This window comes from Accumulibacter sp., from assembly GCF_029255145.1.
Taxonomy (GTDB): domain Bacteria; phylum Pseudomonadota; class Gammaproteobacteria; order Burkholderiales; family Rhodocyclaceae; genus Accumulibacter.
Map to the genome: position 1 here is coordinate 1 of NZ_JAPUVQ010000089.1, position 53,380 is coordinate 53,380.

Annotated in this window: 49 protein-coding genes, 1 tRNA gene and 1 riboswitch; of the genes, 32 read left to right on the forward strand and 18 right to left on the reverse strand. The window is 63.5% G+C overall.

The window, feature by feature from the left end:
- Positions 1 to 631: 631 nt before the first annotated feature.
- Positions 632 to 1,135 (reverse strand): hemerythrin family protein, encoded by a 504-nt coding sequence (locus tag Q1L50_RS08530; protein WP_300337547.1) that lies wholly within the window; start codon positions 1,133 to 1,135, stop codon positions 632 to 634.
- 342 nt (positions 1,136 to 1,477) lie between these two features.
- Here Q1L50_RS08530 and gloA point away from each other — a divergent pair, with 342 nt between their 5' ends.
- The 7 genes from gloA (at position 1,478) to Q1L50_RS08565 (ending at position 8,230) form a co-directional block, all read left to right on the forward strand.
- Positions 1,478 to 1,864 (forward strand): lactoylglutathione lyase, encoded by a 387-nt coding sequence (gloA, locus tag Q1L50_RS08535; protein WP_300337548.1) that lies wholly within the window; start codon positions 1,478 to 1,480, stop codon positions 1,862 to 1,864.
- Positions 1,865 to 2,470: 606 nt separating this feature from the next.
- Positions 2,471 to 3,460: a cytochrome D1 domain-containing protein gene (locus tag Q1L50_RS08540; RefSeq protein WP_300337550.1), complete on the forward strand. Its 990-nt coding sequence runs from the start codon at positions 2,471 to 2,473 to the stop codon at positions 3,458 to 3,460.
- A 62-nt stretch (positions 3,461 to 3,522) separates the two neighbouring features.
- Positions 3,523 to 4,227 (forward strand): polysaccharide deacetylase family protein, encoded by a 705-nt coding sequence (locus tag Q1L50_RS08545; protein ID WP_300337622.1) that lies wholly within the window; start codon positions 3,523 to 3,525, stop codon positions 4,225 to 4,227.
- The gene (locus Q1L50_RS08550) at positions 4,224 to 5,252 is read left to right on the forward strand and encodes a sterol desaturase family protein (RefSeq protein ID WP_300337552.1); all 1,029 of its coding nucleotides are present in this window, start codon (positions 4,224 to 4,226) and stop codon (positions 5,250 to 5,252) included. The genes Q1L50_RS08545 and Q1L50_RS08550 overlap by 4 nt, the downstream gene beginning before the upstream one ends.
- Positions 5,242 to 5,757, forward strand: coding sequence for an HD domain-containing protein (locus Q1L50_RS08555; RefSeq protein ID WP_300337554.1), 516 nt, complete (start codon positions 5,242 to 5,244; stop codon positions 5,755 to 5,757). The genes Q1L50_RS08550 and Q1L50_RS08555 overlap by 11 nt, the downstream gene beginning before the upstream one ends.
- 56 nt (positions 5,758 to 5,813) lie before the next feature.
- Positions 5,814 to 6,434 carry a LysE family transporter gene (locus Q1L50_RS08560; protein ID WP_300337555.1) on the forward strand — a complete coding sequence of 207 codons (621 nt, stop codon included), beginning with the start codon at positions 5,814 to 5,816 and terminating at the stop codon, positions 6,432 to 6,434.
- A 173-nt stretch (positions 6,435 to 6,607) separates the two neighbouring features.
- Positions 6,608 to 8,230 (forward strand): ABC-F family ATPase, encoded by a 1,623-nt coding sequence (locus tag Q1L50_RS08565; protein WP_300337557.1) that lies wholly within the window; start codon positions 6,608 to 6,610, stop codon positions 8,228 to 8,230.
- A gap of 60 nt (positions 8,231 to 8,290) precedes the next feature.
- On the opposite strand, the gene Q1L50_RS08570 is transcribed toward Q1L50_RS08565, so the two are convergent.
- Positions 8,291 to 8,884, reverse strand: a complete 594-nt coding sequence (locus Q1L50_RS08570) for a hypothetical protein (RefSeq protein WP_300337559.1) — start codon at positions 8,882 to 8,884, stop codon at positions 8,291 to 8,293.
- A gap of 263 nt (positions 8,885 to 9,147) precedes the next feature.
- Here Q1L50_RS08570 and thrH point away from each other — a divergent pair, with 263 nt between their 5' ends.
- The 5 genes from thrH to Q1L50_RS08595 all read left to right on the forward strand — a co-directional run bounded on the left by thrH (position 9,148) and on the right by Q1L50_RS08595 (position 15,128).
- Entirely contained in the window at positions 9,148 to 9,765 is a 618-nt protein-coding gene (gene thrH / locus Q1L50_RS08575) for a bifunctional phosphoserine phosphatase/homoserine phosphotransferase ThrH (RefSeq protein WP_300337560.1), read from the forward strand.
- A 13-nt stretch (positions 9,766 to 9,778) separates the two neighbouring features.
- The gene (purU, locus tag Q1L50_RS08580) at positions 9,779 to 10,651 is read left to right on the forward strand and encodes a formyltetrahydrofolate deformylase (protein ID WP_300337562.1); all 873 of its coding nucleotides are present in this window, start codon (positions 9,779 to 9,781) and stop codon (positions 10,649 to 10,651) included.
- A gap of 76 nt (positions 10,652 to 10,727) precedes the next feature.
- Complete coding sequence (locus tag Q1L50_RS08585; protein ID WP_300337563.1) at positions 10,728 to 12,671, forward strand: ATP-binding cassette domain-containing protein; 1,944 nt, start codon at positions 10,728 to 10,730, stop codon at positions 12,669 to 12,671.
- A gap of 38 nt (positions 12,672 to 12,709) precedes the next feature.
- A complete protein-coding gene (locus Q1L50_RS08590; RefSeq protein ID WP_300337565.1) occupies positions 12,710 to 13,147 on the forward strand; it encodes a hemerythrin family protein in 438 nt (145 codons plus the stop codon).
- Positions 13,148 to 13,367: 220 nt separating this feature from the next.
- Positions 13,368 to 15,128, forward strand: a complete 1,761-nt coding sequence (locus Q1L50_RS08595; protein ID WP_300337566.1) for a diguanylate cyclase — start codon at positions 13,368 to 13,370, stop codon at positions 15,126 to 15,128.
- Positions 15,129 to 15,177: 49 nt separating this feature from the next.
- Here Q1L50_RS08595 and Q1L50_RS08600 read toward each other — a convergent pair whose 3' ends face one another.
- The 3 genes from Q1L50_RS08600 to Q1L50_RS08610 are packed head-to-tail and all read right to left on the reverse strand — an operon-like array spanning position 15,178 to position 18,828.
- Positions 15,178 to 15,957 (reverse strand): ABC transporter ATP-binding protein, encoded by a 780-nt coding sequence (locus tag Q1L50_RS08600; RefSeq protein WP_300337568.1) that lies wholly within the window; start codon positions 15,955 to 15,957, stop codon positions 15,178 to 15,180.
- A gap of 1 nt (position 15,958) precedes the next feature.
- On the reverse strand, positions 15,959 to 16,948 hold the full coding sequence (locus Q1L50_RS08605) for an iron ABC transporter permease (RefSeq protein WP_300337570.1): 990 nt from the start codon (positions 16,946 to 16,948) through the stop codon (positions 15,959 to 15,961).
- A gap of 8 nt (positions 16,949 to 16,956) precedes the next feature.
- Complete coding sequence (locus tag Q1L50_RS08610) at positions 16,957 to 18,828, reverse strand: TonB-dependent receptor (RefSeq protein WP_300337572.1); 1,872 nt, start codon at positions 18,826 to 18,828, stop codon at positions 16,957 to 16,959.
- A 132-nt stretch (positions 18,829 to 18,960) separates the two neighbouring features.
- Positions 18,961 to 19,170, reverse strand: a riboswitch (cobalamin riboswitch).
- A gap of 151 nt (positions 19,171 to 19,321) precedes the next feature.
- Here Q1L50_RS08610 and Q1L50_RS08615 point away from each other — a divergent pair.
- Both Q1L50_RS08615 and Q1L50_RS08620 read left to right on the forward strand, forming a co-directional pair.
- A complete protein-coding gene (locus Q1L50_RS08615) occupies positions 19,322 to 19,522 on the forward strand; it encodes a hypothetical protein (RefSeq protein WP_300337574.1) in 201 nt (66 codons plus the stop codon).
- 13 nt (positions 19,523 to 19,535) lie between these two features.
- Complete coding sequence (locus Q1L50_RS08620; protein ID WP_300337576.1) at positions 19,536 to 19,868, forward strand: cell division protein ZapA; 333 nt, start codon at positions 19,536 to 19,538, stop codon at positions 19,866 to 19,868.
- Between the two features lie 169 nt (positions 19,869 to 20,037).
- Here Q1L50_RS08620 and Q1L50_RS08625 read toward each other — a convergent pair whose 3' ends face one another.
- Positions 20,038 to 20,268 carry a hypothetical protein gene (locus Q1L50_RS08625; protein WP_300337578.1) on the reverse strand — a complete coding sequence of 77 codons (231 nt, stop codon included), beginning with the start codon at positions 20,266 to 20,268 and terminating at the stop codon, positions 20,038 to 20,040.
- A gap of 110 nt (positions 20,269 to 20,378) precedes the next feature.
- Here Q1L50_RS08625 and Q1L50_RS08630 point away from each other — a divergent pair, with 110 nt between their 5' ends.
- The 5 genes from Q1L50_RS08630 to Q1L50_RS08650 all read left to right on the forward strand — a co-directional run bounded on the left by Q1L50_RS08630 (position 20,379) and on the right by Q1L50_RS08650 (position 25,615).
- Complete coding sequence (locus Q1L50_RS08630) at positions 20,379 to 20,627, forward strand: chaperone NapD (RefSeq protein ID WP_300337580.1); 249 nt, start codon at positions 20,379 to 20,381, stop codon at positions 20,625 to 20,627.
- A 1-nt stretch (position 20,628) separates the two neighbouring features.
- Positions 20,629 to 23,148, forward strand: a complete 2,520-nt coding sequence (gene napA / locus Q1L50_RS08635) for a nitrate reductase catalytic subunit NapA (RefSeq protein ID WP_300337582.1) — start codon at positions 20,629 to 20,631, stop codon at positions 23,146 to 23,148.
- A gap of 94 nt (positions 23,149 to 23,242) precedes the next feature.
- Positions 23,243 to 24,196: a ferredoxin-type protein NapG gene (napG, locus tag Q1L50_RS08640; RefSeq protein ID WP_300337584.1), complete on the forward strand. Its 954-nt coding sequence runs from the start codon at positions 23,243 to 23,245 to the stop codon at positions 24,194 to 24,196.
- Positions 24,193 to 25,113 (forward strand): quinol dehydrogenase ferredoxin subunit NapH, encoded by a 921-nt coding sequence (gene napH / locus Q1L50_RS08645; protein WP_300337586.1) that lies wholly within the window; start codon positions 24,193 to 24,195, stop codon positions 25,111 to 25,113. Before napG ends, napH begins: the two co-directional genes overlap by 4 nt.
- 34 nt (positions 25,114 to 25,147) lie before the next feature.
- Positions 25,148 to 25,615 carry a nitrate reductase cytochrome c-type subunit gene (locus tag Q1L50_RS08650; RefSeq protein ID WP_300337587.1) on the forward strand — a complete coding sequence of 156 codons (468 nt, stop codon included), beginning with the start codon at positions 25,148 to 25,150 and terminating at the stop codon, positions 25,613 to 25,615.
- 112 nt (positions 25,616 to 25,727) lie between these two features.
- Here the strand turns inward: Q1L50_RS08650 and Q1L50_RS08655 are convergent, their stop codons facing one another.
- The 3 genes from Q1L50_RS08655 to rnr form a co-directional block, all read right to left on the reverse strand.
- The gene (locus Q1L50_RS08655; protein ID WP_300337589.1) at positions 25,728 to 28,571 is read right to left on the reverse strand and encodes an AMP-binding protein; all 2,844 of its coding nucleotides are present in this window, start codon (positions 28,569 to 28,571) and stop codon (positions 25,728 to 25,730) included.
- A 51-nt stretch (positions 28,572 to 28,622) separates the two neighbouring features.
- A complete protein-coding gene (napF, locus tag Q1L50_RS08660) occupies positions 28,623 to 29,129 on the reverse strand; it encodes a ferredoxin-type protein NapF (RefSeq protein WP_300337590.1) in 507 nt (168 codons plus the stop codon).
- Positions 29,130 to 29,597: 468 nt separating this feature from the next.
- Complete coding sequence (gene rnr, locus Q1L50_RS08665) at positions 29,598 to 31,769, reverse strand: ribonuclease R (RefSeq protein ID WP_300337592.1); 2,172 nt, start codon at positions 31,767 to 31,769, stop codon at positions 29,598 to 29,600.
- Between the two features lie 38 nt (positions 31,770 to 31,807).
- Between rnr and Q1L50_RS08670 the strand changes: the two genes are divergently transcribed.
- The 5 genes from Q1L50_RS08670 to Q1L50_RS08690 all read left to right on the forward strand — a co-directional run bounded on the left by Q1L50_RS08670 (position 31,808) and on the right by Q1L50_RS08690 (position 35,943).
- Positions 31,808 to 31,894: transfer RNA gene (locus Q1L50_RS08670), tRNA-Leu, on the forward strand.
- 433 nt (positions 31,895 to 32,327) lie between these two features.
- Positions 32,328 to 33,881, forward strand: a complete 1,554-nt coding sequence (locus Q1L50_RS08675) for an acyl-CoA carboxylase subunit beta (RefSeq protein ID WP_300337593.1) — start codon at positions 32,328 to 32,330, stop codon at positions 33,879 to 33,881.
- A 24-nt stretch (positions 33,882 to 33,905) separates the two neighbouring features.
- Entirely contained in the window at positions 33,906 to 34,241 is a 336-nt protein-coding gene (locus Q1L50_RS08680) for a hypothetical protein (protein ID WP_300337595.1), read from the forward strand.
- A 12-nt stretch (positions 34,242 to 34,253) separates the two neighbouring features.
- Positions 34,254 to 34,658: a biotin/lipoyl-containing protein gene (locus Q1L50_RS08685; protein ID WP_300337596.1), complete on the forward strand. Its 405-nt coding sequence runs from the start codon at positions 34,254 to 34,256 to the stop codon at positions 34,656 to 34,658.
- A gap of 79 nt (positions 34,659 to 34,737) precedes the next feature.
- On the forward strand, positions 34,738 to 35,943 hold the full coding sequence (locus tag Q1L50_RS08690) for a sodium ion-translocating decarboxylase subunit beta (protein ID WP_300337598.1): 1,206 nt from the start codon (positions 34,738 to 34,740) through the stop codon (positions 35,941 to 35,943).
- Positions 35,944 to 36,074: 131 nt separating this feature from the next.
- Here the strand turns inward: Q1L50_RS08690 and phaR are convergent, their stop codons facing one another.
- Both phaR and phbB read right to left on the reverse strand, forming a co-directional pair.
- On the reverse strand, positions 36,075 to 36,650 hold the full coding sequence (gene phaR, locus Q1L50_RS08695; RefSeq protein WP_300337600.1) for a polyhydroxyalkanoate synthesis repressor PhaR: 576 nt from the start codon (positions 36,648 to 36,650) through the stop codon (positions 36,075 to 36,077).
- Positions 36,651 to 36,791: 141 nt separating this feature from the next.
- Positions 36,792 to 37,535 carry an acetoacetyl-CoA reductase gene (gene phbB, locus Q1L50_RS08700; RefSeq protein ID WP_300337602.1) on the reverse strand — a complete coding sequence of 248 codons (744 nt, stop codon included), beginning with the start codon at positions 37,533 to 37,535 and terminating at the stop codon, positions 36,792 to 36,794.
- 574 nt (positions 37,536 to 38,109) lie between these two features.
- Between phbB and Q1L50_RS08705 the strand changes: the two genes are divergently transcribed.
- Positions 38,110 to 38,325, forward strand: coding sequence for a hypothetical protein (locus Q1L50_RS08705; RefSeq protein ID WP_300337603.1), 216 nt, complete (start codon positions 38,110 to 38,112; stop codon positions 38,323 to 38,325).
- On the opposite strand, the gene pgeF is transcribed toward Q1L50_RS08705, so the two are convergent.
- Both pgeF and rluD read right to left on the reverse strand, forming a co-directional pair.
- Positions 38,326 to 39,144 carry a peptidoglycan editing factor PgeF gene (pgeF, locus tag Q1L50_RS08710; RefSeq protein WP_300337604.1) on the reverse strand — a complete coding sequence of 273 codons (819 nt, stop codon included), beginning with the start codon at positions 39,142 to 39,144 and terminating at the stop codon, positions 38,326 to 38,328.
- On the reverse strand, positions 39,141 to 40,304 hold the full coding sequence (rluD, locus tag Q1L50_RS08715) for a 23S rRNA pseudouridine(1911/1915/1917) synthase RluD (RefSeq protein WP_300337624.1): 1,164 nt from the start codon (positions 40,302 to 40,304) through the stop codon (positions 39,141 to 39,143). Before rluD ends, pgeF begins: the two co-directional genes overlap by 4 nt.
- A gap of 1 nt (position 40,305) precedes the next feature.
- On the opposite strand from rluD, the gene Q1L50_RS08720 reads away from it, so the two are divergent.
- Complete coding sequence (locus Q1L50_RS08720) at positions 40,306 to 41,100, forward strand: outer membrane protein assembly factor BamD (protein ID WP_300337605.1); 795 nt, start codon at positions 40,306 to 40,308, stop codon at positions 41,098 to 41,100.
- Between the two features lie 25 nt (positions 41,101 to 41,125).
- On the opposite strand, the gene Q1L50_RS08725 is transcribed toward Q1L50_RS08720, so the two are convergent.
- The 4 genes from Q1L50_RS08725 to Q1L50_RS08740 all read right to left on the reverse strand — a co-directional run bounded on the left by Q1L50_RS08725 (position 41,126) and on the right by Q1L50_RS08740 (position 48,958).
- Positions 41,126 to 43,543 carry a serine/threonine protein kinase gene (locus Q1L50_RS08725; protein WP_300337606.1) on the reverse strand — a complete coding sequence of 806 codons (2,418 nt, stop codon included), beginning with the start codon at positions 43,541 to 43,543 and terminating at the stop codon, positions 41,126 to 41,128.
- Between the two features lie 91 nt (positions 43,544 to 43,634).
- Positions 43,635 to 44,105, reverse strand: coding sequence for a DUF3293 domain-containing protein (locus tag Q1L50_RS08730; RefSeq protein WP_300337608.1), 471 nt, complete (start codon positions 44,103 to 44,105; stop codon positions 43,635 to 43,637).
- Positions 44,102 to 45,460 (reverse strand): DNA recombination protein RmuC, encoded by a 1,359-nt coding sequence (gene rmuC, locus Q1L50_RS08735; protein WP_300337610.1) that lies wholly within the window; start codon positions 45,458 to 45,460, stop codon positions 44,102 to 44,104. Before rmuC ends, Q1L50_RS08730 begins: the two co-directional genes overlap by 4 nt.
- 93 nt (positions 45,461 to 45,553) lie before the next feature.
- Complete coding sequence (locus tag Q1L50_RS08740) at positions 45,554 to 48,958, reverse strand: DUF748 domain-containing protein (RefSeq protein WP_300337612.1); 3,405 nt, start codon at positions 48,956 to 48,958, stop codon at positions 45,554 to 45,556.
- A 325-nt stretch (positions 48,959 to 49,283) separates the two neighbouring features.
- On the opposite strand from Q1L50_RS08740, the gene Q1L50_RS08745 reads away from it, so the two are divergent.
- Positions 49,284 to 49,682: a response regulator gene (locus Q1L50_RS08745; RefSeq protein ID WP_300337613.1), complete on the forward strand. Its 399-nt coding sequence runs from the start codon at positions 49,284 to 49,286 to the stop codon at positions 49,680 to 49,682.
- Between the two features lie 8 nt (positions 49,683 to 49,690).
- On the opposite strand, the gene gloB is transcribed toward Q1L50_RS08745, so the two are convergent.
- Positions 49,691 to 50,452, reverse strand: coding sequence for a hydroxyacylglutathione hydrolase (gloB, locus tag Q1L50_RS08750; RefSeq protein WP_300337615.1), 762 nt, complete (start codon positions 50,450 to 50,452; stop codon positions 49,691 to 49,693).
- Between the two features lie 27 nt (positions 50,453 to 50,479).
- Between gloB and Q1L50_RS08755 the strand changes: the two genes are divergently transcribed.
- The 5 genes from Q1L50_RS08755 to Q1L50_RS08775 all read left to right on the forward strand — a co-directional run bounded on the left by Q1L50_RS08755 (position 50,480) and on the right by Q1L50_RS08775 (position 53,248).
- On the forward strand, positions 50,480 to 51,202 hold the full coding sequence (locus Q1L50_RS08755; RefSeq protein WP_300337616.1) for a class I SAM-dependent methyltransferase: 723 nt from the start codon (positions 50,480 to 50,482) through the stop codon (positions 51,200 to 51,202).
- Entirely contained in the window at positions 51,195 to 51,677 is a 483-nt protein-coding gene (gene rnhA / locus Q1L50_RS08760) for a ribonuclease HI (RefSeq protein ID WP_300337618.1), read from the forward strand. Before Q1L50_RS08755 ends, rnhA begins: the two co-directional genes overlap by 8 nt.
- A gap of 63 nt (positions 51,678 to 51,740) precedes the next feature.
- Positions 51,741 to 52,460, forward strand: coding sequence for a DNA polymerase III subunit epsilon (gene dnaQ, locus Q1L50_RS08765; protein ID WP_300337619.1), 720 nt, complete (start codon positions 51,741 to 51,743; stop codon positions 52,458 to 52,460).
- Positions 52,433 to 52,891 carry a hypothetical protein gene (locus Q1L50_RS08770; protein WP_300337621.1) on the forward strand — a complete coding sequence of 153 codons (459 nt, stop codon included), beginning with the start codon at positions 52,433 to 52,435 and terminating at the stop codon, positions 52,889 to 52,891. The genes dnaQ and Q1L50_RS08770 overlap by 28 nt, the downstream gene beginning before the upstream one ends.
- Before the next feature lie 15 nt (positions 52,892 to 52,906).
- On the forward strand, positions 52,907 to 53,248 hold the full coding sequence (locus Q1L50_RS08775; protein WP_300337626.1) for a NosD domain-containing protein: 342 nt from the start codon (positions 52,907 to 52,909) through the stop codon (positions 53,246 to 53,248).
- Positions 53,249 to 53,380 lie beyond the last annotated feature (132 nt).

Here is a 53,380-nt window from a genome sequence, read left to right on the forward strand (position 1 = left end):
CACCTCATGCGCTTCATGCAGCAGCGCCTCGCTCCCAACGCCCCAGACACCGGCTGACTTACCCCTTCCAACAGTCCGTACCTTCACCACCCGCCACCATGGAATTTGAAATGAGAACTGCTGGGAAAACCAATGACTTGACGAATCAGGTCGCGAGGAGTGTAAAGTTTGTCGACACAGGGGGGCGGCGTTGTCGCGGCGCTCAAACCATCAGGCCCGTGTCCGCGGCCCAGTGGACGTGCGGAACCTCGGGTTGAGACGCGGTCATCTCGGGTCCAAGCGAACGTCGAGCAGTGCTCCAGACCGCATAGACAGAGAGACTCAGGAAACCCAGGGAGACTCAGGGGTCAGATCTAAGAGACTCAGGAGACTCAGGGCTCAGAGACTCAGCAAGAGACTCAGGGTCAAAGAGACTCAGGGGTCACAAAGAGACTCAGGGGTCAGATCTAACATTCACCGTCTCCGGTAGGTCCGAAGCCGAGCTGCGCTGGTGGCGGAAGTCTGGTTGATGGCCCCGACTCGTGCTTCCGGCCCATCCTGCCGCGGCCGTACCCCGATCACCGCGCCGCGCGCCAGTAATTGAAGAGGCCCGCGGCGAATCACCCACGCTGGGTGATCGCGCTGCGGCGCTTCATGAAGCGGGCCAGACCTGATCTTCGTCGCTCTCGGCCTGGCGGGCATGAAGCACGTAATCCATGTCGCTGTTGAAGATGTGGCCAACCGTCAGGCCGAGGACGAAGTTCTGGAAGGCCCACCCGGTTTCGGCAAGCATCCGCGCGGATGTTGATCTGTCGAGACGGCCGCGGATGGTCTGCAAGTCGTCGAGCATCAGCTTGTGCTCCGCCTTGTGCTCAGCCAGTTTCGGATAGCGGATCTCGGCCAGCTTCCGTTCCTCGAAGCGGAAATGCGCTTCAAGGATCTTGTCGAGCTTCTCGGCCAGCGCCTGCAGTCGCTTGAGATCGCCGCGATCGTGCCAGACACTGCCGATTTCCAGGGCGAGATTGAAGATTGCCTCGTGCTGGGCGTCGATCTGGGGTTGATGAACCTTGAGGTGGTCGCCCCAGGCGATCAGTTGCTTGAGCGAGAAGCGCGACAGGTCATGACGAGCCGATGTGGGAAAGAAGGAGCGACGCATGTTCTTTTCCTCCGCGCGTTCGCATTCAGCACACTTGCCAGCAGTCCCCCGCGACTGCTTCCGTTATAGGTGCTCCGCTGACTTTGTCAACGGCAACTGATTGTGCGCGACAGCGCGCGCCGGCCTGGCAGTTGATGCCTGGCGACAGCCAGCCGTGGCATTTGCCGGCGGCAGAGCCTCTCCGCAACCGGGCGCGCAATGCACAACAGTTGCTGCTTCTGGTGTATCGTCGCGCGATGTTCGCCACGGCGCTGCCGCCGCGACGGCAGCCGGTAGCCACCGCCGGCGCGCGTGGCGCTGACGCAGTTCGCGACCCTTTGCCCACGCTGACGAGGAGAAGGCATGAGAATCCTGCACACGATGTTGCGCGTTGGCGATCTCGATCGATCGCTGGCTTTCTACACCGAGGTCATCGGCATGCAGCTGTTGCGTCGCCAGGACTATCCCGGCGGCCGCTTCACGCTGGCCTTCGTCGGCTTTGGCGCGGAATCGGAAGGGGCAGTTCTTGAACTGACCCACAACTGGGATACGCCGTCGTACGAACTCGGCGGCGCTTTCGGCCACGTGGCGATCGAGGTCGCCGACGCCTACGCCGCCTGCGAGCAGATCAAGGCGTGCGGCGGCAAGGTGGTTCGCGAAGCGGGCCCGATGAAGCACGGCTCGACGGTGATCGCCTTCGTCGAGGATCCGGATGGTTACAAGATCGAACTGATCCAGAAGAAGGGCTGACAAGGTGACTTTCCCCAGCTTTTTCGCCGCGGTGCCGACGATCGTGATGCGCGATCGGCTGGGCGGATTTCTCGGCGCCGCCGACGGTGGCCTGATCGAGTATGAATACGCCGAGGCCGTCAAACTGGCCGGGCACTCGTGCCCGACGGTCGCCGGCAGCTATCTGCTCGGCTGCCGCGAGTTGCGCTTGAGGTGCCTGGCGAGATCCGCTTCACTTGGCAGGACAGCGGGCAGAGCGTCAGCGCCGCGCTGCAACTCGGCCACGTCCCGCCCGACCCGCGCCTCGGAACGCTGCTGCAAGGGCCGGCGATCCGGACCAGCACGCCCTGTTCGCCACGCTCTGGCCGGATCGGGTGCGGCGAATCCTTGTCGAACACTTCGCCGATCCGCGCCCGGTCAGGCTGGCGTAAGAACAAGGCCGCAGAATCTTGCCGCAACCGACCACCTTGCGCCTGGGCGGCGGCGACGGCTGGTGATCCCGCGCCTCTGCATTCGGGCAGGAGATCGCCAAGCACCCTCGTCGCCTGGCTGGCTGAGCGAACGTACAATGGGCGTTCTTTCCGTGCCAACTCGATTCACCCTTTCGTCCCGCCGGACCCGCTGCCGATGAATCGCGTCACCCCGAACCGCCGCCGTCCAGGCCTTGCAGGCTGCCTGCTGCTGGCCAGCATCGTCTGGTCGAGCGGCGCGGCGTGGGCCGGTCTGGCGATCGCCCTCAATTCGGCCGACGGGACGATCAGCCTGATCGACACGCAAAGCTACGCGGTAATCGGCAAGGCGATTGTGTGCAAGGAGCCGCACCACCTGATTCCGACTCCCGACGAAAAATCGCTCGTCGTCGCCTGCGCCGCCTCCAACCAGCTGGTCTTCTTCGATCCGGTCAGCGGTCGCGAGCAGAAGCGCATCCGCAACATTTCAGACCCCTATCAGCTGGGCTACTCGCCGGACGCGAAGTGGTTCGTCACCACGTCTCTGCGCCTTGACCGGGTCGACCTCTACGATCCCGCGGATTTCACGCTCAAGGCGCGCCTGCACGCGCCGCGGGCGCCATCGCACATCGCCTTCGACCGCGCCAGCCAGTTCGTTTTTGTCACCCTGCAGGACTCCAACGAAGTCATGGCGATCGATCTCGGCACCCGCAAGACCGCCTGGGTGATGCCGGTCGCCGCCACCCCGGCGGGAATCGCGATGACGCCAGACAACCGCTTTCTGCTGGTCGCGAGCATGGGCGAGGGGGTCGTCGAGGTGATCGACTGGCGCAACCAAAAGACCGTGCGCAAGGTGATCGCCGACACCGCCACGCACAATCTCCAGGCGCGCGGCGACGGACGCCATTTCTTCGTTGCCAACCGTTCGATCGACGGCAGTATCTCGCTGCTCGATACGCAGACCATGACCATCATCGAAAAATACGATGTGCCCGGTGGGCCGGACGACATGGTGGTCCGTGCCGACGGCAAGGAACTCTGGGCAACGGCCCGCTTTGCGCGCAAGGTCCAGGTGATCGACCTGGTCACGCGGAAGCTCAAGCTGTCGATCCCGGTCGGCAGTTCGCCGCATGGCATCTACTTCATCGACCACGCCGGCTGGCGATGACGCCTTTGCTCCGCGACCCGCTGCGGCGCTTCCTGCTGCGCACTTGCTTGCTGACCGCCCACATGACCCTGCTGGCCAGCGCCACGGCGAACGCCTCCGACCAGTGCCACGGGACGCTGTACCTGACTTTCGACACCGGCAACATGCGCCACGCCGAACTGATCGCCGATACCCTCGCCAGACAGCAGGTGCACGCTACCTTCTTTCTCGCCCAGGAAAAGACCAGCCGGGGCGACCATGCGCTCGACCCCGGCTGGGCGCCGTACTGGCAGGCGCGCGTCGCCGAAGGCCACGCCTTTGGCAGCCACACCTGGCGACACGGCAGCTTCCGCGAAGACAGCGGCCGACAGGTCCGTTACCGGCTGCCCGACGGCAGCGTCGAAACCCTGGACGCGCCCGCAGTCTGCGAGGAGTTGCAGCGCCCCGATCGACGCTTCGTCGAACTCACCGGCCGCCGGCTCGATCCGCTGTGGCGCGCTCCCGGCGGCCGCACGACGCCGAACACGCTGGCCGCCGCGCGAAGCTGCGGCTATCGCCACGTCGGCTGGGCGCCGGCGGGATTTCTCGGTGACGAGCTGCCTTCGGAAACGCACCCCAATGCCCTGCTGCTGCGCAACGCGCTCGACCACCTCAAGGATGGCGACATCGTGATGGCCCACCTCGGCATCTGGTCGCGCAAGGATCCCTTCGCACCGATGCTCGACGCCTTGATCGGCGGCCTCAAGGCGAAGGGTTTCTGCTTTGCCACGCTGCCAGCCAGACCATGATCAACTCCTTTACCGAAGCACTGGTCAGCCTGCAGGGGTGGCTGCTCGACCGGCTGGTGCAGCCTCCGCTGCTGGCGATGGGACTGGGCAGCTATCTGGAAGTGGCCTTCGATGGCGTCGAGTTCGTCCTCTGGGGGGTTCTGCAGATGACGCTCGCCTACCTGCTGCTGCGCCCCATCGAGGCCCTGCGGCCGATCGAGGTGTGGCCGGACCGGCAGCCGGTGCGGGTCGACGTGCTGTACACGATGCTCGACCGGCTGGGCATCATTCCGCTGCTGGTCTTCGTTCTTCTGGCGCCGCTGGTGGTCGAGGTCGATAGCTGGCTGCGCTTCCACGACATCATCCCGGGGCAGCTCGAAGACCTGCTGCCGGCACTGGAAAAGCAGCCTCTGCTCAGTTTCGTGATCTATCTGCTGATTCTGGACTTCGCCGAATACTGGCGACATCGCCTGTCGCACACTCTGCGCTGGTGGTGGGCGCTGCACGCCATCCACCACAGCCAGCGCCAGATGACCTTGTGGACCGACAGCCGCAACCATCTGCTCGACGACCTCAGCAGCGGCGTCTGGTTCGCCGCCATCTCGCTGCTGATCGGCGTCCCGCCGGGGCACTTCATCGGCCTGCTGATGGCCATCCGGACGATCGAGAGCCTGTCGCACGTCAACGCCTGGCTGTCGTTCGGGCGCCTCGGCGAACTGCTGCTGGTCAGCCCGCGCTATCATCGCTGGCATCATGCGCTGGTCCTGCCCGACGACCGGCGCTATCGTTACGGCTGCAACTTCGCGGTGCTCTTTCCGGTCTGGGACCAGATCTTCGGCACGCAGTACCGCGGGCAAGCGATGCCGGCGACCGGCATCGGCGACGACGGGCCGCTACCGGAATCGGCGGCACGTAGCGGCTTCTGGCGGCAGCAAGGCGAGGGCCTTCGCGCGTTGGCGGCCGCACTTCTTCCCGGCACGGCGGCACGGCCAGCGACCAGCGCCCACACCAACGACCACCGGCCGGACGAGCAGCATGGTCGATGAAGCGCGCAGGTTCGCCCTGGCGGCGCACGGCAGCCAGCGCTATGGCGACCGGCCGTACTCCTTTCACCTCGAAGCGGTCGTCCGCTTGCTGTCCCCGTACGGCCCCGAAGCCCAGATCGTCGGCTACCTCCACGATGTGGTCGAGGACACCGAGGTCACCGTCGGCGAACTCCGCAACCATTTCGGACCGCTGGTCGCCGAGTGCGTCAGCCTGCTCACCGACTCACCCGGCAAGAGCCGCGCCGAGCGAAAGGCAAAGACCTACGCCAGACTGGCTGGCGTCGCCGCCGGCCCGGCCGAACTGGCGCTGCTGGTCAAGGCCGCCGACCGCCTGGCCAACGTCAGGACCTGCGTGCTCGATGACCGGCGTGGCCTGCTGGCGGTCTATCGCGGCGAGCATCGGAGCTTCAGGCGGGCGGCTTACCGCGAGGGACTCTGTGAGCCCTTCTGGGTGGAACTGGATGCACTGCTGGCAACTGCCCCGGCAAGCGATGACCGCCGCTGAGGTGGTCTTGAGCGGCGTCAGGCAGGAATCGCGCTTCATTCGCCGGAGTTTGAAAAGTGTTTGAGATCCAGAACTACGGCAGCTTCGTCGCCGCCGTCATCGTTTTCCAGCTGATTCCCGGCCCGGGGACGCTGGCCATTCTCAACGCCACCGCGCGCAACGGCGTCGCCGCGGGTCTGGGCGCCGTCGTCGGCACGCTGCTCGGCGACCTCATTTACATGGTCGCCGCGATCGCCGGCCTGGCGGCAGTAATGAATTCGCACCCGGCCATCTTTGCCGGCTTGCAGTGGTTTGGCGCGGCGTATCTTGGCTGGATCGGCTTGCAGTTGCTGTGCCAGCCCGTCGCCAGGGCCACGCCCGGGAAGGAAGCGAGGAGAAGCGGCTGGGTGTACTGCCGGCAGGCGCTCGCGGTCAGCCTCACCAACCCCAAGGTGATGCTGTTCTTCGTCGCCTTCTTTCCGCTGTTCATGCGCCCCGACGCCAGCTCGCTGACCCTCGGCGCGATGATGCTGCACGTTACCCTGCTCAGCCTTTGCTACCAGCTCGCGTTGGTGCTGGTTGGCAATGCGCTGGCGCGCAAGCTGTCGGTGCTGCCTTCCGCGCGCAAGCTGGCGACCCGGCTGGCAGGGATCGCCCTGGTCGGTTTCGGCGTCAAGCTGGCGCTGAACAATCGCTGATACCGAAGCCGGCGTGCCCGCCGGGTTCGTCCCGGCGTGCTTCCTCGCGCCAGTGGGTGCGACCCCGGGCGCCGCCACGAGCCCCTGCTCACGTACGCCAGGCAGCCACGGCGCCGTTCCCTGAGGTACAATAGCGCGCTTTTGCAACCCGATGATTTTAACGAGGTTTCTGAGTGCTAGTCGCCAACAACATCACCATGCAGTTCGGGGTCAAACCCCTTTTTGAGAACGTCTCGGTCAAGTTTGGCGAGGGCTATCGCTACGGACTGATCGGTGCCAATGGCTCCGGCAAGTCGACCTTCATGAAGATTCTCGACGGCGAACTCGAACCCACCGCCGGCAACGTCTCGAAGGACACCCACGAACGGATGGCCTATCTTCGCCAGGATCAATTCGCCTTCGAACAGCAGCGGGTAATCGACGTGGTGATGATGGGCCACCAGGAGATGTGGGCGTGCATGGTCGAGAAGGACGCCATCTACGCCAACCCGGAAGCGACCGAGGCCGACTACCTGCACGCAGCCGAACTGGAAGGCCGCTTTGCCGAGTACGACGGCTACACCGCCGAGGCCCGCGCCGGCGAACTGCTGCTCGGCGTCGGAATTCCGGCGGAACAGCACTTTGGCCCGATGAGCGACGTCGCGCCCGGCTGGAAGCTGAGGGTGTTGCTGATTCAGGCGCTGTTCGCCGACCCCGAGATCCTGCTGCTCGACGAACCGACCAACAACCTCGACATCGGCACCATCCGCTGGCTGGAAAACGTGATCAACGAGCGCAACAGCACGATGGTGATCATTTCGCACGACCGGCACTTCCTCAACCAGGTGTGCACCCACATGGCCGACCTGGATTACGGCAAGATCACTGTCTATCCGGGCAATTACGACGACTTCATGGAAGCCTCGGCGCAGGCGCGCGAGCGGCAGCAGAACGCCAATGCCAAGGCCAAGGAGCGGATCGCCGACCTGCAGAACTTCGTGCGCCGATTTTCGGCCAACGCTTCCAAGGCCAAACAGGCCACCTCGCGCGTCAAGTTGATCGAAAAGCTCAAGCCGGAGGACGTCAAGCCTTCGTCACGCCAGTATCCGTGGATCCGTTTCGAGTACGACGAGCGTGAGAAGCTGCACCGCCAGGCGGTCGAGATCGAGAATCTGGGCTTCGCCTACCCGGGAAGCGACCACAAGCTCTTCAACAAGCTGGACCTGACGCTCAATGGCGGCGATCGTCTGGCGATCATCGGTGAAAACGGCGTCGGCAAGAGCACCCTGCTGAAGCTGCTGATGGGCGAATTGCAGCCGCAACGCGGCAGCATCAAGTGGGCCGAGAAGGCACGCCTCGGCTACTACGCGCAGGACCACGCCGGCGAGTTCAACAGCGACGTCTGCCTGACCGACTGGATCGCCGGCTATGCGCGGGCCACCGCCGCCGACGGTGACGACCTCGAAACGCTGATCCGGGGAACGCTCGGACGCCTCCTGTTCTCGGGCAACGAAGTGCGCAAGGCCGTGAAAGTGATCTCGGGCGGCGAGCAGGGACGGATGATCTTCGGCAAGCTGATGCTGCTCAAACCGAACGTGCTGGTGATGGACGAACCGACCAACCACCTCGACATGGAGTCGATCGAGTCGCTCAACACCGCGCTGGAAAAGTTCAAGGGAACGCTGGTCTTCGTCTCGCACGACCGCGAGTTTGTCTCGTCGCTGGCGACGCGCATCCTCGAAATCCGCCTCGACGGCAAGCTGGTCAACTACCTCGGCACCTACGAAGAGTACCTCGCCAGCCAGGGCATCGCCTGACGCGGCGGACTGGCCGCACGAGGCCCGGATCCGGCACGCCGGACAGCGCCAGGAAGCGGCTCAGTTGTCCGGGCTGACCGCTGGCCTGGCAGCTCCCGTGGCCGCTTTCTTCGCCTCGCGCTCGGCATCCTGCCGGGCGCGCTTAGCCATCTTGGCCTGCCTCTTGGCCTGCTCGGCGGCCGTCTTCCTGCGGCCCTCCTCGGCTTGCCGGGCCTTGTCGGCCAATTTGGCTTCGCGCTCGGCAAGCTTCGCGGCCTGCTCGGCGCGAAAGCGTTCGGCGCTTTCCTTCTCCTCGGCCTGGCGGACAGGCTGATCGGCGGCGCGTTGCGCTTCTTTCGCCTCAAGCTCCCTGCGCCGCTCTTCCCGCTCGAATTCGATCGCCGGCTGGTCGAGCTTGCGAGCCTCGATGACCGACTCCGTGTAGCGCCTCTTGGCGTCTGCCAGGCAGGAGTTGACCAGGAACTTGCCATAGCAGCTATTCTGTTCGGCCTCGTAGCGCTCCTCGGCGGCGGCACGCGTGGCTCGCGCCCGTTCGCGCTGCGCTACGGACTGCTCGAGCGTTCGTGGCACTTCCGGCGCCGTTGGCGGAGCTTCGTCGGCCCATACCGCGCAAGCGATCGACAGCGAGAACACCAGCAGACTAGCAAGACGCATTCCTTCCTCCTTCGGCAACAACAGCGCGACCGGCTTGATCGCTTCGCGGCAGTCGCCGGCACGCCGGCCACCCGGGTATGCCTCCACGATGAGCGACGCCGGCCGGCAGCGTGATCGGCACCCCGACCAGACCGCCATTGTCCGCTATCCGCCTGTCTCCAGCTACCTCGATCCGCCACCGCCGGCCCGGGCCTGCAGCCCTGACCGGGTGGATTTGGTAGAATCCGGGCTTTTCGCCCAAACTCAACGACCGGGAGCCTGCCGTGCAAATCGTCTGCCTTGACCTCGAAGGCGTTCTCGTCCCAGAAATCTGGATCGAATTCGCCGCCCGCACCGGCATTCCGGAGCTTCGTCGCACCACCCGCGACGAGCCCAACTACGAGAAACTGATGAGCTACCGCCTGGCCATCCTGGCCGAGAACAAGCTCGGCCTGCCGGACATCCAGAAGGTCATCGCCGAGATGGGGCCGATCGACGGCGCGCGGGAATTCGTCGATGGGCTGCGCGAGAGGTATCAGCTGATCATCCTGTCCGATACCTTCTATGAGTTCGCTCACCCCCTGATGCGCCAGCTCGGCTGGCCGACGCTGTTCTGCCACAGCCTCGAAGCCGACGCCAGCGGGATGCTGGTGCATTACCGGCTGCGGATGCCCGACCAGAAGCGCGAGGCGGTACAAAGGCTCAAGGAACTCAGGTTTTCGGTCGTCGCGGCGGGTGATTCGTACAACGACACGGCGATGCTCGGCGAAGCCCATGCCGGTATCCTCTTTTGCCCGCCCGAGAAAGTGATCAGCGAGTTCCCGCAATATCCGGTCACCCGCTCCTACCCGGCTCTGCGCGCCGAAATCGACAAGGCCTTCGCCGCCGTCGCGGCGGCCTGAGGCCTGCGGACGCATGCATCCAAGACGCTTCTATACGCTATCGGGATCGTGTCCCGACCAGGTGGGGATCATCGCGCGCGTCTCGGGCCTGATCGCACAGTACAACGGCTGGATCCTCGAGTCGAGCTATCACGCCGATGAAGGCAACGCCGAAAATGGTGGCCGCTACTTCATGCGCATGGAGGTCAAGGCCGATTCACTGCCCTTCCACCTGGCCGAGTTCCGCGCCCGCTTCGCGCCGCTTGCCGCCGAGTTGTCGATGGACTGGAAGATCAGCGACTCGGCGGTAAAACGACGCGTGGTGGTGATGGTCAGCAAGCAGGAGCACTGCCTCTACGACCTGCTGGCGCGCTGGCAGTCGAAGGAACTCGACATCGAGATTCCCTGCGTGATCTCCAATCACGACCACTTCAAGGCCTTCGTCGAGTGGCATGGAATCCCCTTCCACCACGTCCCGGTGGACCCGCTCAACAAGGACGCCGCGTACGCCGAAATCAGCCGGATTTACGACGAAGTCAAGGGCGACACGATGGTCCTCGCCCGCTACATGCAGATCCTTCCGCCCCTGCTGTGTGAACGCTACCCCGGACAGATGATCAACATCCACCACTCGTTTCTGCCCAGTTTCGTCGGCGCCCGGCCCTACCATCAGGCCTACCAGCGCGGCGTCAAGCTGATCGGCGCCACCTGCCACTATGTCACGCGGGAACTCGACCAGGGGCCGATCATCGAGCAGGACGTGATTCGCATCGACCATTCCGACTCGGTCGAGGACATGGTGCGCTACGGCAAGGATATCGAGAAAGCCGTCCTGGCGCGTGGGCTGCGTTATCACCTGGAGGACCGCGTCCTGCTGCACGCCAACAAGACCGTTATCTTCCGCTGACCGCCATCGTCGCCAAACCTGACCACCCCCGAGGTCCCGTGCTGTCTGCCGGAAAATCGCCTGGAGTTCCACCCGCATGATCACCCTCAAAAGCGTCACCCTGCGCCGCGGCGCCAGGGTGTTGCTCGATAACGCTTCGGTCACCGTAAATACGGGCGAGCACGTTGGCCTCATTGGTCGCAACGGTGCCGGCAAATCGACTTTGTTCGGGCTGCTCGACGGCAGCCTGCACGAAGACGCTGGCGAATTCTTCCGGCCGGCGCAGTGGCGCCTGGCACAGGTCTCGCAGGAGATGCCAGCCACCGCCGACAGCGCGACCGACTTCGTGATCGCCGGCGATACGGCGCTGCTGGCTGCCCAGGAGGAAGTGCAGCTGGCGGAAGCCGATGGCGACGGCGATCGCCTGGCCAACGCCTACATGCACTTGCACGACGCCGGTGCCCACGACGCGCAGGCGCGCGCGCAGGCGCTGATCCTCGGCCTGGGCTTCAAGACCAGCGAACTGAACAACCCGGTCGACAGCTTCTCCGGTGGCTGGCGGATGCGGCTGCAACTGGCGCGCGCGCTGATGTGTCCATCGGACCTGTTGCTGCTCGACGAACCGACCAACCACCTCGATCTGGATGCGCTGGTGTGGCTGGAGACCTGGCTGACGCGCTACGAAGGCACGATGCTGGTGATCAGCCACGACCGCGAGTTTCTCGACGCGATCAGCACCGTGACCCTGCACATCGAGAACGAGCAATTGACGCGTTACGGCGGCAACTACAGCTTCTTTGAAGAGGCTCGCGCGCAACAGCTCGAGCTTCAGCAGAACGCCTACGTCAAGCAGCAGGACAAGATCGCCCATCTGCAGAGCTTCATCGCCCGCTTCAAGGCCAAGGCCACCAAGGCCAGGCAGGCACAGAGCCGGGTCAAGGCGCTCGAACGCATCGAACGACTGGCTCCCGTCCTGGCCAGCGCCGACTTCACCTTCGAGTTCGAGGAACCAGCCAACCTGCCGAACCCGATGCTGACCATGAACGATGCCTGTTTCGGCTACCCGCCGCCGGCGGATGCCCCTCCCGGCAGCTCACCGACGGTGATCGTCCGCCAGGTCAAGCGGTCGGTGATGGCCGGCCAGCGGATCGGCATCCTCGGCGCCAACGGCCAGGGCAAGTCGACGCTGGTCAAGACCATCGCCCGCGTCCTGGCGTGCACCGACGGCTTCATCAGCGAAGGAAAGGGCTTGCACATCGGTTACTTCGCGCAGCAGGAACTTGACGTCCTGCGCCCGCAAGACACGCCACTCGAGCACATGCTGCGCCTGGCGAAGGAAAGCGTGCAGGCCGGTCAGAGCCGCCGCGAGCAGGATCTGCGCAGCTTCCTCGGCACCTTCAAGTTCAGCGGCGACATGGTCAAACAGACAGTCGGCACGATGAGTGGTGGCGAAAAGGCACGTCTGGTGCTGTGCATGATCGTCTGGCAGCGTCCCAACCTGCTGTTGCTCGACGAGCCGACCAACCATCTGGACCTTGCGACGCGTGAAGCGCTGTCGGTGGCGCTCAACGAATTCGAAGGAACGGTGATGCTGGTCAGCCACGACCGATCGCTGCTACGCTCCGTCTGCGACGAGTTCTGGCTGGTCACCCGCGGCGGCGTGGAAGACTTCAGCGGCGATCTGGATGACTACCAACGCTACCTGCTGGACGAGGCAAGACGCAACCGTGAACAGCTCAAAGCCTCGGCAAAGGGCGCCGCAGCGTCACGGCAACCGTCGGCCGAAGCTGCAGCGAGGAAGGCGCCCGGCAACCTGAAAGTCCTTACCCGCGACCAGGGGAGGGTCGAACAGGCACTGCTCGATCTCCAGAAAGAACAGCACTCGCTCGCAGCACGCTTGTCTACCGAGCTGTCCGCGCCGGCTCTGGCCAACCTCGGACAAAGAATGAACGAGATCACCGAGCAGCTGGCCATCCTGGAAGACCGATGGCTGACCCTCTCGGATCAGATCGACAGCGCTACAAACCCGACCGAGTCGTGAGACCGTCGGATACCGGCAGAGGACAAATGGAACAAACCGTGAAATTTGAGTTGGTCGAGTGGTCGCCGAAGATCCTCGTCGGATTGCCGAATATCGACGCCCAGCATCGGCAATTGTTCGACCTCGCGGCGACCTTCGCCGGCGATGGCGACCAGATCCGTGTGCTGAAATCGCTGGCGATGCTGACTGAGTACGTCAAGGTGCACTTGCGCGAAGAAGAGGCGATGATGGCCGCTTGCCACTACCCGGGCCTGGAAGACCATCGCCAGCTGCACTCCGAATTCCGCCGGATGCTGTTCAACCTGTTGGAGAACGCCAAACAGATGACCCTCGACCAGATCGCCGACGAGGTCAAGTTCCTGATCAATGGCTGGTTCTACAACCACATCCTGGTGGCCGATTTCGACTACGTGCCGAGCATCAAGGCGGCTTCGGCTTCAGTGCCGGCGACACCAGAGCCGCGATCAGACGGATGACCCCGGACGATCGGCAGCCGCTCGCCATCGCTTACCTCTCCGGCAGCCTGGCGGCGATTGCAGTGGCCGCATTTCGCGACCTTCGCGTACTTCCAGGTGATGCTCCGGCGACCGATCCAGACGCGTCCCCCGATCGCCAGGACCGATCGCCGCGGCACCTCAGGGCAAGACGTCGACTCGCCTCGCTCGCTTCCCGCCGCAGTGCGCGAATCGAGATCCGATGAGGTTGTTCCAGTTTCTTTCCCTGCGGCAGATGCTGACCATGCCGTACGTCGTCCTGGTTCTGCTGCTGGCAGCGGCGATCGGCGGCCTGTCGTATTCAGCCGGGCGCGTCGCCGTCGACACCCTGTCGAACCAGTTGCTGTCGGAGATGGTGTACCGCATCGCGCAAGCCGCCGAGCGCCATGTGTTCGGCGCCGCTGCGGTTCTCGAAACGGCGTTTCCCGGCGGCGTTGCCGCGCCGCCAAAAATCGAAGACGACCTGACCAACTTGCGCACGCGTTTCTGGCTGGCGACCTCGGTCCATCGCGACCCCAACAACTACGCCTATTACGGTGACCGCAACGGGCACTTTTTCGGGCTCTGGCGGCATTCCGCCAGCGACGCCGAGTTGCGCCTGCGGCGCAGCGGCGAAGGCCCGCGGACGATTTACCGGTTTTCCGGAATAGACGGCGAACTGCACGACCCGGTACGCGAAACGCGAATTTTCGAACCGCGCGAGCGTCCGTGGTTCAAGTCCGGCATGAGCGCCGCCTCGTCGAACACCTGGACCGCGGTGTACATCGACTTCAAGACCGAAGAACTGGTCGCCACGCGCGCCAGACGGGTCAACAACGCGCAGGGCGAATTCCAGGGTGTGGTCGCTACCGACCTGTCGCTGCGGAGGGTCAACGACTTTCTGCGCGCACTGCGACTCAGCGCCAACGGAATTGCCTATGTGGTCGAGACCGATGGCAACCTGATCGGCACCTCGCGCGGCCCGCACCTGGACAAGGACGCTGGCGGTGGCAATGTGCGGCTCAACGCGGAAGCCAGCGACGATCAACTGGTGGTCGCCAGTTACCGCGCGATCAGCAAACTGCTGGCGCAATCCGACGAGGTAATGCAGCCACGCACGGCGGTATTCCGGATGGCCGACGCGCAGCCGGTCGAAGCCGCCTACGCGCGCATCCAGGACACGGCGGGTCTGGACTGGATCATCGTCGTGGCGGTACCGCGCAGCGACTTCCTGTCCCGGGTCAACGAAAACTTCAAGCGGACGGTGCTGCTCGCCTTGCTGGCTTCGCTGATGACCATGGCGATCGGCTTCATGGTCCTCTCGGTGCTTGCCCGCGACCTCAAGCAACTGGCGACCGCCGCACGCAAGGTCGGCAACGGCGATCTCAATGCGGCCTTCGATGTCACCCGCAGCGATGAAATCGGCGATCTCGCCAAGAGCTTCCGGACCATGCAGGACAAACTGCTCAGTGACCGCCTGACCGGCCTGGCCAACCGCGAAGCCTTCCTTCGGCGGGTCGACGAACGCCTGGCGCAGCAAGGCGAATCCGCCGACCCGCGACCGTTCGCGATCCTCTTCATCGACCTCAACGACTTCAAGAGCATCAACGACAGTTTCGGCCACGATGTCGGCGACAAGGTCCTGCAGGAGATCGCGCAGCGCATGCTCACCGGCCTGCGCAGCAGGGATCTGGTGGCGCGCTACGCCGGCGACGAGTTCGTCGTCATGCTCGATGCCGTCAACAACCGCCCCGACGCCGAGCGCGCGCGCAGCAACATCGAGCAGCTTCTCGGCGCGCCATTGCAATCGATCGATCCGGCAGCTCGGGTAGCCAGAGCCGGCGCCTCGGTGGGCCTGGCGATGTATCCGGACGACGGACAGGACGTCGAGTCGCTGGTCCAGCGTTCGGATGCGGACATGTACCGGCGAAAACAGGCCAGGCAGGCGGCGGGCGGGGGCGACGCGGCGAGCCCGCCTTCCTGAAAAGACGCGCCCCGGGAGCGCAGGCAGCGCCTGAGGTGGGTTCGCTCGCCTACCCGGGCACGAACCAGCGTCGCTGGCCGTCGCCGACTTCGCACAGCGGGTAGCCGTAGAGCCTGCTCAGCGACTCGCTGCTGATGACCTCCTGGCAGGGGCCATGCTGCGTCGTCCCGTCACCGAAAAGCAGCAGCGCGCGCGTGCAGAAGCGGGCCGCCAGGCCCGGCTCGTGCAGGACCATCACGCTCGCAATCCGCTCCTGGCGGGCGAGTGCCGCGAGGAGTTCGAGGGTGGCGATCTGGTGATTCAGATCCAGGTGGGCGACTGGTTCGTCCAGCAGATAGAGCCGCGGCGCCTGCGTCAGCAGGGTGGCGATCGCCAGCCTCTGACGCTCGCCGCCGGATAGCGTCTGGAGATCGCGCAGCGCCAGTTCGGCGAGGCCGACAGCCGCCAGCGCCTGGCGGGCGATTTCGGCGTCCTTCTCCGACTCCCAGTCCCAGCGGCCGAGATGCGGGTGCCGTCCAACCAGAGCCGTTTCCAGGACGGTCGACGAGAACGCCTCGCTGCGGCTTTGCGGCAACCAGCCGCGAATACGCGCGCTCTTGCGCGCACCAAGCGCGGCGTAGGACTCCCCATCGACCAGCACCTCGCCGGCTTTCGGCTGGCGCAAGCCCGCCAGCACCGACAGCAAGGTCGACTTGCCGGCACCGTTGCGGCCAAGGATGGCCAGCGATTCGCCGGCCTGCACGCTCAAGGCGAGGTCGCGGCAGAAGCTCCGGCCGGCGATCCCGACGGTCAGCGCATGCGTGCTCAGGAGCGGCGCGTCGTGCTTCATCTCAGCGCCGGCCAGGCGCGGCACGGCTCAGCAGGAAGAGAAACACCGGCACCCCGATCAAGGCGGTGAGCACCCCGACCGGAAGCTGCTGCGGCGCGAGCACCGTCCTCGCCAGGGTGTCGGCGATCACCAGCAGGCTGCCACCGCCAAGCACCGAGGCCGGTAACAGCAGACGCTGATCGTTGCCGGTGGCCAGACGAACCAGGTGGGGCACGATCAGGCCTATGAAGCCGATCGCGCCGGCATGGGTAACCGCCGCCGCCGTCGCCAGCGAGGCCACCACGTAGACGCCACCGCGAACGGGCCGGACCGCGACCCCCAGCGCCTGCGCGAGGTCGGCGCCACGCGCCAGCAGATTGAGCTCACGGGCAAAGGGCAGCGCGACCAGCAGCAACAGCGCCAGCAGGATCAGCACCAGCTGGGGGGTGGCGGTCTGCGACAGATCGCCCATCAGCCAGAACAGCATTCCCCGCAGCCGGTCCTCCGGGGCGATCGCCAGCAGCAAGGTGACGACCGCACCGCAACCGGCTGCGACGATCACTCCGGTGAGCAGCAGACGCGACTGCGTCCAGCCGCCGTCGCCGTGCGCCAGTCCGAACACCAGCAACATCGCGCCAAGCGCACCGGCAAAAGCGAGGCCGTTGATGCCGACCACGCCAAGTCCGAGGACGATCGCCAGCAGGGCCCCGATGCCGGCGCCGCCCGAGATGCCTAGCACGTACGGGTCCGCGAGAGGGTTGCGCAACAACACCTGCAGCAAGGCTCCGGCCAGTGCCAACAGGCCACCACAGGCGAAACCCGTCAGCGCACGCGGCAGGCGCAGGCTGCGCACGACATCGCCGGCCGTGCCGCCCGCGCCGCCTAAGAGGGTCGACAACACCTCGACCGGGCCGATGGCCACGCTGCCCACCGCCAGCGCCGCGGCGATGCTCAGCAGCGACAACCCGGCGAGGGCGGCAAGAATCAGCAAGGCACGGCGACGGGTCGGCATCAAGCGCCCTACTTTGGCGAGTAGCGAACCCCGACAAAGACGTTTGCCCCCGCCGTGGCGTAGTTGTCGACCGTCTCGTAGAACTTGTCGAAGATGTTGTTGGCACGGACAAAGAGCGCCCAATCGCGCTGCAACCGGTAGTCGGCGTAGAGGTTGACCAGACCGTAGCCGCCGAGCAGATTGCGGTTGGCCGGATCATCGTAGCGGTTGCCGACCAGTTGCCACTCGGCACGCAGATCCCAGGCACCCATCGTCTTGCTGACGTAGCTGCTCATCTGCTGGTCGGAGCGGCGAGCCAACCGGTTCCCCTTGTTCGGGCCATCGGCTTCGTTTTGTGGGTCCAGAAAGTCGACCACCACGCCCATCCCCCAGTCCGAGAAGCGCCCGTCATAGCTCAGCGTCGCGCCACGCAGTAGGGCCTTGCTGACATTGACCGGCGCGTAGGTCGGCGGCCGGAATTCGATCAGGTCAGTGACATCGTTGTGATAGAACACCGCCGAAAAGCGATGATTGCCGCGTTCCCAATTGGCGCCCACTTCGGCGTTCTTCGCCTGTTCGGGCTTCAGATCGGGATTACCACCGGCGAAAAAGCCGCTCGCCGGGAAATACAGTTCGTTGAAGGTCGGCGCACGAAAGGCCGTCCCATACGAGACATGCGCTCGCCATTCCGGAGTGAATTGATAGCCGTAGGAAGCGGAACCGGTGGTTTCCCCGCCAAACTGAGAGTTGTCATCGCGTCGCAGATTGAACTGCAAGCGGTGCTGCGCGACAGTCGCGTTCCAGCCGGCAAGAAGCGAGCGAATCGTCCGTTCGGTAACCGTGTAGTCGGTGCTGCCGGACACTTTCTGCTTGGTGTACTCGGCGGCCAGCAGGGCTTCGCCGACCGGAAGGACAATATCGTTCTGCCACGAGGCGATGTCCATGTCGGTCCGGAAAGTTGCCGTTCTGACATTTCCGGCGTAATCCTTCGCCGCGTCGGTGCTGCGCCCGAGACGCAGGGTGCTGGTCCACGCCTGGTTCAGGCGGTTGCGCGAGTAGATCGAATACGAGCCGATGGTCTGGTCGCTGTTGTAATTCTTCGCCGCACCACGCGCACTGAAGTCATTCGAGTCGTACTGGTTGGTACCGTCGCTGGCCAGGAGGTTGACACCGATTTCCTGACCCGTCGCCGGGCGCACGGAAAAATTGGCGCTCAGGTTGCTGTTGCGATAACCATCGTTGTCGGGGTCGTAGAAGATATTGTTCTTGTTATGAACGGCGTTGAAGCTGCCGGTGTCAAGATAGCCCGCCTGGACGCTGTAGGAGACCAGTTCGGTACCTCCCGAGACACCGACGGTAGTGTCCGTGGTGCCGTAGGTTCCATAACCGGTACTGGCGTTCACCCGCGCGGGACCGGCACCCTGGCGCGTGAAGATCTGGATCACGCCACCGATCGCATCGGCGCCGTACAGCGACGAAGCCGGGCCGCGCAGAATCTCGATGCGCTCGATCTGGTCCATGGGAATGCGCGCCAGCGCGGCACTGCCGTTAGTCGCCGAGCCGATCCGCAGGCCGTCGATCAGGACAATCGACTGGTTACTGCTGGCGCCGCGGATGAATACGCCACTGTTGGTGCCGGGGCCACCGTTGGCGGTGTACTGGATACCCGGCTGACGCGCCAGCAGTTGTTCGAGCGTCGATTGGCCGGCCTGGTCGATTTCTTCGCGGGTGATCACCGAGACATCGCTGGTCAATTCATTACTGCGCGTCGCCTGTCGAGTCGCCGTGACGACAATCGGATCGAACTGCTGATCGGCGGCGTGGGCAGCAGTCGAAAACAGCCCCCCAAGAAGTGCGACAAAGGTAGAGGTACGAGCCGCGCGCGGCCTGCTCTGATGCATGATGGTTTTCTCCCCGGTGCCGCCAAGCGTCCCCGCAAGGCGGCGAGCAACGAATATGGAACTGCACCAGGGAGCACACAACGAGGCAGGCGCGAGCGCCGAGCGTTTCGTGTCCGCTTCCCCGCGGCACTTCCGTCCAATGTGTGCGAAGGCCGGTATCCGGGCTCGCAAGTCTTGGTATGTCGCCTTCCCAGGCCTTCGCCCAGTGGCATCTCGACACACCCGCACTCGCTCACCGTTGCGGGGGCAGCGCAGGCATGGTGTCCTCCCGAACACGCACCTGCTTCCCGTTTAACCGCGGCAGAGGGTCTGCATCGCGGCACCTTCGCGACTTCTTCCGCCGATCTGAAATCAGCGGAAGCGCGAATTATAGCGTGCCCGCCGTCCGGCGAACGGGCCTTGCAGAAGATCGCAGCAGTAGCGGCAGGCAGGGAGTGGAGAAGCCGCCAGTACGCCTTGACCGGAGGCCATTCTTGAATCTATAGTCTGGCCCATGCTTAATGAACTCAACGCACTCGAAAGCAGGATCGCCCAGGTCGTCGCACTGTGCCACGAATTGCGCGCCGACAATGATCTGCTCCGGGAGCAACTTGCGGTTGTCGAAGCCGACAAGCAAGGCCTTACCGTGCGCATGGGAGCCGCCTGCGCACGGCTTGAGCAGCTCGCCGAGCAACTCCCTGAAGCCAAGGCCTGAAGACTCTCATCCGATGCCCAACGAAGCCCACTTTCTCGACATCACGCTGCTCGGCAAGGAATACCGCGTCGCCTGCCCGCCGGAGCAGCGTGCCGCGCTGCTCAACGCTGCAGCCTACGTTGATGGCAAGATGCGCGACATCGCCGAGAAGACCAAGAGCAATCTCGCCGAACGAATCGCGGTCATGGCCGCCTTGAACATCGCTCACGAGCACCTCTGCGGGAATCAGGACGTACTGCAGATAGATCAAAAAATTGAATCCGAAATAGGGCTCGACATCGACGACGTTAGGCGTAGAATCTGCCACATGGAGACGGAACTTGAGGCGGTCTTGAAACCGCAGTAGCTGGTTCCGAAAGCTCCGAGAGAGTTCCCTGCGGTGTTTGTTAAGGTCATAGATTCCTTGAACCAATGCTAATTGGCATTGGTCGCCGACCATAGAAACCGCTGTTGTGTGTGCCCCTTATGTCGGGCGTACCTGATGCGGAAGGGAAGTGACCTATCTGAACCCAGGTTCAGGATGCCGGCCTGACGGCATTCGCGGGGACAAAATTGAAAAGCGCGGAACCTTCGGTCCCGCGCTTTTTTTTTGCGCCCTTCTTCGCGCCTTGTTTACCCCGCTGTCCCACCACCACGCCATCCCCGTGCGGCACGCTTCGCCTGTCCGCGCCGCGTTCCCCCTTGAAGTCCCCAAGCAAAGCCCCCACCGACGATCGGAATTCTTTTTCAAGCTTGACCTGCATCAAGCAAAAGACCCCAGCAGCGGCTTAGAGTGTTTCCCCAATGCAAGTTTGACCGAGCAGCAACCGCTTGGCCCGACGTCCGCTCGGCTTGCAAACCGGAGTAGCTCGAGCTCATGAACATTTCCAGCCTGCTGGTCAATGCCCGACCCGAAGCCCTGCCGCAGGTGCAGGGCGATTTGTTGGCACTAGGCGGCGTTGAAATCCATGCAGCAACCGACAATGGCCAACTGATCGTAACCATCGAAGCCGACTCGGATCGCGCCGCGGCAGATCTGTTCACGAAGATCAGTCAGCAGCCCGGTGTACTCGCCACGTCATTGGTATACCACCAGTTTGAACCCGATCCTGATGAGGAAGCATGAGATGAAATTGACACGTCGTGACTTTATCAAAAGCAATGCGGTTGCTGCCGCCGCCACCGCGGCCGGCATCAGCATTCCCGGTTTCGCGCAGGCTGCCCCGGGCAAAGCTGACGGCGTGCGCTGGGACAAAGGAGCCTGCCGTTATTGCGGGACAGGCTGCGGCGTGCTGGTCGGCACCAAGGACGGCCGCATCGTTGCCACGCAGGGCGACCCCGACGCGCCGGTCAACCGGGGGCTCAACTGCATCAAAGGTTACTTCCTTTCCAAGGTCCAGTACGGCAAGGATCGCCTGACCACACCCCTGCTGCGCATGAAGGACGGCAAGTTCGACAAGAACGGTGAGTTCGCCCCGATTTCCTGGGAGCAGGCCTTCGACATCATGGCCGACAAGTGCAAGGCGGCGCTCAAGAAAGGCGGACCGCGCAACATCGGCATGTTCGGCTCCGGCCAATGGACCGTTTGGGAAGGCTATGCCGCAGCAAAATTGATGAAGGCCGGCTTGCTGAGCAACAACATCGATCCGAACGCGCGTCACTGCATGGCATCCGCGGTCGCCGGGTTCATGCGCACCTTCGGGATCGACGAGCCGATGGGCTGCTACGACGACATCGAGCACGCCGACACCTTCGTGCTGTGGGGTTCGAACATGGCCGAAATGCACCCGATACTGTGGTCTCGGGTCACCGACCGTCGCCTGACCGGCAAGAACGTCCAGATCCACGTGCTTTCGACTTTCAGCCACCGGTCAACCGAACTGGCCGACAACGAACTGATCTTCAAGCCACAAAGCGATCTGGCGATCCTCAATTACATCTGCAACTACATCATCCAGAACAACGCGGTGAATCAGGAATTCGTCACCCGCAACGTCAATTTCAAGAAGGGCGTCACCGACATCGGCTACGGCCTGCGGCCGAATCATCCGCTCGAGAAGGTCGCGATGAACAACGGCTATCCAGGTGAGGACGGAAAACCCAAGGGCAACCCGGGGGGCGCCAGCCCGATCACCTTCGACGAATTCAAGGCCTTTGTCGCCGAGTACACGCTCGACAGGACGCATGAGATCTCGGGCGTGCCGAAGGACAAGCTCGAAGCACTGGCCAAGGCCTACGCCGACCCGAAGGCCAAGGTCACGTCGTTCTGGACCATGGGTTTCAACCAGCACACCCGTGGCACCTGGGCCAACAACATGATCTATAACGTTCATCTGCTGGTCGGCAAGATCTCCGAGCCTGGCAATAGCCCGTTCTCGCTGACTGGCCAACCGTCGGCCTGCGGTACCGCCCGCGAAGTCGGCACGTTTTCGCACCGCCTGCCGGCCGACATGGTGGTCACCAATCCCAAGCACCGGGAAATCAGCGAAAAACAGTGGAAGCTCCCCGCCGGGACGATCCCCGACTGGATTGGCGCGCACGCGGTACTGCAAAGCCGCCTGCTGAAGGACGGCAAGATCAATTTCTACTGGACGACGACCACCAACAACATGCAGGCCGGGCCCAATGTCAACGACGAGGTCTTCCCGGGCTGGCGCAACCCCGACAACTTCATCGTCGTCTCCGACGCCTACCCAACCGTTTCGGCAATGTCCGGCGACCTGATTCTGCCGTCGGCGATGTGGATGGAAAAGGAAGGGGCCTTCGGCAACGCCGAGCGCCGCACGCAGTTCTGGCGTCAGCAGGTCAAGGCTCCGGGTCAGGCGCGCTCCGACCTTTGGCAGTACATCGAGTTCTCGAAGCGCTTCAAGACTGACGAGGTGTGGCCGGCCGCGCTCCTCGACAAGAACCCGGAGTACAAAGGCAAGACCCTGTACGAAGTACTCTACGCCAACGGCCAGGTGGACAAGTTCCCGCTCAGCCAGACCTACAAGGGTTTCGACAACGACGAAGCCAAAGCCTGCGGCTACTATGTGCAGAAGGGGCTGTTCGAGGAATACGCAGCCTTCGGTCGCGGCCATGCGCACGACCTGGCCGAGTTCGACGTCTACCACAAGGCGCGCGGCCTGCGCTGGCCAGTGGTCGACGGCAAGGAGACGCTGTGGCGCTTCCGTGAAGGCTACGATCCTTATGTCAAGAAAGGCGAGAACCTCAAGTTCTATGGTCATGCCGACGGCAAGGCCGTGATCTTCGCCCTGCCCTACCAGCCAGCTGCCGAAATGCCTGATCAGGACTATGACCTCTGGCTGTGCACCGGGCGGGTGCTTGAGCACTGGCATACGGGTTCAATGACCCGGCGCGTCCCGGAGTTGTACAAGGCGATGCCCGATGCGTGGATCTACATGCACCCCGACGACGCCAAGAAGCGTGGCCTGCAACGTGGTGACGTGGTCAAGACGATCACCCGCCGCGGCGAGATCCAGTTGCGCGTCGAAACGCGCGGCCGGAACAAACCGCCGGCCGGTCTGGTTTTCGTACCCTTCTTTGACGAACATCGGCTGGTCAACAAACTGACCCTCGACGCGACCTGCCCGATCTCCAAGGAAACCGATTTCAAGAAGTGCGCGTGCAAGGTGGTCAAAGCCTGATCGACACGCGAACGCAAGACAATCAGGGAGCGCCTGGGCGGGCAAAGCATCGCCCGCCCCCAGGCTGCCCGCCTGCTCGCTTGCTGGCCACGCCATGATTCCCACGGCAAACACCAACCGCAATCGCGCGCAGTCCAGCGCGGCCAAGACGCAAACGCTGGCGCGCCGGCAGTTCGTCTTCGATTCGGCACGACTTCTTTGTGGCGTCGGCGTGCTGGGTCTGGGGCTGGCAGCCTATACCAAGCAAGCCCGGGCCAGGCCCCCGCTGGCGCTCCGCCCGCCGGGCGCCGGCCGCGAGGATGACTTTCTGGGGGCCTGCATTCGCTGCGGCATGTGCGTCCGCGACTGCCCCTACAACATTCTCGAACTCGCCCGGCCTGAATCGGCGGTGGCCACCGGGACGCCCTACTTCACTGCCCGTACCGCGCCCTGCGAGATGTGCGAGGACATTCCCTGTGTCAAGGCCTGCCCGACCGGTGCCCTCGACCATCGCCTGACCGACATCAATCAATCCAGGATGGGGCTGGCGGTTCTGTCGGACCAGGAGACCTGTCTGAACTGGCTGGGTCTGCGCTGTGACGTCTGTTATCGTGTCTGCCCGCTGATCGACAAGGCGATCACCCTCGAAGTGCGGCCGAATACCCGTACCGGTCGCCATGCGATGTTCATTCCGACCGTACACTCGGAGCACTGCACCGGCTGCGGCAAGTGCGAGAAGGCGTGCGTTACCGAGGAGGCGTCGATCCGGGTCCTGCCGACCAAACTGGCGAAAGGCTCACTCGGCGAGCACTACCGGATCGGCTGGGAAGAAAAGCGCAAAGCCGGCGGGCACTCGCTGGTCGAAGACAAGGGGCTGGTCGACCTGCCGGACCGCCTGCCAGAGGGACTGAAGCTCGAGGGCCATTTCGATCCAGGCAGCGACCAACTGCCGGCTGGAATGCCGGGCAACGCCGCCAACGTCGTTCCCAGTCTACCGCCGGGACTGGGTGGTCCCGCCGCCCCGGTCAGTGCGCCGGCGGCTCCGCTGCCAACCGAGGCGGCGCGATGAACATCCGGCGTACCGGTGCCGACGCAATTGCCAGCAAAGGCTGGCTTGGCGCGCACCAATGGCTGCTGGCCCGCCGTCTGAGCCAGGGCGCGATCCTGACCCTTTTTCTGCTGGGTCCACTCGCCGCTGTCTGGATCGTCAAGGGCAACCTGGCGTACAGCCTGACGCTCGATACCCTACCCTTGAGCGACCCCTATGTGCTGCTGCAATCGCTGCTGGCCGGCAACATTCCGGAGCGACTCGGCCTGATCGGGGTACTGATCGTCGTCGCCTTCTATCTGCTGGTCGGCGGACGGGTCTACTGCGCGTGGATCTGTCCGGTCAATCCGCTTACCGACCTCGCTGCCTGGCTCCGTCGCCGCATCGGTATCAAGGGCAGTGCGCACGTCGCACGCAGCACTCGCTACTGGATTCTGGCGATGACGGTGGTGCTGGCAGGCCTGACCGGTACGATTGCCTGGGAACTGGTCAATCCGGTTTCGATGCTGCATCGTGGGCTGCTGTTTGGGCTCGGCGCCGGCTGGGCAGTGGTACTGACGGTGTTCCTGTTCGACCTGTTCGTGATGAGCCGCGGCTGGTGCGGACATCTATGCCCGGTCGGCGCGTTCTACAGCCTGCTCGGCAAGTGGAGTCCATTGCGTGTGACCGCGTCCCGCCGCGCTGCCTGCAATGATTGCATGGACTGCTTCGAGGTCTGCCCGGAACCGCAGGTCATCCGTCCGGCGCTGAAAGGCGCGGACAAGGGGGTCGGCCCGGTGATCCTGGCCGCCAACTGCACGAACTGTGGACGCTGCATCGACGTCTGCTCGAAAGACGTCTTCACCTTCGGCATGCGCTTCAAGAACCCACCCGAAAACGGCGCGCAAGCCTTACCGCAAGCAGCAGCAAGCAGCAACTGGAACACTCGGGAAACATGAAACATCATTCTTTGACGTGGAGGGAACGCCAATCATGAAGCACTCACTGAAACTCACCGCCGCCATCGTGGCGAGTTGTCTGACTTCGCTGGCATTTGCCGCCGACGCTACCACGTCCATGCGCGGCATCGACGTGGCGGCACCAAGCCCGGCGCCGGAGATCAAGGCTTATGCCGGCAAGCGTCCGGGTACCGAAACGCCGGTGGCACGCACCTTCAGCACCCAGCCCCCGGTGATCCCGCACGCCGTGGAAAACTTCAACGACATCAATCTAGAAGGCAACCAGTGCCTGGACTGTCACTCGGCAGCAACCTATCAGAAGAAGAAGGCACCGAAAATCGGCGACAGCCACTTTGTCGACCGCGACGGCAACAAGCACGCCGAAGCAACGGGTAGTCGCTACAATTGCGAGCAGTGCCACGTACCGCAAGTCGACGCGCCGCCGTTGGTCGATAACACCTTCAAGGGCGACGCCGTCAAGAAGCCAGCCAGGAAGAACTGAAACGGGCTCGCCGGCAGCCTGCCGGCGAGTTCCTCAGCGCGCCGACGGCGAACAAGGGCGCGCGCCACCGACCGGCCACTTCGTCGGCCAGCCCGTCCGCACGAGTTGCCGATCACCGCTCCAGATCATGTTCCCCGCAAAGCCGCAGCAGCTCTTTCCGCGCGGCGTTGCGCAGCGCTACCGCGGCGCCCCAGTCGTCCCCAGCCGGGACAATCAGAGCCCCGAATTCAAGGACCAGCTGGCCGCGCCTCGGCATCCATGTCTGGTCACGCAGGATGGCACGCGAACCACGCAGACCGCCCACCAGCACCGGCATCCCGGCCCGCGCAGCGGCGACGAAGGCGCCCATCCGGAAGGGCTTGAGTCCGGCCTCGCGCGAGAAAGTGCCCTCCGGGAAGATCACCAGCTGATGCCCCTGCCTGAGCGCCTCGATGACCTCGTCCACGTCTTCAACGCTCTTCGAGGCCGCGAAGCGCTCGACAAACAAGGTCCCGAGCGAACGCAGGAAAGCGTGCACCGCAGGCTGTTCGACGAACTCGCGCTTGGCGACGAAGCGATAGGCCCGGGCCGGCGGCAGCGCCGCGCACAGCGCCAGAGCATCGACATAACTGCAGTGGTTGACCAACAGCAAGTGCGGCACGGTCGGCAGTTCCTTGTCGATAATGATCCGCAAGGGGATTCCGGCCAGCGCCAGAATGAGTCGAGCGGCCCAATGGACCAGACGACGCCCGATCGTCGGCGAGCGCAGGGCAATGACCATACCGAGTACCGGCGCAGCGATGAATAGAAAGACGAGCCAGCACCAGGCGCCGTAGATCCTTCTGGCTAGACGTCGCGTCGACTCGCCAAGACGGGCACGCAGCGCCGCCACGCCAAGGCGAAGCATCTGCTGTCGGGCAGGCAGTTGGCGAGCGCCGATCAGGCCCCGCTCGAAGACATCGCGGCAGGCGTTGCGGCGAATCTTGCCGCTCGAAGTCTTGAGCACCGAGTTCGGCGGCGCCAGAACGATCTCGTCGGCGGGCATGCCGATCGCGTCCACCGCCGCTTCGCCGATCTTCTGGCGCAACGCTTCGCGCGAGGCCGCATCCTCCTCGCGCGTCTCCGCCAGAACCACCAGGCGTTCGCTGGCGGTGAGTGGATCGCCGCTGGCAAAAACCGCGACGCATCCCTTGCGAACGCCCGGAATATTGCCGACCGCCTGTTCCAGCTCGTACGGGTAGAGGTTTCGCCCGCCGCGGATAATCAGATCCTTGACCCGGCCGGTCAGATAGATCTCGCCGTCGACGGTGTACGCAAAATCGCCGGAGTCCAGCCAGCCATCGCTGAACAGCGATCGCGTCGCCACCTGATTGCGGTAGTAGCCGCTGGTCGCCGAAGGCCCGCGGAACTGCAAGCGCCCGACCTGCCGATCCGGCAGCTCGCAACCATCGTCGTCGACGATGCGAATCTCGTGCCGTGGCAAGGCCCGACCGCAGGCGGGAACGCGCATCGGTTCCGGGTCGCTGCTGCAGGCTGGCACCGCACACTTCCTGGTGACCAGCGCTTCACGATCGATCAGATCGATGCGCGGGCCACGGGCGAGCGGCGGGAAAGCCAGCCCGACCGAACACTCGGCCAAACCATACACCGGGGTGATCGCCCCACCGCGCAGTCCGTAAGGAGCGAAGCGCCGGGCGAACGCCTGCAGCGTTGCCGGACTGACCGGTTCGGCACCATTCAGTGCCAGTCGCCAGGACGACAGATCGAGCCCTGACAGATCGTCTTCCGCGACCCTTCTTGCGCACAGTTCATAGGCGAAATTCGGCGCCGGAGAAATCGTTCCACGATGATCAGAGATCGCCCGCAGCCAGCGTGCCGGCTGCGACAGGAAGGCCAGCGGCGACAACAAGACCAGACGCATGCCGAAGTAGAGCGGGCAAAACCACGCCCCGATCAATCCCATGTCGTGATAGAGCGGCAGCCATGAAACGAACACGTCATCGCTGCTGACCTGGCAGGCCTCACCCATGGCGCGCACGTTGGCCAGCAGGTTGGCGTGGGTCAGAACCACGCCCTTGGGGTCGCCGGTACTGCCCGAAGTGTATTGCAGGAAGGCGATATCGTCCGCAGCGGCACGGTAGAGCAGGCTGATCGGCTCCCGATCGAGTTCCGCCGGGGTCAGAACCGCGCGCAATCCGGGAACCTCGGCCCGCAGCAGTGCGGCGACGCCTTTTGCCTGCGGCACGGTGATGATCAACACCGCTTCAGCGTTGGCCAGGATGCGCCCGTGCCGCCGCAGATGGTCGTCGATCTGCGCCAGGCGTGCGGGCGGATAGATGGGCACCGGGACACCACCGGCAAGCAGCACCCCGAAGAAACTGGCGAGGTAGTCACGGCCGGTGGGCAGCATCAGTGCCACCGTCTGCCGCGGCAGCAGCCCGGTCGCCACCAGCCCGGTGGCGACGCGACGCGACTGCTCGAACAACTCGCCGTAGGTGATCGGCTGGGCGCGAAACTCCGAATGTTCGCCGCCGCCATCGCCGTAGAGCAGGAGGTGCACGCGCTGCGAATGGTGTTCCGCGTGCCACTCGAACACTTCAATCAGCGTCGCCGCCTGGCCAGGAATACTGATCGGCCCGGCCGGCGTGCTGACCCCGCCGGTCTCCGTGACAGCGTTCCTGGCCGCGACGGCGTCACCAGCGCCAGACAGGAAGCGCAGGAGATCCTGCGGCGTCTCGGCCTCGGCGAGCGCCCCGTCCGGCAGCGACCGGCCGAACTCCTTGCCCAGGCGCAGCAGCAGCTCGACGCGTGCCAGGCTATCCAGCCCCAGATCACGTTCCAGATGGCTGTTCAGGCTCACCCGCCCGACGCGTCCGGGGCGGGTTTCCTCGACCATCGCTGTCACTACCCGCAGGACGTCCGCTGAAACGTCGCGGGGCTGCTCGGGCAAAGGCGCTTTGCGCTGCCTTTCGTTCATCAGATCAGCTTTCCATCAGTGGAGATGCGGCAACACCGCAACAATTCGCGCTTACGGCTGATCATGATCATCCGCGAACTCAACAACGATGGCGCTGGTCGGGCACGGCGCAAAGCATGCGCCACAACCGTTGCAGCGCAAGGTGTCGAGCAGCGGCGCAGAAATTCCGCCAACGCGGGGCACGAATCGGATGGCGCCGGCCACGCACTGATCGCCGCAGATCCGGCATTCGACCTGTTGAACGGCCAGGCAGCGCTCACCGATGGTCGCGCGCGCCGCCCATGGGAGCTGCCCGGCCAAGCGCTGCAATGCGCCACTGCGGCAGGCGTCGACACAAGCGCCGCAGAATGTGCATTCGCCGACCGCAAAATCGACGACCGGGTAGCCGCCGTCGCGATCGCTGATGATTCGTGTTGGACAGACCGCCTGGCAATCGCCACAACGGCTACAGGCCTGCCGAAAAGCGTCTTCGGCGATTGCCCAGGGTGGCCGCAAGGACGCCGTGCGGGTCGAAAATCGGCCACGCAGAAAATTCCGGCGGCTAGCGGCGTGGGTCATGGGGTCAGTCCCGCTTCGAGTGCTGCGCGTTGAACACAAAAACTACCTTGCATGACAAACTGCGATGCTGTCGACATTAGAACGTGACAACGCTTCGTTCACCGCTCGGCTAGTCCGGGGTCCGAACGCTCGCTGCGCTTGCGCGGTGATCCGCTAGGCCTCAGCAAGGTCGTGGGCGGTCGAGGATGGGCTCAAACCGGCGCAAGCGGCACAACTACGGCCAGGTACGTGCATTGTAAGCGCCGACACAGCCGCGCGGAAGGAAGGCGGTTCACCAAAGGGTGAAGAGGCGGCTGGAGTTCCGCCGGCGCACGCACCCGCAGAGGACCTCGCGCGGACCACCTGTGCGATCAACAACAAGTGGTCCGCCCGCGCATGGTCCGGTGTCGCAGATAACGCCTCCGATGACGACTGTGACGCTGGCGACGACCATCGCCAGCGCTCGCCAACACCCAGGGCCATGCAGCGTCAGGCCACATCGGCGAGGACGAAGTCAATGCGCCCGGTCTCGAGATCGGCCCTGACGAGTTTCACCTGCAGGCGGTCACCGAGGCGAAAGCGTCTTGCTGTTCGCTCGCCAAGCATCTGATGCCTGACGCTGTCGTACTGGAAGTAGTCCTCCCCGAGTTCTGACACATGCACCAGACCTTCGACATAGACCTCGTCGAGGGCGACGAAAACGCCGAAAGGAACCACCGCGGCGATCGTCCCGGCAAAGGTCTCGCCGATCCTGTCGCGCATGTAGTAACACTTCAACCAGTTGGTGACATCACGCGTGGCCTCGTCGGCACGCCGCTCGCTCATCGAGCAGTGCGCGCCGATGTCGGCCCACTTGCCCGGGGCGTACGTCTCGCCGGCCAGCACTGCCTTGATCGAACGATGAACCAGCAGATCGGGATAGCGCCGGATCGGCGAAGTGAAATGCGTGTAATGCTCGTAGGAGAGGCCGAAGTGGCCGACGTTGTCCGGACTGTACTGGGCCTGACGCAACGAACGCAGCATCACCGTTTGCAGCAACTGGGCATCCGGTCGTGCCTTGATGCCTTCGAGCAGTTCGGCGTAATCGCTGGCCGTCGGATCGTCGCCGCCAGCGAGAGCGATACCGAACTCCTTGAGGAAATTGCGCAGCGCTTCCAGCTTCTCGGGCGTCGGCCCTTGGTGGATGCGATACAGGCACGGTTGTCGGTTGGCCTGCAGGAAACCCGAAGCGCAGACGTTGGCGGCCAGCATGCACTCTTCGATGACCCGGTGCGCGTCGTTGCGGTGCACCGGAACGATCCTGTCGATCTTTCCCTGCTCGTTGAACAGCATCATCGTCTCGATGGTTTCGAAATCTATGGCGCCGCGCTTGCCACGGGCCGCGCTCAGGACCTTGAACAAGCCGTAGAGCGCTTGCAGTTGCGGCTGCAGGCGGCGGTGAATGTCGCTCGCGGGCTGTACCGAGCCGGCCAACCAGTTCCAGACCTGGTCATAGGTCAAACGCGCGTGTGACCTGAAGACCGCCCGATAGAACTGATAGTGAGTGACCACTCCACGGTCGTCGATATCCATGTCGCAGACCATTGCCAGACGATCCACATCCGGATTCAGAGAGCACAGGCCGTTGGAGAGCTTTTCCGGCAACATCGGAATCACCCGGCGAGGAAAATAGACCGAGTTCCCGCGCTCTCGTGCCTCACGGTCGAGCGCCGTTCCTGGCTGCACGTAGTGGCTGACGTCGGCAATAGCCACCACCAGCCGCCAGCCCTGCCCGTTCTTTTCGGCGAAAACGGCATCGTCGAAATCCCTCGCCGTCTCGCCGTCGATGGTCAGCAGCGGCAGAGCGCGCAGGTCCGCGCGCCCCTCCCACTCGGACGGATTGAGCGCCTCCGGAAGGGCCGCAGCCTCGGCCAGCGCGCCGCTCGAGAACTCGAAAGGCAGTTCATGCTTGCGCAAGGCGATCTCGATTTCCATGCCCGGGTCCGCGTAGTTGCCGATCACCTCGACAATCCGCCCGATCGGCTTCGAATGCCGCTCGGGCTGCTCGATGATTTCGACCGTGACCACCGCGCCCGAACTGGCGCCGCCCTTGCCGTCGGGCGTCACCAGGATATCCTGGTTGATCCGCCGGTTCTCGGGAACGACCAGCGTAATGCCATGTTCGACAACAAGGCGACCAACGACCAGACGGTTCGCCCGTTCAAGTACTTCGACAATGACCCCCTCGCGGCGCCCCTTGCGATCGACCCCGACGACCCGGACCAGAGCCCGGTCGCGGTGCAGCACCTTGGACATCTGCTTGGCTTCGAGAAACAGATCCTCGCCGGCATCGTCCGGAACCAGGAAACCATAGCCATCGGGGTGCCCCTCTATACGGCCGGCGATCAGGCTGGCGCGTTCGGGCAGGATGTATGAGCCCTTGCGGTTACGCAGCACCTGCGCCTCACGTTCCATCGCCCGCAGACGCCGCTGCAGCAGTTCAAGCTCGTGCACCTGGATGTCGAGCAGCACGCAGACGGCGTCGAAGCTGACTGGCTTGCCCTGCTCTTCGAGAACTTGCAGGATGTATTCGCGTGACGGCAGCGGCTGCTCGTAGGTCTTCAGCTCGCGCTCCAGATAGGGATCACGACGGCGGACTGCCGACAGTTTGCTTATTGACATTTCTTCTTGTTCCTATAAAATTCGGCCTCTCGGGAAATGCCCAGGTGGCGAAATTGGTAGACGCGCTAGGTTCAGGTCCTAGTGGTGGCAACACCGTGGAGGTTCGATTCCTCTCTTGGGCACCAAGCATTGAACACCAAAAGCTCTGATTATTCAGGGCTTTTGTTTTTTTTATCGGGCGGCGGCCGAAACCCTTCAACGCTCGCGCTCACCGCTTGCGGCAAGAACCAGGCCCGATCAGGGCGCATTGTACGCCCTCTGAAGCAGCCCTCTGCGACGATCACCGAATCGTTTCTCTCCCTTTGTTGCACGAGCGCAGCACGTCGACCGCCGAGGCGCCACCAAACGGCGGTCGCCGGCAGCAAGGACGGCCCGTCCCGAACGCCGCCGCGCGGACTGACCACCAGCCTGCAGCGAGCTGACTCCCGGCGCGCCGGAATCGCTTTCGGACGAGTGCGAAATACTAGCCATTCGCAACAAAACTATGGATACTACGCTCCCGTGAAGGCGCCAGCCGCTGTGAGTTAGTTGTAACTTAGCCACCTGTTAGGATTCCAGATGACGATACGACCTGAGCTGATAGAGAAGCTGCGCGCGACGCGCGCGAAGTTGACGGAAAACGTCAGTGCCGAAAAGCTGGAAGCGCTGCACGCCAAGGGATTGCTGTCCGCTCGTGAGCGCCTCAACACGCTCTTTGTCGAGGGCACGTTCCAGGAACTAGGCTTGCATGCCTCGCACAGCTCCACCAACTTTGGCATGGCCACCAAGGTCTTGCCGGCGGATGGCGTGGTGACAGGCACCGGCTACGTGGGCAACACGGCGGTGGCCGCTTTCAGTCAGGATTTCAGCGTCGTCGCGGGAACACTGGGCAAGATGCAGGCCCGAAAGATCAACCGCGTGATGCGCCACGCCCTGCGCAATGGCGTGCCGGTGGTGGCCTTCAAGGATTCAGGCGGAGCCCGCATCCAGGAAGGCGTCGATGCCCTGTCCGGTTACGGCGACGTGTTCTACTCCAACGTCCTGCTGTCGGGAGTGGTGCCACAGATCGCCGTGATCTGCGGCCCTTGTGCCGGCGGTGCCGCCTACTCGCCGGCGCTGATGGACTTCGTGATCATGACCCGGAACAACGCGCACATGTTCCTGACTGGTCCCGAAGTGATCAAGGCGGTGACCGGTCGGGCCACGACGATGGCCGAGGTGGGCGGCGCCGAGATGCATGCCACGGTCAGCGGCAACGCCCACTTCATTGCCGAAGATGACCAGCATGCCATCGCCATGGTCAAACAGCTCCTGTCTTACCTGCCCGCCAACAACACCGAGGATCCCCCGCACAATCTCGCGGTGCCGATCGAGGAAATGGGAGATCCCGGGATCAACGACTGCATCCCGGAAAGCGCATCGGAGCCCCTCGACATGTACGCCGTCATCCGCCGACTGGTGGACAACGGCGAACTTCTCGAAGTCCACGCCGGATTCGCCCGCAACGTGATCGTCGGCTTCGCGCGAATCAGCGGCGTGGTGATCGGACTGGTCGCCAACCAGCCGATGGTGATGGCGGGCGCGCTCGACCTCAACGCGGCGGACAAGGTGGCCCGCTTCATCCGTACCTGCAATGTCTTCAACGTCCCGGTGGTCACCCTGGTCGACGTGCCGGGTTTCCTGCCGGGCGTGGAACAGGAGCGCGGCGGCATCATTCGCCACGGCGCGAAAATGCTCTTTGCCTACGGTTCGTGCACCACGCCGAAAATCACCGTGATCCTGCGCAAGGCTTATGGTGGCTCGTACCTAGCCATGTGCAGCCAGGAAATGGGTGCCGACATGGTCTTCGCCTGGCCTACCGCCGAGATCGCGGTCATGGGTGCCGAAGCCGCCGTGAAGATCCTCTACCGCAAAGAAATCGCCGAGGCAGAGGACCGCCCCGCGAAGGCTGCGGAACTGGCACAGGACTATCGGGACAAGTTCGCCTCGCCGTACGTGTCGGCCAGCAATTTCTATATTTCCGACGTCATCGAGCCACAGGATACGCGCTGGATGGTTGCTCTGGCACTGCGCAAGATTCTCGACAAGCGTGAACTCAGGCCGACCAAGAAGCACGGCAATATCCCCATGTAATCGGCGACGGAAGGAAGACACCCCATGCTGACAGCAGCCATTATCAAGTCGCTACAGGTCTACGGTATCGCCGTCGTGGTCTCGCTCATTGTCGCCGTACTGATCAAGGTGCTGGTCGTGGTGACCAGCAGGATGGAAAAGCGCCAACCGATCGAACTGCCAACGGGCACCGTCTGCCCGGTCGGACTCGGTGTTCCCGACGAGGACGTCGCCGCCCTGTCGGCGGCGATCTTCGCGGCCATCGGACCACACCGCATCCTGCATATTTCCGAAAGCAGCCACGGCTGGGCGATCGGCGGCCGCGCCGCCCAGCATTCCTCTCATACGCCGGGGCACAGCGCCGGCCGCAGCAACAGATAACAGGAGCTCGAAATGCCCAGACAATTCAAGGTTACGGTGAACGGACGCGAGTACGACGTCAGCGTGCTGGAGGTCACCGCCGGCCAACCGGTGCCGTCATCGACGCCAGCGGCAGCCATGGCAGCGCCCGCAGCAGGCAGCTCGCACGCCGCATCGGCGGCGGCACCCGCAGCCGCGCCAGCCGCTGCCGCGGCAGCTGCCGGAGACGGCGACGTCATTGCCGGGATGGGTGGCGTGGTGGTCGAAGTCAACGTCAAGGTTGGCCAGGCAGTAGCCGTCGGTGATCGGCTGATAGTGCTCGAAGCCATGAAGATGAAGACCCCCGTAATGGCGACCCGTGCTGGCCAGGTCACCCGCGTGCTGGTGGCCGCCGGCGATCCCATCGAGGGCGGACAGCCGCTGCTGACAATCGCGTGAGCGACAATCAGCCGAACATCGTTTGCAGGTCAGGGCGCGACCCCGTGGGCGCTGTGCCTAGACGCGAGGACTGAAGCACATGGAAAGCATTAACTTCGTTGATCTGTTCCAGGGCATAGCCACTCTGGCGGCCTCCGAGCCAAAGATCATGATCGGGCGCATCTTCCTGATGTTGCTGGGCTTCCTGCTGATTTACCTGGGCTCCAAGAGTGTCCTGGAACCCTTGCTGATGATCCCGATGGGGATGGGCATGTCCTCGGTGAACGCGGCGGTAATGTTCCTCGAAGGCGGCAGGCCCGGGACCCTTTTTGTCGACCCATTGATCAGTGATCCCGTCGCGTTGATCAACATCCTGCAGATCGACTGGCTGCAACCGATTTACACGCTGACTTTCAGCAACGGCCTGATCGCCTGTCTGGTGTTCATGGGCATCGGCGTTCTGCTGGATGTGGGTTACGTCATGGCGCGCCCCTTCCAGAGCATGTTCATTGCCCTGTTCGCAGAACTGGGAACCTTCGTCGTCTTCCCGTTCGCCATCGCCCTCGGCCTCACCGAGCCCGAGGCTGCCTCGGTGGCCACCATCGGCGGCGCTGACGGGCCGATGGTGCTGTTCACTTCACTGATCCTGGCGAAGCATCTGTTCGTCTCGATCACCGTCGTCGGCTATCTCTATCTTGGTCTGACCTATGGGGTTTATCCCTACATGATCAAGTGGCTGGTACCGGAGCACATCCGCGGCATCGACATGTCTGCGGACCGCGGGCCGCGAATCACCCGGTCGCAGAAACTGATCTTCGCGGTGGTCGCCTGCACGCTGCTGTGCCTGCTGTTTCCGGTTGCCGCACCGCTGTTCTTCTCGCTCTTTGTCGGCGTCGCCGTTCGCGAGAGCGGCCTGGAGAACTTCAGTAAGCTCCTGGGCGAGACCTTCCTCTACGGGGCGACGTTCTTCCTGGGCCTGACCCTGGGGGTTCTCTGCGAAGCCAACACGCTCCTCGACCCGACGGTATTGAAACTTCTGCTTCTGGGCATGCTGGCCTTGGCGGTTTCGGCGCTGGGCGGTCTCGCCGGCGGTTACATTCTGTATTTCTGGAGCGGCGGCAAGTTCAACCCGATCATCGGGATCGCTGGTGTCAGTTGCGTTCCGACCACCGCCAAGATCGTCCAGAAAGTGGCTACAGCTGCGAATCCTGGAGCGATCGTCATGCCGCAGGCGCTAGGCGCCAACATAAGTGGCGTAATCACCTCGGCAATCATTGCCGCTGTCTTCATCTCGATACTGCGCTAGGAGAAGCCGCGCGCCGGCCGCGAGCAGTGGGGGCACGAAGGAATGGAGCCAAGTCGACGCTGTCGGCCTTGGCCCAAGAACCAAAGCACTGCTCGCCCGCGTGATCCGGCTACAGCAGCCGGGCGCGCGGCCTACTTGTCGGAATCTTGTGCCTGCTTGCCAGAGTCCGGCGGAAAGCCCGGCAAGGGAATGCCGTTGAACAAGGTACGTGTCTGCGTTTTCAGTTGATCCTGCATCTGGTGGAGCATCTTCCTGCTTTGCTCCATGTAGGTACTCATCATCGTCTGCATCGCCGGGCCCTGAAAATTCATGAACTGCGACCACATGTCGTTCTGCATCTGACTGTTGCTTTCCCCGTAAAGGGATTGCGACTGCTCCTGCAACTTCTTCTGGAAGTCGACAAAGGACTTCATGTTCGTCTCCAGATACTTGCCGAGCATGCCTTGCATGGCGTGACCGTAGAAGCGGATCATCTGCGACAGCAGATCGGTGGTAAACAGCGGCACGCCTGCGGCTTCTTCCTCAAGGATGATCTGCAGAAGGATCGCCCGCGAAATGTCCTCGCCGGTCTTGGCGTCCTGGACGCTGAAGTTCTCCCGAGCCAGCACAAGATCCTTTACATCGCTCAAAGTGATGTAGGCACTCGTCTTAGTATCATAAAGGCGACGGTTCGGGTATTTCTTGATCAGTCGCGGCTGCTCCGACATGACGGCGCTTCCTCCTTTTGCAGATGACTCGGTGGACGCTTTCTTGCGCCCTTGGTGCGGTGCAACAGAATTATACCTCAGCAAAAAAAAACAGGCTCCTCTCGGAGCCTGTCTTGCCTTCCCAGTTAAGAAAAAGTGTGCTTATTGATAGTACAGACCGCCGCAGATGTTCATCGTCGAGCCGGTCATGAATCCGGCAAGATCGGACGCCAGATAGACGCACGCGCCGCCGATCTCTTCCGGCTTGGCCAGGCGCTTCATTGGCACGGTGTCGATGATGCTCTGCAGGATTTCCGGCTTGATCGCCATGACCATCTGCGTCGCCACGTAACCCGGACAGATAGCGTTGACCGTCACGTTCTTGGCAGCCAACTCGGCGGCGAGCGCCTTGCTGAAACCAATCACCCCCGCCTTGGCTGCCGAGTAGTTGGTCTGCCCTGCCTGACCACGAAGGCCGTTGACCGATGAGATGTTGATGATCCGGCCCCAGCCACGTTCGGCCATCTTGGCCGAGACCTGCTTGGTCATGTTGAACAGGCTGGTCAGGTTGGTCGAGATCACGGCGTTCCACTGCGCCAGTTCCATCCGCCCGAACATCTTGTCACGGGTGATGCCGGCGTTGTTCACCAGGATATCGACCGGACCGGCCTTGGCTTCAGCCTCGGCGACCATGGCAACGCAGGAATCATAATCGGCGACGTCGCCAGCGACACAAACGAAATCGTTGAAACCGGCGGCCTCCATGGCCTTTGTCCACTCGTCCGGCTTGTCGAACTCCGGATGGTAGGCGGCAACCACCTTGTGACCGGCCTTGGCCAACTCCTGGCAGATAGCCGTCCCGAGCCCACCCATGGCACCTGTAACCAAAGCAACACGTTGCGTCATAACTCTTCCTTTCCTGTTGACGAATGAAACAATTGGCGGCACTTAGCCGCCACGATTACAACATTTCCCGATCAGTCCGGAGCCGCGACTCTGACGCAACGCCGCAACACGCTCGCGTTCAAGACCTGGCAGTCAATCAGACCGGCGATCACTTGTCGTCCTCCCGGTCCCCTCGCCACCGCAACACGGCATTGTCCCATCAGACGCCTTCCACGCCAACCAACTTGCCATTCGCGCACGGCATCACCGCTCGGCTAACGCTGGCGACAGCGCCTTGACAGCCAGACGCGCCAGACGGCGCTCGTGCACACGACCAAGGGAACTCGAAAGGCGGACCATCACCTCGTCGGCCGGCCCCAACAGACCGGCGGCTTCGACCCGAGCCTGCCGCCAGAGGATCCATGGTGACTACTGCAGTGAAAACGACACCAATACACCCGTCGACGATTCTGCATTGCACCATCTACGCTGTCAATCCCAAAGCCTTCAGCGTCTGCTGCTGGCGCGCCGCAGGCCATCTGGAGAGAACCCGCAAGCATCTCCTCAACAGCACCGCGGCGCCTATAATTGCGGCATGTATATCGTGGCGATTGGCTGGCTCTACGTCACCGTCCTGATGGCGCTGACCGAGTCCAGCGTCGTCGCCGGCTTGTTGACCTTGCTGTTCTATGGCCTGCTGCCAACCGCCTTGCTGCTGTGGCTTTTCGGCGGGCCGGTGCGCCGTCGCCGCGCCCGGATGGCCGACCCATCGAGCCCCAGCAGCGGCGATGATCAGGCGCCCGATCGCTGACTACGCGTCAGCCAGCCAGATCAGCGACGCCATCCGCCCGGTCACCCGATCGCGACGATACGAAAAGAAGCTGGTCGCTTGCTGCACGGTGCAGTAACCGCCCCCATAAACAGCGTCGACGCCCGCTCTCTTCAGGCTTTGACGTGCCAGCAGATAGATATCGGCCAACCAGCCGCCCGCATGCGCTGCAGCGTCCCCCGAGCAAAGTGCTGACCGTTGGCCGGACACCCCGCTGCACGGCGTCCGCGTCGAGTTGACCGACTGAAAAGCCAGCGCCGCCTGGTGATGTTCATTGACAAAAGCGGTGCGAACCTCGTCACCGACCTCGAACGCCTGCGGGCCGATCGCCGGCCCGAGATAGGCGAGCAAGCTCTCGCCCGGAAGGTCCATGGCGCACACCGTCCGTTCCAGAATGCCGGCCTGCAAGCCACGCCAACCGGCGTGAGCTACGGCGACGGCGGAGCCTGATCGGTCGCAGAGCAACACCGGCAGGCAGTCGGCCGTCATTACCGCGCAGACGACGCCCGGGTTACGCGCCAAGGCAGCATCGGCGCCCGTAACCCGCGCCGCGCCAGCGTCGACCGCTGCGTCGACAACCGTCGTGCCGTGCACCTGGTTCAGCCAGCACGGCACCGCCGGCAGGCTGTTGCCAAGCAGCCGGCGATTCTCGCCGACCGCCAACGGGTCATCACCAACATGGTCGCCGAGGTTGAGGCTGGCGTAGGGGGCGACACTCACGCCGCCCCGACGAGTGGTGATCAGACTGCGCACGCGCACCGGCGCCGGCCAGTCGGGGATGATCCAGCCCCTACCGGTCACCGAGGATCATCCTCCGGCTCATGGTCATCAGGCTCGTCCGGGTCGTCGAGGTCGTCAGAGGCATCGCCATCGGTGAAGATCAGCTCGGGCCCTCCGTCCTGATCCTGGTCCCAGTAATCATCGTCCCAGGCGTCGTCGTCGCCCGCGTGTTGGCGACCATACTCCGCCGTTTCCAGGCGCTGCGTATCGACCAGGGTCGCCATGTCGTCGGGCAAGCCAGACCGCCACAGCACCCGTCGTCCAGTCGCCGGGTGCAGCAGCGCCAGCCGGCAGGCATGCAGGGCCTGACGAGGAAACGCAGGGCCGCCCGGCACGCGGCTGGGACCGCCGCCGTAAGCCGGATCTCCGACCAGAGGATGCCCGACCGAGGTCATGTGCACACGAATCTGATGGGTGCGACCGGTTTCCAGAGCGCACTCGATCAGCGTCGAGACCAGGAACGTCTCCAGCACCCGATAGTGAGTGCGCGCCGGCTTGCCGGTATTCAGCACCGCCATTCGGGTGCGCAGGGTCGGATGTCGACCGATTGGCGCGTCGACCGTCCCCGGATGCTCGACGAGGCCCCGCACCAGCGCCTGATAGCAACGCTTGACGGTTCGCGCCTGCAACTGCCTGACCAAATCGGTCTGCGCTTCGAGCGTCTTGGCGACGACCATCAGGCCACTGGTATCCTTGTCGAGTCGATGCACGATTCCCGCCCGCGGCACTTTGCCGAGCCGCGGGGCATGGTGCAGCAAGGCATTGAGAACCGTCCCGCTCCAGTTGCCGCAGCCCGGATGGACGACCAGCCCGGCCGGCTTGTCGAGCACCAGCAAGTGTTCGTCCTCGAACACCACCGGTAAGGGAATATCCTCCGCCAGCGACGATTCGGCACGTTCGTCAGGCGCCTCGGCGAGTTCAACGGCTTCCCCACTCCAGATTTTGTGCCGGGGCTCGACGACCACTTCTCCGCCCACGGCGACCCTGCCCTCACGAATCCAGTTCTGCAGCCGGCTTCGCGAATGCTGCGACAGCAAGCGCGCCAGAACCTGGTCAAGCCGTTGACCGCTGCAGTCGGAGGGCACGGTCAGGGCAATTCTGGGGTTTGCGCTATAATCGGCGGGCCCGTTGTTGTCGGTGGACACCAGTGTCGGCGCCTTCTTTTTCTGTGGGTTTTTCATCATGCGTAGTTTAGCGGTTATCGCAGCGCTTATCGTTGCCGCTCTGTTTTCAGGCTGCGGCCTTCTCCCGGACTCGAAGGACGAAACCATCGGCTGGTCGGCCAACAAGCTCTACGCCGAAGCCAAGAGCGCACTCACCGACGGGTCCTACACCAAGGCCATCAAGTACTTCGAGAAGCTCGAATCCCGCTATCCCTACGGTCGCTACGCGCAGCAGGCGCAGATCGAGATTGCCTATGCATACTGGAAGGATCTCGAACCGGCGTCGGCAATCGCCGCCTGCGACCGCTTCATCAAGCTGCACCCGAACCACCCGAACGTCGACTACGTCTATTACCTGCGCGGCCTGATCAACTTCAACGAAGACCTGGGCCTGCTCGGTGCGATCAGCAACCAGGACATGACCGAACGCGATCCGAAAGGTGCGCGCGAATCGTTTGACGCCTTCAAGGAACTGGTCACCCGCTTTCCGGACAGCAAGTACACCCCTGACGCACTGCTCCGCATGAGGTACCTGGTCGATGCACTGGCGCAGCTTGAACTGCACGTCGCCCGTTACTACATGAAACGTGGCGCCTATCTCGCGGCCGCCAACCGCGCCCAGTACGCCGTAATCAACTATCGCGACACACCGTCCACCGAGGAAGCGCTGTTCATCATGGTCAAGGCCTACGATTCGCTCGGCCTGAACGATCTGCGCGATGACGCCGAGCGCGTCATGCGCAAGAATTATCCCGACAGCGACTATTATCGACGCGGCCTGGAACGTAAGGTGCCGTGGTGGAAGCTGTGGTAAGACAGCCCAGCGAGCGGGCGTCACCTCAGATCGACTGCTTGATCGCGAGTACCGCCTGATTGCGCAAGGTTCGCAGCAGCGACAACTCCTTCTCGGAGATGACGATCTCGCCGGCGTGCTGACGGTCGGCGTAGATCATCGCCACCGGACTGCCCTTGACACAGAGCGGGAAGACGACAAACGTACCAGCGCTCACGGCCTTGCGAAACCAGGCCGGAATACGGGCGGCGATCTTCGCATCGCTGGTGTCGCTGATCAGGACATCGACGCCGTTGGCCAGTGCCGCATGAAAGATGTCCGCGGCAAACACCAGGGAAAACTTGAAGCGCCTGGCAACCTCGGGGGCATTCGGTCCGAAGCCGAAACGGCCGAGCATCGAATTGCTGCGCCCATCCCGAATGCACAAAATGACGGTCCTGAAACCCTTCGCGCGGTAGATGGTTTCCAGAATGATGCGCAGCACGTCGTTGAGCCTGAACTCGCTGACCAAGGCGTTGCTGACGTCCTGGATGCCCGCCATCAGAATGACTTCGCCGGCGTCAGGCGAGGCTGGCGGAACGAACTCGCTCCCGTCAACCGACCGCTGATCGCACGCTACCGCCTCCGGCACGTCGTCGGAAAGCACCGTGCCGCCAGCCAGGCCATCGTCCCGGGTCGGTACCAGCTCGGCGACCGGTCGGGCAGCCGGCGCCGCTCCCCAGGCCTTGAGCTTCCTTCCGAAACGCGTCTGCTGCAGATTGAGGTGAATGATGCCGGCAAAATGCGTCATGTGCTCGAAGGACTTGACCAGGGTTCTTTGCAGACTCTGCTCATCGACGGCAATGACCTCGCCGAAACGCGCGACGATCTTGCGCAGCTCTTTCTGTTGCTGATCGGGTCCCGCATCGGCGACCAGGGCACACAATTCGTTGGACAGTGCCGCCAGCACGCGCAGGCGATCCTCGGAGTTGACCGGGCGACGCACACTCCCGGCCGGCAGCTTGCGCATGCTGCTTACGATCAGCTTCGGAAATCCCCAGCTCTGCGCGATACCAATGCCCAGGTCCTCGAACGACAGACCGAGCACCTGCAGCGCTGCCGCTTCCTCGGAGCAGTTCTTCTGCTGCTGAACGCGCCTGATCTCGGCGCTTTCTTCCGGGAAGTAATACTGGCTCAGCAGGCGTCCCAGGTTGTGGAACATCGAACAGATGAAGGCCTGCTCTACGTCCCCACGCGTCGCTGTCTTGCCGCCAAGGTCCTTGGCCAGCGCGCCAGCCAGATTGGCGCGCAGGAATTCCTCCTTGAGCTGATTGGCATTTTCCTTGTTTTGCAGGTGATCAAAGAGCATCACCGTGATCGCAATGCTGCGCAACGCATCGAGGCCCAGGACGACGACCGCGCGCGATACGGTGCTGATACTGCCGCCGCCGGCCTGCCGATAGTGCACCGAATTGACCATCCGCAGGATCTTGTTGGTCAGCGAAAAATCCTTGAGGATCGCGTTCGAGAGCTCGGAAACGCTCTGATTCTCGGAGGCGGTGATCCGGTTGATCGCCCCGACCGACTCGGACAGCGCCGGAAAGTCACTCTTGTGGCGCATCCGCCGCAGCAGGAATTCGATCGTGCTCTGCTTCGCATCTGCCGACTGCGCCGTGCTTTCCGGCTGCAGGTAGTCGTCGAGGGCGGCGCGCATCTCGGCGGCCGAAGCGTAACGGCTCTGCGGATCGCGCGCCAGTGCCCGATAGAGCACCGCCACCAGACGCTCGTCGAGCAGACTGCTCAACTCCGGTGGGAGACGGATGTCGGTGCCGGCGATGTGCTGCATCACCTGCTTGATGTCGCCACCCGCGACCGCCCGCTGCCCACTGAGCAGCTCGTACAGCACCAGGCCGGCCGAGAAGATGTCCGTTCTTTCGTTGCTGGTGCGCTTTTCGATGTATTCCGGAGCCATGTAGGCTGGCGTACCCGACCATTGACCGCCATCGCTGCCGGTGCCGGTAGAGCGGCTGGCGATGCCGAAGTCCATCACCCGCGGCACGCCGTCGTCGTCAATCAGTATGTTGCTCGGCTTGAGGTCACGATGAATGATCCCCGCCGCGTGCGCGTGGGCAACCGCATCGAGGATCGTATGAACGATCGCGATCGCCTTGTCCGGCGGCAGACCACCACTGCGCTGCAGGTGTTCGGAAAGATTCAGGCCCGGAACGTACTGGAAAACCAGGTACAGATCGCCCCGCTCCTCGCCAGCTTCGAAGATGGGCACGATGCTCGGGTGGCGCAACTGGCTGACCATCCGCGCCTCTTCGAGCAACTGCCGATTCTGCTGCGGATCAGAGCGCGCGTAGTGCAGCGTCTTGATCGCCACCTGCCGCTGAAGGTGCGGATCAAGCGCCAGATAGACAATGCTCTGGGCGCCGCGACCCAACTCACGAATGATCTCGAAACGTCCGACGCGCTTGCTCACGGTGTTCGGTCGACCCTGCAAAAATTCATTCTAAACGGCTCGCCACGACCAGCGAGGCGACAAAAGTCACGGCTGCCCGGCAATCCGTCGCTCAAATCCAGAGCAGTTGCGGGACCGCTCCCCGGCGTCCCCAAACGACCGCGAGTTGGCGAAATTCCCTGCCTAGAGCGACGATTTGCTGCTCGTTCACGTCGAGTACGAGATAGCTCGGCTCCGGCGGCCAGGCACCATCGTCGGCGAGGTTGCAAGCAGGCAGAAAGTGCCTGCCAGACGCCGCCAGGCGGTCCCGCAAGCGCTCCTGCCAAAGTCGGTTGTCGTGCTCGGCGAGCAGCGCGCCAGGGTTGTACGCGGTAAGGATGCCCCAGCCGGAGTGGATGCTCACTGCGCATGATCCGGCCGGCGCCCGAATCGCCGGAGAGGCCGAAGGATCGGGAGCGTCCGGCAGCCGACGGAGATAGTCGTCGAACGCGCGGTCGGCGACGCCGATCCGCAAGGCGAAGTCCCCTTCGGGAGTCGTCACCCGATAGGTCGTCGCGCGGAAGGCGGCCTCGATGCTGGTCATGGCTCGTCCCCAGGCTCGGCAATCTCTTCCAGATTCCCCAGTCGCAGCTGCGCCTCGCTCGCCGGCAGCGCCTCGACGCCGCGCAGCTTGCGCTCGATCTGGCGCGTCCGGACGCCCGCTGACTCGATGCTCCGGCTGGCCTGCTCGAGCTTTCTGTGCGTCGCCTCAAGGATCTCGCCGAACTTGCCGAACTCGCTCTTGATGGCGCCAAGGACCGCCCAGACTTCCGACGATCGGCGCTCGATGGCCAGCGTCCGAAAGCCCATTTGCAGACTGTTCAGCAGGGCCGCCAGCGTCGTCGGCCCGGCGATACAGATCCGCCAGTCACGCTGCAGGCCGTCGGCCAGCCCCGGCCGCCGCAGAACTTCCGCATAGAGACTCTCGATCGGCAGGTAAAGAATCGCGAAATCAGTGGTGTACGGCGGCTCCACGTACTTGTCGTGGATCGTTCTGGCCTCGAGGCGCAGGCGCGCTTCAAGCGCCTTGGTCGAAACCTCCAGCGCCGTGGCATCGCCTCGCTGCTGCGCGTCGAGCAGGCGCTGATAGTCCTCCAGCGGGAACTTGGCGTCGATCGGCAACCACACCGGACGAAGTTCCTCGTCACCGATCGCGCGACCCGGCAAGCGAATGGCGAACTCGACGCGATCCAGAGAATTCGGCCTGGTGGCGACGTTGGTGGCGTACTGCTCGGCGCTCAGCAACTGCTCCAGCAAGGCTGCCAACTGCACCTCACCCCAGCTGCCGCGGGTCTTGACGTTGGTCAGCACTTTCTTCAGGTCACCGACCCCGATGGCCAGCGTCTGCATCTCGCCCAGCCCCTGATGGACCTGCTCGAGACGATCACTGACCAGCTTGAAGGATTCGCCGAGACGTTGTTCGAGCGTCGCGTGCAGCTTTTCGTCGACCGTCCGGCGCATCTCCTCGAGCTTGCCGGAATTGTCGGCCTGCATCGCCGTCAGGCGCTGTTCCAGGGCCTGGCGAAGTTCCTCAAAGCGCTGTTCGTTGCTGTTCGTCAGGCGCGCCAGTTGCTGGGCAAACGATTCGAGCTGCTGTGCCTGCAAGCGGCCAAGCTGAGCCTGTTGAGCAGCGAGCGTCTGCGACAAGCGGTCCAGCGACAGCGACTGCTCCTCCCGGTCGCCGCGAGCGGCGCTTGCCGCCTCCTGCCGTCCCAGCGACAGCTCCTGGCGCAACTCGCGTTCCAGCCGCTCCAGTCCAGCTAGCAGGTCACGCAGACGTACACCGATCGCCTCGCGAGTCGTTCCGGCACGCAGCAGCAGAACGACCTGCAGCGCGATGACCACCATGGCCATTGACAGCGCGGCGTACGGCCACCAATCCGGCCAGGTGTTGCTCATGCGTGGCTGATGGTCCGGGAACAGGCGTCGTCACCTGCGGCCATACGGCGACGGACCCTATTCACCCTTTTGACCCTTTTTACCCTTGGCACCCTATTCAAGCGCGAAGACGACGCGGTTACCTCCTGCCGGCACCGGCGCATCCGACTTGCCGTCCGGCTTGGCGACCTTCACCGGCCGCAGGAACAGCCGCTCTGCCGGGACCTGATGCGCGAGCAGCCAGTCGCGAACGGCCTTTGCCCGCCGGTCGGCCAACTCGCGCAGATCGCTCTCATCGACGACCGTGTTGGCCAGGATCAGCTTTTCCATTTCATCGACGGGTAGCGTTTTCACCATCCCGACGACGTTGCGCGGCTTCGCGAAGTCCTCCGCGCGGTACACCCGTTCCAGCAAGGCCGGGTACTCCTTGGCGCTGATCCCGACGGCGTCCGCCGCTGCGCTTTCGCCATTCCCCTTGTTCACGCCCTCCGCCTTCAACGCCCTCAGCTTGCTGGTCAGGCGGTCGCGCTTCAGTCCCTCGGGATCGCTCTCCGGGTCGGCCTGCCCTTCGATGTCGAGCTTGAGCGCGGGCCGGTCCAGCAAGGCCTTGGCCAGTGCCTCCAGACGCCTCTGCGCGGACGGGGTGACGGCCGCCAGCCCAAAATCGAAGTCGACGGTAGACAACTCCTCGCCACCCCCAAAGATCGACCCCAGCAAGGCGAACGGCGCAGTAACCGCCTTGACCAGCAGATTGCCGATCACGCTGCCAAGCAAGCCGCCAATACTGAACTCGGGATCGTCGAGCGAACCGGCAACCGGCAGATTGATGTCGATCTCACCTTTGGCGTTCTTGAGCAGTGCGACGGCCAGGGTTACCGGCAACTTGGTCGCCTCCGGACTATCGACCGCCGCACCGAAGGTCAGTTGATCGAGGAAGACGCGATTCTCGGCGGTCAGTTGGTTCTTTTCGATCTTGTATTTGACAAACAGCGACAGCTTGCCCTTGTCGATCGCGTAGCCCGCGTACTTGCCCGAGTACGGCGACAATGCAGTCATTTCGATCCCCTTGACGTCGGCCTGCACGTCCAGATACGGCGTGGCCACCAGCGGATTGATCTGCCCCTTCACCTGAAGTGGGGCAATGTCGTCGTAGCTGCCGCGCAGGTCGAGCGTGGCAACGCTGCCTGCAGCCGACGACAGCCCGTTGATCGAGCCCCCGATCTTCTTCAGATCCGCCGAGTAGTTCGGCTTGATGAAGTTGTCGGTGAACTTGATGTCGCCACCCTGCAAGGTAATCCTGCCGACCTTCACCGGCAGCGGCGGCTGGCTGCCGGCGAGCACCGGCGCGACCGCCTTGCCGTCCGCCGAGACCACAGCGGTCGGCTGCTCGGCGCTCCTGGGTGCCCCGGCGGCCGGGGCCGCTTCGGTCTGGCGGACGACCTGCAAGAGGTTGAGCTTGCCCTTGGGACTGATGATCACACGGGCAAAGAAATCAGCCAGAGCTACCTCGCCGATCGACACCGAATCCGGATTCAGGCGCAGGTTGACCTGGCCAAGTGACAAGGACTTCCACTTCAGGAAGTCGGAGGAATCGACCTTGTCGACCGCCGAAAAGTCGGCGACCGCCAACTGGCCGGAAAACGCCGCCGACAGCTTGCCGGCCTCTGGCGCTGCCGCCGTGGCTGCGGCAAGCTGCTGCAAGCGAACGTCACCGTTCAACATCACCTGACCGCGAGTCAGAACGACGTTCAGCCTTTCCGTGAAGTACGGTTGCAACGGCACCAGGTCGAGCGTCTTGATGGCAAGTTTGAGGTCGGTATCGAGCGGCAGAAGCTTGAACGTGCCGGCGACCTCGACCTCGCCCTTCTTATTGACGTTGAAACGCGTCGAGATGATGGCCGTCGTGCCGGGCTCGGTAGACAGATTCTCGGCCTCGACCTTCAGTCCATCGATGGTGTGCACGACAGCTGGCGAGATCACCCGGTCTTCGAAGCTCAGCGCGAGGTCTTCGCCACGATACCTGGCGACGGTCACTTTCCACGGCCCGGCCGGATCCTTCTGCGACGCCTCGACCGCGCGCAATGAAGGCGGCTCGACAAACTCGATACGGCCGTCGGCGGCGCGCCGGACCAGCAGCTTCGCACCGCGCGACGCGACCTCATCGATGGTCACTGTACGCTTGGCCAGATCGACGCGTCCGCCCTTGGCCGAGAAAGCGTCGAGCGTGACCCATTGCGCGGCCTGCATGCGAAACGCCACGTCAAACTCGGCGGGTGCGCTGCCTTGGCTGTCGAGCTTCTTCAAGCTGACCAGCAGCCCGTCCACGCTGGCGTCGAACGGTTCGCCATGCGACTCGTCGCGCCAGCGCAGCGCACCACCGCTGATTTTCGCTTCAGCTATCGACCACTCGACCGGCGCCGGCTTCGCGCTCTTGCTGGCGGCTGGCGCCGCTGCGCCCCGGGCCGCGAGTTCCTTGCTGAAAAAGTCGACCCAGTTGATCGTTCCCTGCGGAGTTACGCGGGCGTGAATCTCGGGCGAATCGACCGCGACCAGGTCAATGGCGAACTTCCCGTTGAGCGGATCAAGGCTGCCGATGACCACCTCCAGGGCTTGCAGCGACAGCAAGGGCGAGCTGTCGCGGTCCTTGACCAGCAGCTCCTTGATCGCCACCTTGCCCGACACGATGAGTGTCGAATGCTCGTCGTCCTGGCGCTGAAACTCCAGCTTCAGTTCGCCGTCGAGCGCTCCCGAAACGACCTTGATCGGCAGGTGAAACGGCAGGTAGTCGACATATCTGGCCAGCTGTACCTGCTGAAGGTCAAGAACCAGGTCGCTCTCCCGCGAGGCGTGAAAAGGCTTGCTCTTGCCCTGAATGAGCAGCGGCGACCCGTCGATCGACGCAGAAAAGGCAGGCTCGACGTAGATCTCGGTAGCTTGCGGCAGGCTGGAGATGAATGGCACGCCGATATCAAGGTCACTGATCAGATGTTTTTCGCCAACAGTCTGGTCGTCGAAGTCGACTTTGCCACCGCTGATCTGGATGTTGTTGAGCGAAAAAGCCGGCAGCGGATCATCGGACGCCGGCTTGGCCATGAACTCGTCGATCAGGTCCGAGACGTTGAAGCGCCCATCGGCCAGGCGCACGATCCTGAACGCCGGGCTGACCAGTTTCAGCTCGCTGATCACCGGCCCACCACGCCACAGCGAACTCCACTCGGCATTGACCTCGAGGCTGTCAAAGGCGGCAATCGTCTCGCCGCCACCGCTCTCCTGAACGGCGAGTCCCGCGACTTGCACCGCCAGGGTATAGGGGTTTATGCTCACGCCCTCGACGGTCACCGGTCGGTGCAAGACCTCCGACAACTGCTTGACCAGTATCGACTTGACCACCGGCGGCAGAACCAGAAAGCCGAGTACGCTGAAAACGATCAACGCCAGCGCGACGCGCGACCCGTATTTGATGATGCGTGGGACGGTAGAGGAGGCAGTCGCCTTTGGCGTATCGATCTCTTCAGTCATGGGAGCAAGGACGCAAGGTGGCTGGTGAGAAGTCGAATTTAGCACGAACATGCCGTTCCCGCACTCGCCGGGCGGCAGGCTTCGCCGGTCTGACGCAGCGGCCGGCCAGCGTCCACGCGGCGGTTCCTCGCCGCCCGCCGGTAACTGCGCAAGGCGCTTCGTCGATCGCTGAGTGGACTCGCTTGCCGGACGACAGCCGAGCTACCCGCACCAGCGCTGAAGCGGGCGATCGGCAAGGTCCGGCATTCCCTTGGAGCGATTCCGGCCGCTCGATCGGGTCAGACCGGTGAAGGCCGGAACAGCAAACGAATCGCCGCGGCCACGAGTGCTGATCGTCGATGACAACGAACTGATGCGCACGCTGCTGCGCAGTATCCTGCGCAGTGGCGGTTACCAGGTGATCGGCGAGGCGAAAAATGGCGTTGGCGCGCTTGAGCTAGCGCAGCGGCTGCGGCCCGATATCATCTGCATGGACGTGGTCATGCCGCAAATGAGCGGCCTCGAAGCACTGCAGACGATCAAGGGTATGTACCCGGAGACCGCCGTCGTGATGGTTACCGGCACCCCCAGCGTCGACAACGTTCATCAATCGATTCAAAGCGGCGCCAGTGGCTTCATCGTCAAACCGTTCAAGGTCGGCAAGGTACTCGATACGCTCAGGCAGGCATGGCGGTCAGCACGGCCAGGCGCCGTGGCACTGAGCGGCGGCCCGGAATCCGCCTGACGAAACGGTCAGAAGCCGTTCTTCCAATCGCGCAGGGCGGCAAAAACTGCCACCTCGTCGTCGGCGTCGACTACCCTGCGCCGTGCCGATGCCGCCACTTCCGGCTCGCTGCAGCGCAAGAACGGGTTGCTCGCTTTCTCGATGGCAATCGTCGACGGGACCGTCGCCGACCCTTTGGCGCGTGCCACCGCCACCTCGTTGACACGGCTTTGCAGGCGGCGATTGCCCGGCTCGACCGCCATCGCAAAGCGCAGATTGGCCTCGGTGTACTCATGCGCGCAATAGACAGCCGTATCGTTGGGCAAGGCCGCCAACCGCGCCAGGGAATCGGCCATCTGCGCCGCGCTTCCCTCGAACAAGCGACCACAGCCGCCAGCGAACAGGGTATCGCCACAAAACAGGCAGCCTGCGCCATAATAGGCGATGTGCCCGAGCGTGTGCCCGGGGACCGCGATCACCTGCAAGCGGACGTCCGAGAACGCACATTGGATCGTCTCTCCGCCAACCAGTGGCCTGGTGACTCCGGCGATCAATTCAGCCGCCGGACCAAAGACCTCGGCCGGGTAGCGGGCCAGCAAACTGCCCACCCCACCTTGATGATCGGCATGGTGGTGGGTGACCAGAATGGTGGTCAGTGACAGTCCTTCGCGGTCGAGCACCTCAAGAACGGGGCGCGCGTCGCCGGGATCGACGACGGCAGCCGACGCGCCTTGGCGCAACAACCAGATGTAGTTATCCTTGAAAGCCGGAATGCGGATGACGTCGAACATCGTTCAATTGTGGAAGAACTGCGGAAAATGTCAATTCCTGGCCTCGACGCCTGGCTTCAAACGCCGCCGGGGCGCTACGTCATGGCCTGGGAGCAGGCAGCAATCGACGCCCTCGTGGCCGACGTGTTCGGCTACAACGCGATCCAGCTGGGTCTGCCACAATGCAGCTTGCTGGCCCAGAATCGCATCCCGCTGCGGCAGGTGGCAGACGACTCGGGCAAGGTCGACGTCCTCTGTGATCTGCGCCAACTCCCGTTCGCGGCCAGCAGCATCGATCTGGTGGTGATGTCGCACGTCCTCGAGTTCCACGATGACCCGCACCAGATTCTCCGCGAAGTGGAACGGGTGCTGATTCCGGAAGGCGAGGTCATCATTGCCGGCTTCAACCCGATCTCGATCTGGGGTCTTCGCCGCCGGCTCCCCAACTGCCCGCGGCACTTTCCGTGGAACGGCCACTACCTGTCGGTGTCGCGCCTCAAGGACTGGCTGCAATTGCTCGGCTTCGAGGCCGACCGCGGCAGCTTCGGTTGTTATGTGCCACCGTTCAGAAATGAACGGTGGCTGAGGCACTGGCGCTTCATCGAAGCCAGCGGCAGTCGCTGGTGGAACTTCGCCGGCGGCGTCTACGTACTGCGCGCGGTCAAGCGGGTGCATAGCATGCGCCTGATCATGCCCAACTGGAAGCAGCGGGGCGCTCCTCGCAAGGCCCTGTCGGTAGTCAGCGAAAAGGAAATCGCAAGACATGAATGATCGGCAAGTCGTCACCATCCACGCCGACGGCGGCTGTCGCGGCAACCCCGGCCCCGGCGGCTGGGGAGCGGTCCTGCAGTTCGGCGATCAACAGACGGAACTGTGGGGTGGCGAAGCGGATACCACCAACAACCGGATGGAACTGATGGCAGCCATTGGCGCGCTTGAGGCGCTCACCAGGCCAGCCACGGTGCACCTGCATACCGATTCTCAGTACGTGCAAAAGGGGATCAGCGCCTGGATTCACAACTGGAAGCGCAATGGCTGGCGCACCTCGGACAAGAAGCCAGTGAAGAACGCGGATCTCTGGCAACGCCTAGACGAAGCCGCCAGCCGGCACCAGATTCAGTGGTTCTGGGTAAAGGGGCACGCCGGGCAAGTCGGCAATGAGCGCGCCGACGCCCTCGCCAATCGCGGCATGGATGAACTGCCGCGTCGCCACTCCTCGAGCGCCGAGCCCGCCAGCAATCGTTGAGCGCGCACCCCAGAATCCGGCCTCGCCGGGGCCGCCAGCAACCGCCACTGATCGAAAATAGTCATGCGCCAGGTCTTTCTCGATACTGAAACCACAGGACTGGAGCACAAACTCGGCCATCGCATTATCGAGATTGCCTGCGTCGAGATGCTCAACCGGCGGCTAACCAATCGCCATTTCCACTGCTACCTGAACCCGGATCGAGAGATTGACGCTGGCGCGCTGTCGGTGCACGGAATCAGCCGCGAGTTTCTGCTCGACAAGCCACGTTTTGTCGACGTCGCGGCCGAATTCCTCGATTTCGTTCGCGGTGCCGAAGTGGTGATCCACAACGCCGCGTTCGACGTCGGATTTCTGAACGCCGAGCTGGCGCTACTGGACATGGCGCCGGTCGACACCGTCTGCCACGCCGTCTGCGATACCCTGCGCATGGCCAAGGATCTGCACCCGGGCAAGAAGAACAACCTCAACGCATTGTGCGATCGCTACGGCGTCGACAACTCGCACCGTACGCTGCATGGCGCCCTGCTCGACGCCGAGATTCTGTCCGAGGTCTATCTGGCGATGACCCGTGGCCAGGAAAGCCTGATCATGGACCTGGGCGACGACAGCGCCAGCCGGGACGAAGCAGCCCGCAGGACGCCCTCCTCGGGCCAGCGTCAGGCGCTGCGCGTCAAACGCGCCAGCCAGGAAGAACTCGCTGAGCATCAGAGGCTACTGACCAGCATCCAGGAGGCAAGCAATGGCAAGTGCCTGTGGCTGCGATCCGAGAACCAGGGCTGATTCTTCGCCACCGGCCGCCGCTGCTGCGGCCCGCCCGCGCACTGCTCGTCGCCGCGCTGCTGGCCGCCTTGCTCAGCCCCTTGCACGCGACTCGTGCAGCGGCGGTTCCGCCACCGCTACAGACCTGGGTCGATCTCACCCCGACCAGCGGCACCCTGGGTGCGCCACCTGGCGTCTACGCCGGACCGGTCGTGATCAGCCGGCCGATAGCCATTGACGGCAGGGGCCAGATCACCGTCGATGGGGGCGGCAAAGGGACGGTAGTGACGCTTCGGGCCAGCGGCGTGACCTTGCGCGGACTCCATCTAAAGCACTCGGGAGATTCTCACGACGGCATCGACTCCGGCCTGCTGATCGAAAACGGCTCGCACAACATGATCGAAAACAATGTCATCGACAACGTCCTGTTCGGCATCACCCTGCAGGGGTAGAACAACAATCGCATTATCGGCAACCGCATTCGCTCCCGGCATCCGGACCCTGCCAACCGAGGCGACGGCGTTCGCCTCTGGTACAGTTCGGCCAACCGCATCGAAGACAACGACTTTGCCCGGATCCGCGATGTCACGGTCAGCAATTCACCGCATAACCGATTTATCGGGAACCGCATTGGTGACAGCCGCCGGGCGCTGAATCTGCTCTTTGCACACCGCACTCTGATCGAAAGGAACGTTTTGACCGACAACGCGACCGGGATTACAACGCTCAACTCCGACGGCGTGATCATCCGTCACAACCAGATCATGCATGCCATAGGCGCCAGTGGCGCCGGCATCGCTTTAACCTAACGGTCACGGCTGTTGACGGCAGCCACCCCGGATGATGAAAATTGCGTCTGCAGCGTCACTTGCACCGCCGATGTTGGCGCCACAAAAACCGGGAAGTGGCCGAAAGCCGTGAGGTGACCGTTTGCGCCGCTC

What these genes read in the sequence shown, in the direction of transcription:
- napF (WP_300337590.1), bottom strand. Translation starts at nt 29,129, where the DNA reads ATGACCCACGCCGCTAGCCGCCGGAATTTTCTGCGTGGCCGATTTTCG.
- Q1L50_RS08705 (WP_300337603.1), top strand. Translation starts at nt 38,110, where the DNA reads ATGTATATCGTGGCGATTGGCTGGCTCTACGTCACCGTCCTGATGGCG.
- rnhA (WP_300337618.1), top strand. Translation starts at nt 51,195, where the DNA reads ATGAATGATCGGCAAGTCGTCACCATCCACGCCGACGGCGGCTGTCGC.
- Q1L50_RS08690 (WP_300337598.1), top strand. Translation starts at nt 34,738, where the DNA reads ATGGAAAGCATTAACTTCGTTGATCTGTTCCAGGGCATAGCCACTCTG.
- Q1L50_RS08620 (WP_300337576.1), top strand. Translation starts at nt 19,536, where the DNA reads ATGCCCAACGAAGCCCACTTTCTCGACATCACGCTGCTCGGCAAGGAA.
- rluD (WP_300337624.1), bottom strand. Translation starts at nt 40,304, where the DNA reads ATGAAAAACCCACAGAAAAAGAAGGCGCCGACACTGGTGTCCACCGAC.
- Q1L50_RS08605 (WP_300337570.1), bottom strand. Translation starts at nt 16,948, where the DNA reads ATGCCGACCCGTCGCCGTGCCTTGCTGATTCTTGCCGCCCTCGCCGGG.
- purU (WP_300337562.1), top strand. Translation starts at nt 9,779, where the DNA reads ATGCATCCAAGACGCTTCTATACGCTATCGGGATCGTGTCCCGACCAG.
- Q1L50_RS08755 (WP_300337616.1), top strand. Translation starts at nt 50,480, where the DNA reads ATGTCAATTCCTGGCCTCGACGCCTGGCTTCAAACGCCGCCGGGGCGC.
- Q1L50_RS08630 (WP_300337580.1), top strand. Translation starts at nt 20,379, where the DNA reads ATGAACATTTCCAGCCTGCTGGTCAATGCCCGACCCGAAGCCCTGCCG.
- napH (WP_300337586.1), top strand. Translation starts at nt 24,193, where the DNA reads ATGAACATCCGGCGTACCGGTGCCGACGCAATTGCCAGCAAAGGCTGG.
- Q1L50_RS08585 (WP_300337563.1), top strand. Translation starts at nt 10,728, where the DNA reads ATGATCACCCTCAAAAGCGTCACCCTGCGCCGCGGCGCCAGGGTGTTG.
- Q1L50_RS08610 (WP_300337572.1), bottom strand. Translation starts at nt 18,828, where the DNA reads ATGCATCAGAGCAGGCCGCGCGCGGCTCGTACCTCTACCTTTGTCGCA.
- dnaQ (WP_300337619.1), top strand. Translation starts at nt 51,741, where the DNA reads ATGCGCCAGGTCTTTCTCGATACTGAAACCACAGGACTGGAGCACAAA.
- Q1L50_RS08655 (WP_300337589.1), bottom strand. Translation starts at nt 28,571, where the DNA reads ATGAACGAAAGGCAGCGCAAAGCGCCTTTGCCCGAGCAGCCCCGCGAC.
- Q1L50_RS08570 (WP_300337559.1), bottom strand. Translation starts at nt 8,884, where the DNA reads ATGCGTCTTGCTAGTCTGCTGGTGTTCTCGCTGTCGATCGCTTGCGCG.
- Q1L50_RS08650 (WP_300337587.1), top strand. Translation starts at nt 25,148, where the DNA reads ATGAAGCACTCACTGAAACTCACCGCCGCCATCGTGGCGAGTTGTCTG.
- Q1L50_RS08720 (WP_300337605.1), top strand. Translation starts at nt 40,306, where the DNA reads ATGCGTAGTTTAGCGGTTATCGCAGCGCTTATCGTTGCCGCTCTGTTT.
- Q1L50_RS08740 (WP_300337612.1), bottom strand. Translation starts at nt 48,958, where the DNA reads ATGACTGAAGAGATCGATACGCCAAAGGCGACTGCCTCCTCTACCGTC.
- Q1L50_RS08595 (WP_300337566.1), top strand. Translation starts at nt 13,368, where the DNA reads ATGAGGTTGTTCCAGTTTCTTTCCCTGCGGCAGATGCTGACCATGCCG.
- napG (WP_300337584.1), top strand. Translation starts at nt 23,243, where the DNA reads ATGATTCCCACGGCAAACACCAACCGCAATCGCGCGCAGTCCAGCGCG.
- rmuC (WP_300337610.1), bottom strand. Translation starts at nt 45,460, where the DNA reads ATGAGCAACACCTGGCCGGATTGGTGGCCGTACGCCGCGCTGTCAATG.
- Q1L50_RS08615 (WP_300337574.1), top strand. Translation starts at nt 19,322, where the DNA reads ATGCTTAATGAACTCAACGCACTCGAAAGCAGGATCGCCCAGGTCGTC.
- Q1L50_RS08550 (WP_300337552.1), top strand. Translation starts at nt 4,224, where the DNA reads ATGATCAACTCCTTTACCGAAGCACTGGTCAGCCTGCAGGGGTGGCTG.
- Q1L50_RS08730 (WP_300337608.1), bottom strand. Translation starts at nt 44,105, where the DNA reads ATGACCAGCATCGAGGCCGCCTTCCGCGCGACGACCTATCGGGTGACG.
- Q1L50_RS08685 (WP_300337596.1), top strand. Translation starts at nt 34,254, where the DNA reads ATGCCCAGACAATTCAAGGTTACGGTGAACGGACGCGAGTACGACGTC.
- Q1L50_RS08680 (WP_300337595.1), top strand. Translation starts at nt 33,906, where the DNA reads ATGCTGACAGCAGCCATTATCAAGTCGCTACAGGTCTACGGTATCGCC.
- rnr (WP_300337592.1), bottom strand. Translation starts at nt 31,769, where the DNA reads ATGTCAATAAGCAAACTGTCGGCAGTCCGCCGTCGTGATCCCTATCTG.
- Q1L50_RS08600 (WP_300337568.1), bottom strand. Translation starts at nt 15,957, where the DNA reads ATGAAGCACGACGCGCCGCTCCTGAGCACGCATGCGCTGACCGTCGGG.
- phbB (WP_300337602.1), bottom strand. Translation starts at nt 37,535, where the DNA reads ATGACGCAACGTGTTGCTTTGGTTACAGGTGCCATGGGTGGGCTCGGG.
- phaR (WP_300337600.1), bottom strand. Translation starts at nt 36,650, where the DNA reads ATGTCGGAGCAGCCGCGACTGATCAAGAAATACCCGAACCGTCGCCTT.
- Q1L50_RS08545 (WP_300337622.1), top strand. Translation starts at nt 3,523, where the DNA reads ATGACCCTGCTGGCCAGCGCCACGGCGAACGCCTCCGACCAGTGCCAC.
- gloA (WP_300337548.1), top strand. Translation starts at nt 1,478, where the DNA reads ATGAGAATCCTGCACACGATGTTGCGCGTTGGCGATCTCGATCGATCG.
- Q1L50_RS08675 (WP_300337593.1), top strand. Translation starts at nt 32,328, where the DNA reads ATGACGATACGACCTGAGCTGATAGAGAAGCTGCGCGCGACGCGCGCG.
- gloB (WP_300337615.1), bottom strand. Translation starts at nt 50,452, where the DNA reads ATGTTCGACGTCATCCGCATTCCGGCTTTCAAGGATAACTACATCTGG.
- Q1L50_RS08530 (WP_300337547.1), bottom strand. Translation starts at nt 1,135, where the DNA reads ATGCGTCGCTCCTTCTTTCCCACATCGGCTCGTCATGACCTGTCGCGC.
- Q1L50_RS08555 (WP_300337554.1), top strand. Translation starts at nt 5,242, where the DNA reads ATGGTCGATGAAGCGCGCAGGTTCGCCCTGGCGGCGCACGGCAGCCAG.
- napA (WP_300337582.1), top strand. Translation starts at nt 20,629, where the DNA reads ATGAAATTGACACGTCGTGACTTTATCAAAAGCAATGCGGTTGCTGCC.
- Q1L50_RS08540 (WP_300337550.1), top strand. Translation starts at nt 2,471, where the DNA reads ATGAATCGCGTCACCCCGAACCGCCGCCGTCCAGGCCTTGCAGGCTGC.